Source organism: Rhodococcus sp. NPDC076796 (assembly GCF_040702765.1).
Lineage (GTDB): Bacteria > Actinomycetota > Actinomycetes > Mycobacteriales > Mycobacteriaceae > Rhodococcoides.
This window is the reverse complement of sequence record NZ_JBFBMS010000004.1, coordinates 339,178-396,848: the sequence shown is the minus strand read 5'-3', so window position 1 is coordinate 396,848 and position 57,671 is coordinate 339,178. Positions and strand designations below refer to the sequence as shown.

The window sequence follows — 57,671 nt, the reverse complement described above, 5'->3', positions numbered from 1 at the left end:
CTCGAGCATCTTCGCCGCATCGAGTACTCGTGCTGCGGTGTCGGACTTGCTCATTCCGGCATTGCGCAGCGCGAAGCCCATGTTGTCGCCGACGGTCATGTTGGGGTAGAGCGCGTAGTTCTGGAACACCATCGCGACGTCCCTGGCCCGCGGAGCCAGCGAGGTGACGTCCACTCCGCCGATGTCGATGTGACCGCTTTCGACGGACTCGAGACCGGCGAGCATCCGCAGACTCGTCGACTTCCCACAGCCCGAAGGCCCGACGAGAACGATGAATTCACCGTCCGCGATGTCGAGTTCGAGGTTGTCGACAGCGAGCGAATCGGCACCCGGGTACCGGTGCGAGACACCGGCGTAGTGAACGGCGGCCATTACTTCGGCAGCTTCGGGGCGATCTGGCGGTCGATGATCTGCTGCAGCTGATCCGAGACGGACGCGAATGTCGTTGCTACATCGGCATTCTGCAGCGCGATCTGCTCGAGTCCACTACCGATGATCTTGTCGCCGCCGGGAACGAACACGCGGGCGTAGTCCTGCGAGCGGGTCAGCGCCAGTTGGTCCACGGCCGTCTTCGCGTTGGGGTTCGCCTCGAGGAATGCGATCTCCGACGGGTCCTGCTGAGCAGACTTGCGGACCGGCATGTAGCCGGTGTTCTGCGAGAAGTAGGCGGTGTTGGCACCGTTGGTGACGAAGTCGATGAATTTGAGCGCGTTCACCTTTCGCTCGTCCGAGATCTTCGCCGGGATGGCCAGGCCCGCACCACCGGTGGGGCAGCCGGGGGTGCCCTCGGTGGCCGGCAGGAACGCGGTACCGAACTCGAACGCAGCGCCCTTGGTGATGGTCGACAGGTCTCCGGTGGAGGCGATGGTGGACGCCAAGATACCGGCGGCGAAGTCGTTGGCGATGTCGTTGGACACCGCGGCGTACTTCTTCGTGTGAATCATGTCCTGCAGGAACTTGCCTGCCGCAATGGTATTGGGGTCGTCGAACTTCAGCTCGAACTGATCGGAGTACGATCCGCCGAACGTCCAGATCGGTCCCTCGAACGTCCACCCGAGGTAGTCGACGGCATTACCCCAACCGTGAGCGAGCTTGCCGTTTCCGACGACGGCCTGGATGCGCGGGCCCCATTCGTCGAATTCCTGCCAGGTGGCCGGTCCGCGATCGGGCAGGCCCGCCTGCTGCCAGACGGCCTTGTTGTAGTAGAACAGCGGCGTCGAGCGCGCGTACGGCAATGCCCAGTGGCTGCCGTTCCAGTTGTAGTCGGCCAGCAGCGAATCCACGTAATCGGACTGGTCTACCCCTGCTGCGGAGAAGTGCTTGTCCAGCGGCTCGATCGCACCGGTGAGTGCGTAGTTGAACCACCAGACGTCCGAGAGCACGACGACGTCGGGCACATCGTTGCCGGACAGCGCCGCGTTGAACTTCTGCGACACCTCCTCGTAGTTCTTGCCACCGTCGATGAGGTTGACCGTCAGGCCGGGGTTCTCGGCCTGGAAGCGCGAGATCAGTTCCTGCTCGAACTCCTGGGACTTGCCCGGGTGGTTCGACCAGAAATTGATGGTGTTCGCATCGCCTTCGACGGCCTCGCCGCCCGACCCGCCCGATCCGGGGCCGCTGCACGCAGCGAGGGCAGCGGCGGCGGCAGCCGCACCGGTGAGCGTGAGGAAGCCACGCCGATTGATGATGTGTGCCATGGTGTTCGACTCCTGATAGTGAGGTGAATCAGCCCTTGACCGCACCGGAGGTGAGGCCCTTGATCATGTGGCGTTGCAGGACGAGAAAGACGAGAAGGATCGGCAGAATGGTCAGCACCGTCGCGGCCATCACCGCGCCCCAGTTGGTGTAGCCCTCGCTGTTCTGGAGCAGCGTCAACCCGACCGGAAGCGGTGCGACAGAGGAGTCGTCGGACATCAGGAACGGCCAGAGGTACTCGTTCCATTCGGTGACGATCGTGATGATGGCGAACGCAACCATGGTCGGGCCCGACAGCGGCAGGATCACCCGGAACATCAGCCGTACCGGTCCGGCACCGTCCATCCGCGCGGCTTCGATGATCTCCGGCGGCAGCGACAGGAAGTGATTGCGCATCAGGAAGGTACCGAATGCGACACCGGCCAGCGGAATGATGATGCCCTGGAACGAGTTCCGCCATCCCAACTCGGAGATGAGCGAGTAGTTGGAGATGACGGTGATCTGGTTGGGCACCATGAGCGCGGCGATGATGACGAGGAAGACGACGTTCTTGCCCGGGAAGCGCAGGAACACCAGACCGTAGGCGCTGAGAACCCCGAGGACGAACTTGATGGACGACACGGCCGTGGTGATGATGATGGAGTTGCGCAGATACGTGAAGAACGGCACCTCCGTCGTCGCCTCGTCGTAGTTCTGCGGATGAAACACGCTGGGCCACCACGTGACCGGCTGAACGTAGATGTCCGGTCGATCCTTGAAGGAGGTGACCAGGATCCAGAACAGTGGCAGCCCGATCATCAGCAGGACCGCGACCATGGCCGCATATCCGAGGATGTTCGCGCTACGACGCGCACGCTGCTGGTCGCGCGGCCCGGGCACCTTCTCCGGCGTGGCCGTCCGAGGCTTGTTGGTCACAGTCATCGCTGATCGTCCCGATCCATGATTCGTACCTGTACGAGAGTGACGATCAACAGCACGAGGAACAGGATCGTCGCGACGGTGGCGCCGTAGCCGGCCCGGAAGTTGCGGAACGTCTCCTCGTAGACCTGGTAGACCATCGTGGTGGTGCCGGTTCCCAGCGGGCCGCCGCGCGTCATGACGTTGATGATGTCGAAGACCTGGAGCGAATTGAGCAGCACCGTGATCGACAGGAAGAACGTAGTCGGACGTAGTTGCGGCAGAAGGACTTTGCGGAACGTGGTCCAGCGGCTCGCCTGATCGATCTCGGCCGCTTCCATCAGTTCTTTACGAACGCCCTGCAGGGCCGCGAGGTAGATGACGAAGGTGTAGCCCAGGTTCTTCCACAGGTACGTCACGGTGATCATGACCATCGCCCACTTGGGGTCCTGATAGAAGTCCGGAACCGCGCCGAGGCCGAGGCGTCGCATCAGATCCTGGACCAGCCCGAAGTTCGGGTCGAAGACGAACTGGAACGCGATGCCGATCGCTGCACCCGAGATGACGTACGGGGCGAAGACTGCGGAGCGAACGAAGTTGCGGCCCCTGAGCTTTCGATCGAGCAACAGCGCGAGCACCAGGCCGAGAACCAATGAGCCCACCACCGCGGCGACCGTGAACACGACGGTGTTGCCGACGATCTGCCAGGTGTCCTCGCGGGACGCCCATTCGCGGTAGTTGTCGAAGCCGACGAACGTGGAGGTGGGCGAGGACAGGTTCCAGTCGAAGAACGAGAACTGGAAGTTCTCGACCAGCGGCCGATACGTGAACACGCCCAGCAGAACCAGGTTGGGGCCCACCAGGATCAGGAAGAGTGCGTAATCGGTCCACGGCCGCGAGAAGAAGCTCTTCTTCCTGGCCGTGGGCAGCACTCGTTCGGTTGTTGCACTCACCGCGAGGACTGTGCTCAGCCTCGGCTAACGAATGGTGAACTGGGCCCCAACGTTTACTGGCGGCCTGGCGAACCTATGTTGTGAGCGGAACCTCGTAGTGGGCTACGAAGTTCCGCTCACGTGCGGCGAAGCCGCTCTAACGGTTCCAGTCTCCGAGGCCGTCGGATCCGCTGAGGGTGCCGCCGTCGGTGTTGACGACGATGACGGGGTCGCCCTTCTGGACGTTCTCGAAGAACCACTTGCCGTCTTCGGTGCTGACGTTGAGGCAGCCGTGCGAGGCGTTGGAGTAGCCCTGCTGCGATTCCGACCACGGGGCCGCGTGCACGAAGATGCCACTGTAGGAGATGCGCGTCGCGTACTCGACGTACGTGCGGTAGCCCTCCTCGGAGTCGATGGGGACGCCGTAGGTGGACGAGTCCATGTACATGTCCCGGAATCGCTCGCCGACGATGTAGGTGCCGTTGGGGGTTTCGTGTCCGACCTTGCCCATCGAGGTGGGCATGGTGCGGACGACCTCGCCGTTGCGGGTGACGGTGATCTGCTTGGTGTTGTCGTCTGCGGTGGTGATGATGGAGTCGCCGGTGGAGAACTCGGCTTTCGCGCCACCTGCCTCGACGGTTACCTGGGTGTGCGCCGGGTAGAACTCGTTGGGCAGCCACCGGACCTGGGTGTCGTTGATCCAGTAGAAGTGCCCGGCTACGGACGGGGTGGTGGTGACGCGGATGGCGCGCAGCGCGGCGTCGCGATCGCCGATGGCCTCGTCGAAGCGGATGGCGATGGGCTGCGCGACTCCGACAACCTCGCCGCCGGAGGGGCTGATGCTCGGATCGGAGAAGTTGGCAGGCGCGAGCTGCGGAGTGAGCTGCTGCGGCGCGGGGGCAGCCGGATCCGAGGACCCCGGCATTCCGGGGATGGAGACGTCCGGGCCGCCCGGCCACAGTGGCGCGGCCTGTGCTGAACCGAATGCGGCGGACGCAGCAAGGGCTGTACCTGCAACGATCGCGCCGATACGGGCGAATCTGCGTGTGCGAACCGGTGATGCCATGTAACCCGACCATCCTTCGTGCTGCGTCGCGACACCCACGAACAGTGCTGCCGCGGGGCAACGCCCATTAACACATACCGCCCCGACATTTGCTAATCGGATATCGACGAAACGGCCGAAAGAAACCGCGAGTACGAGTATCTTCCCGCAACCGGTCCCGAGAGCTGTCTCTGCAGGCCAGGACGCATGTGTCGGCAGCTGGGGAACGGGTATGTGCGAGGGGAGCACATCCCGTCCAGACACCGGCGGTTTCCGAAACGGACTCTTCTTCGTCCGGTGTCCGAAAAGGGTGGACCGTGATCTCCGATGCTTTCCCCCGTACCCCTGTCAGCCACATCGTCGTCGTCGTACCCGCGCACAACGAGCAGGATCTGCTCGACGCGTGCCTGACCGCCCTGGCGCGAGCACAACGCCGCGTCGTGGACGTGGCCTCGGTGTCCGTCTCGACGATCGTCGTGCTCGATGCGTGCACCGACGACTCCGCGCTCATCGCGGCACGTCATCCGTCCGTGTCGGCTGTCGAGGTGGCGCATCGCAACGTCGGAGCGGCCAGAGCCGCCGGATTCGCGACGTACGTCCCCGAACACTGCGCATCCACCTGGTTCGCCACCACCGATGCCGACACCCGGGTGGGTGAGGACTGGCTGCTCGGCCATCTCCGGCATGCCGCCGAGGGCGCTCTTGCAGTGGCCGGAACGGTGGCGGTCGATTTCGAGGGCCACGTCGAGGAGAACCTCGGGGTGCGATCGTCGTACGACGCGCACTACCGAAACGAGTTCGGCCACCCACACGTGCACGGTGCCAACCTCGGTGTCCGAGCGGCGGAGTACCTCTCCGTCGGCGGATTTGCACCACTGACCACCGGCGAGGACCACGATCTGGTTCGACGCCTCGAGCTCGGCGGCATCGAGTGCCGTCGGGTGTGCGACATTCCGGTCACGACCTCGGGTCGACTGCGCGGCAGAGCGCCCGACGGCATGGCCGGATTCCTACGTTCCCTGGAGGCCACCGCATGAGCGAGACCGGTTTTCTCGAATCCACCGACCGAACAGACATCGAGACCGGACTGCGCGCCGCGTTCTTGGCGTTCGAGGCGGACGGTCGTCTCGACCTCGCGCTGCCCGGCTCGGGATACACCGACCTGCGCTGGCAGTCGCTCGCCGCCCTGAGCCGACACAACACGGTGCTGGGCCGGTGGTCCGAAGCGCATACCGACGCGATCGCGATCCTGCACGAACTCGACGGCCCGACGCCGCAGCGCGGGCAGATCTGGGGAGTGTGGGCTGCGGAACCGCCTGCGCCGATTCTCGAAGCGGTGCTGGAGGATTCGGGCTGGGTTCTCACCGGAACGAAACCGTGGTGCTCGGGTGCGTCACTGTGCACGCACGCTCTGGTCACCGCGCGGGTGGAGGGCAGTCCGCGGCTGTTCGCCGTCGATCTGACGCATCCGGGCGCAACTCCGGTACCGAACACGTGGCATGCGGTGGGGATGAGCGAGAGCGATTCCGGCTCGGTCGCATTCGACAGCGTCCCGGCCGTTGCGGTCGGCGGACCGACCGACTACCTCACCCGGCCGGGCTTCTGGCACGGGGCCATCGGGGTGTCGGCAGCGTGGTTCGGGAGCGCGTGCGCGGTGGCGGACACGCTTCATGCCGCCGTCCGCGACCGGCCGGACCCGCACCGTGCTGCGCATCTCGGTGCCATCGCCGCGGCACTCGGGGCGGCGTCGAGCGCACTGACCACCGCCGCAGCCGAGGTGGACGCGGATCCGTTCGACCGCTCCGGTCGAGCCCGGACCCGAGCCCGCGTCGTGCGTGCGGTGGTCGAGGATGCGGCAACTCACTGCATCGACCGCGTCGGTCGCGCTCTCGGTGCCGGCCCGCTGTGCAGCGATGCCGAGCACGCGCAGCGCGTCGCAGATCTCACCGTCTATCTGAGGCAGAGCCACGCCGAACGCGATCTCGAAGCCCTCGGCCACGACATCGCCGAGGAGGACAACCCATGGTAGAGAACGTATTCGACGCCGAAGTCGATGTCGGCACCGCCGAATCGGACTGGATGTCGGCCGACTGGTCCATCCCCGGTCTGCAGTGGAAGGACGTCGTCACCATGGTCGTCGTCGCACCGCACCCGGACGACGAGGTACTCGGCGTCGGCGGGCTGCTCTCCCTGGCTGCGGCAGCGGGCGTCGATGTTCGGGTGGTCGCCGTCACCGACGGCGACGGCTCCCATCCCGGCTCCCCTACCGTGACGGCGGAGGATCTGCGGGCGCGTCGCCCCATCGAGTCCGAGCGTGCGTTGGCCGAGTTGGGAATCGACCACTCTCCGACGCGTCTGCAGATCGCCGACGGTGCGGTCGAGAACCACGAGGCTGCGGTAACCGATGCGCTGATGCCGCTGCTCGACGCCACCCCCGGTACCTGGTGTCTGACGCCGTGGCGCGGGGACGGCCACCCCGACCACGAAGCCACTGCACGTGCCTGTCTCACCGCGGCGGACGCCGTCGGGATTCCCGTGGTGGAGTATCCGATCTGGATGTGGCACTGGGCAACTCCGAATCATCCTGCCGTGCCGTGGACACGTGGACGCCGTATCGACCTGCCGCCGCACACCCTCGACGCCAAGCGAGCATCGATCGAGCAGTTCGATTCGCAGATCCGTCCATTGTCCGATCATCCCGCAGATCGGGCAGTGTTGCCGCCGCACATATTGGCGCGCTACCGGCGACCGTTCGAGGTGGTGTTCGCGTGAGCCAGGGTTCTCGAACGAGTCTGGGTTCTCGAACAAGCCTCAGTGCCGAATACTTCCGCACCGTGTATGCGGCCAAGGAAGATCCGTTCATGCTCGACAGCAAGTGGTACGAGCGTCGTAAATATGCCCTGACCCTGGCCTCGCTGCCCAAGCCGCACTATCGGCGTGCACTCGAACCCGGCTGCTCCATCGGGGTGCTCACCGAGCAGTTGGCGACCCGATGCGATCACGTGGTGTCGACCGATGTAGTGGACAGTGCCCTCGATTCCGCACGCAGGCGCGTAGGTGACGGTGCTCCAGTCGAATTCGCGCTGTGGTCGCTGTCCGACGACTGGTCCGCCCTGCCCACACCCGAGGCGACGTTCGATCTCGTCGTCATCAGCGAGGTCGGGTACTACCTCGACGCCGACGACCTCTCGTCGGCGACGACCCGCGTCGTCGAGCATCTGGAGGCCGGAGGCACCTTGGTGGCCGCGCATTGGCGTCACGACGTGGACGACTACCCGATCTCCGGTGACCGCGTTCACGAGATCATCGCCGCCACACCAGGATTGGCACTACTCAGTCGCTACCTGGACGAGGACGTCCGAATCGAGGTCTTCGTCGCATCGGACGGACCGGCCGTCTCGGTCGCGAGCACCGACGGCCTCGACGTGCGCTGAGTCGGCTCAGTCGGTGGACTTCGCCGCGTCGATGACCAGCTTTTCCGCGAGGTCGGCGAGTTTGACGTTGGTGTCCTGAGACAGCTTGGCCAGCAATGCAAATGCCGCTTGCGAATTCAGGTTGTAACGCTCCATCAACATGCCCTTGGCCTGACCGATCAGATCTCGGCTCGTCAACGCGGCCCGGATCTGCTGCTCCTCGCGTGCGGTGGAGAACGCAATGGCCGCGTGCGCAGCGAACAGCGAGCCGATCGACTCTGCCTCGGCCGAGAAGGCGTTCTTTCGGGTGGAGTGCAGGTTCAACGCGCCGAAGTTGACGCCTTCGACGTAGAGCTGGAAGCAGATCATGCTCTTGACCCCGAGCGCGGACGCGGCGTCGGCAAACAGTGGCCAGCGGGTGTCGCTGTCCATGTCGTCGATCCTGATGGTGGTCTGTTCGATCGCCGATTCGAGGCAGGGGCCCTCGCCCAGCTGCTCCTGAATCTTGTCGCAGTGGCCTGCGGGTTCTCCCGACAGCGCCGCGCTGTGGACGAACTTGCCCTGCAGCACGGTGGTGATGGACGCGAACTCTGCTGACGGCACATTGGCCACCGCGGACTCGGTGATGACGGCCAGAACCCGATCGGGATCGGAGTGCTGACGACGCAGCTTCTCCGCAACCTCGGCCAGCCGTCGACTCAGCTCGAAGTCCGTGACGCGCGGACGGGTGGTCGAGTCCAGTGTCTGCTCGCTGATGGCGGTCACCTCGTCCTGCTGCACCCGGGACGCATCCCGGTATCGGCGAAGTGCCGACACCACAGGATACGCCCCGGGTGCAAAACTGCGAGGACCGTTAGCCGAGCATCAAAGTGTGCTGGGGGCGATCAGGGAGTGCACGTACCCGATTTTCTTCACGACGGTCGACGGCAACACGAACGGGTAGAGGTCCTGGTGGCCCATCGATCGGTTGATCTGGTTCAACGCCCACGACAACGGCAGCCACCACTCGATGATCTGATCGAAGCCGACGTCACCCGGCAGCGGGCTCTCCAGCGTCGAACCGGCCGGTGCCATCCCGAACGCAGCAGCCGTGTCGAGGGTGTCGCGGATGTGGAGGTAGTGCGCGAACGTCTCGGCCCAGTCCTCGGCGGGGTGCATGGTGGCGTAGGACGAGACGTAGTCGTCCTCCCAGTTGGCCGGCGCACCCTCGCTGTAGTGGCGATCGAGCGCGGCCTGGTAATCGGAATCCGGGTCACCGAAGAGCTCCTCGAACGCCGCGCGATGCTCACCGTTGCCGACCAGCACCATCTGGTAGTAGTGGCCGATCTCGTGCCGGAAGTGCCCGACGAGTGTGCGGTACGGCTCGGACATCGCCACGCGCAACTGTTCGCGGTGCACATCGTCGCCCTCGGCGAGGTCGAGGGTGATCAGGCCGTTGTCGTGGCCGGTCATCACCTGCTGTTCGGCGCTCGAGAGCAGATCGAACGTCAGTCCCGTCGTATCGTCCTCGTCCCGGCCGACGATGGGCAGTCCCAATTCGGTGAGTTCGAGGACGACGCGACGCTTGTTGGTCTCGGCGTCTGCATAGGCGGCCATCGCGTCGACGTCATCGTCGGCGGGGCGAGTACGGGTGAGCCGGCAGGACACGCAGAGATCATCGGAGTCGGCGGTGTCGACGAGCCAGTTGCAGCGCGCAGTGTTGAGGTTGGCGCACATCTTCCACGTGGCCCCGTCCACCTCTGCCTCGGCGACACCGTCGTCGGCTTTGTCGGGGAGCACCAGCAGGGCTCTGCTCGGCAGATGGAAGCCGAGTGCGCTCGAGCAGCTCAGACACAGTGAGTTCTCGAACGACAGCTTCTGTCCGCATTTGCGGCAGATGAAATCACGCATGGATGTTCCTTCGTGGCAGGGGTGAGTCGGACTCGTATTCCCGTTTATGTGCTGACTAATGCCGAATCCCGAATATGTCATGCACATCTCTCGTCGTGCGCCGGATTCGACAGCGCAATAACGTTACTCTGCGAGCTCCCACCTGCATGGAAGCAAACCGGCGACACTCGCGTTGGTACAGACTGCTTCACAACACTCTCCGAGAGGACGCGGGCGGCAGATGGCAGATCGGATCACGCCGACGAATCGGCCCATGGCACGGTTCGTCGAACGGATCTCGCGGGCTCGCGGCGAGAGAAACAGCGAGACTCTGGCGGCGGGCTTTCTGCTCGCGGCAACGCTGATCGCTCTCATCTGGGCCAACTCGCCCTTCGGCGAGACCTATCAGTCGTTCTGGCACACCGAGCTGTCGGTCACCGTCGGCGAGCACGGCATCTCTCTCGACCTCGCCCACTGGGTCAACGACGGGCTCATGGCGTTGTTCTTCTTCGTCGTCGGGCTAGAGGTCAAGCGCGAGTTCGCGATGGGTGAGCTCACCGACCGATCCCGTGCCGCGATACCGATCGTCGCGGCCGTGGCCGGCCTGGCCGCGCCTGCATTGCTGTTCCTCGCCTTCAATCCGTCCGGGCCCGCGGCTCAGGCCTGGGGCGTCGTGATTTCCACCGACACCGCGTTCCTGCTCGGGGCACTTGCCGTCCTCGGGCCCAAGAAAGCTGCGCGGCTGCGCATCTTCCTGCTCACTCTCGCTGTCGCGGACGATGTGGGCGCACTGGCGATCATCGCGTTCTTCTACACCGACAACCTCGACGTGGTGCCGCTGATTCTGGCGTTCGTCGGCCTCGGACTGATCTTCCTGCTGCGCCGGCTCGAGGTGTGGCGCGGCGTCGGGTACTTCGTCGTCGCACTGTTCACGTGGGTTGCGATGTACGAGTCCGGAGTTCACCCCACTCTTGCGGGAGTGATGATCGCGCTGATCCTTCCGGTCTACCCGCCGCGCCGCACCGAGGTGGAACGCGCGTCGGACCTGACGCGCGCGTTCCGGCAGTCGCCCAACCCTGAATACGCCCGCGCGGCCCGCCTCGGACTCGATCGCGCGGTGTCGGTCAACGAACGTCTCATGCGGCTCTATCAGCCGTACACGGCGTTCATCATCGTGCCGATCTTCGCGCTCGCCAACGCCGGGGTGGTGCTGAGCTCGGACACTCTGAAAGCTGCATCGACCTCGACGCTCACCTGGGGCATCATCGCCGGTCTCGTCCTCGGCAAGCTCGTCGGAATCACCGCTGCCTCCGCCGTGTTCGCGAAGCTGAGACCGTCGTCCCTGGCCCCCGGGCTGACGCTGTCGCACATCGCCGGTGGTGCGGCGATGTCCGGAATCGGGTTCACGATCTCGCTGTTCATCATCGACCTCGCCCTCGACGACGAACTGCTCGCCGACGAGGCCCGCGTCGGTGTGTTGGCGGCCTCTGTCATTGCCGCACTGCTCGGCTGGATCCTCTTCCGCATCGACGCGAGGATCCATCCGCCGAAAGCCGAAGCATCCCTGCGTATTCTGCGTCCGGTCGACGCCAAGCGCGATCACATCCGCGGTCCGGTGAACGCACCACTGACCATCGTGGAGTACGCGGATTTCGAGTGCCCGTTCTGCAGCAAAGCAACCGGCAGCGTCGCCGAGGTACGCAAGCACTTCGGCGACGACCTGCGCTACGTCTACCGACACCTGCCGCTCGACGACTATCACCCGCACGCCCGCTACGCCGCGTACGCCAGTGAGGCCGCCGCAGCGCAGGGCAAGTTCTGGGAGATGGCCGACGTGTTGTTCCGCAACAGTGATGCTCTCGAACCCGACGACATCGACGGCTACGCACGCGAACTCGGCCTCGACATGGATAAATTCGAGGACGACATCCGCACCGGCGATCACGTCGTTCGCGTCGAGGACGACGAACTCGACGCCTCGTCCTCGGACGTCGACGGCACCCCGACGTTCTACCTAGGACGCGGCGACAAGAACCTGACCCGACACATCGGACCATACGATGCAGCGACGTTGATCCGGGCGCTCGAATCCAGGTGATCGTGGGCAAGGATGCAGGGAACGCGTCTGCGTCGACGGGATCCCGTCGATTCGGCACCGTAGTGTGCATCCTTGCCCGGCGACAGGGCACATGCGTCGTCGTTCACCGTCTCGACGCTGGACGAGCTTCATCGAAGAAGACCGTCCGGTATGCTGCAGCGGGGCGTACAGCAACCCAGGTAGAAGGGATCGACCGTGGACGCAGAATCCGCGCGCGCGGTAACGGGAGCGATCGCGCTGACACTGTTCGTGTTGTCGCTGACGGTATTCGCCACAGCGCTGGTGACCAAAGGGCCTGATCAGGAACCGAATTCGCTGATCGGCATCAAGACTCGGGCAACCAAGTCCAGCAAGGAAGCCTGGGTCGCTGGCCATCGAGCCGCATATCCCTACATGATGACGGGTGCCACCCACTGCCTTGCCTCTTCGGCACTGATCGCGGGGCTACTCGCCCTGGGCTCCGTCCCCGCCACGGCGATGCTGACGCTCGGTGGCCCTGGCACTCGGGGGAGCCGTCATCCTGACACTGAGCGGCATCAAAGCCGACCGAGAAGCGAAACGACACGTGGGCACAGGGTGATCGACCCGCTCGAGGATCAGCTGTCCGTGCGATTCCCGTCCGCATCCCAGTGCTCGGCAACCTTTTTCGAGGGCTGCACTCGTGGCGGTTCGCCGGGCATCTTGGGGTAATCCGGCGGGAAGTTCAGCTCCCCGCCGGGCAGTGTTTCCCACAGCTGCAGAAGGGGTTCGAGGGAGTAGGCCTGCTCGTCCATATCGGCCCACGGGTCTCCGTCCCGAATCAGCTCCGGCACTGTGACGAGGTTGTACTCACGTGGATCGGTGACCTCGGCCAACTGCGACCATGTCATCGGGGTGCTCACCGTCGCGCCCGGTCGAGCTCGCAGACTCCACGCGCTGGCGATGGTTCGGTCTCGGTTGTTCTGGTTGTAGTCGATGAAGATGCGTTCTCCGCGTTCCTCTTTCCACCAGTTCGTGGTCACCCCGTCGTCGCGACGTTCGAGTTCTCGACCCAAGCCGATGGCCGCGTGCCGCACCTGCTCGAAGGTGTACTGCGACTCGATGCGAACGTAGATGTGGATACCCCGATTGCCGCTCGTCTTCGGGTAGCCGCGTAAGCCCAACTCTTCCAACAGCTCTCGAGTCACGTCGGCCACTCGCAGGGCGTCCGCGAACGTGGTTCCGGGCTGCGGATCGAGATCGAGCCGCAGCTCGTCGGGATGGTCGACGTCCGGTCGACGCACCGGCCACGGATGAAATGTCAGCGTCCCCATCTGCGCCGCCCACACCAGCGCACCCGGTTCCGACGGGCACAGCTCCTCGGCGGTGCGCTTGCTGGGGAACGCGATCTTCACCGTCTCGATCCACTCGGGCGCGCCCTTGGGCAACCGCTTCTGGTAGAAGCCGTCGCCCTCCTTGTCCTGGGGACCGAGCGCCAATCGCATGCCCTCGCGATAGCCGTCGGGCCAACGTTCCATCGCGGTGGGGCGGTCTCCGATCGCCCGCATCAGCGGCTCCCCGACGGCTGCGAAGTACTCGCACACCTGCAGTTTGGTGATTTCCGGAGTGCGTTCGGTCGCCTCGTAGATCACGCGATCGGGGCTCGACACCCGTACTTCGCGTTCGCCGGCCTGCACGAACGCCGGTGGTGTTTTCGCGGCCATGGCTATCGTCCCCCGGCAATGACGTCGGCAACGTCGTAGCGCACCGGAACCTCGAGCTGGTCGTAGGCACACGAGCGCGGATCACGATCGGGTCGCCACCGCAGGAAGCGCGCCACGTGCCGCAGCCGTGCCCCTTCCATCTGGTCGTAGGCCACCTCGATGACCCGCTCGATGCGCACCGGGATCCAGTTGCGGTCGTTCGACGAATTCCAGCGGGTCGCTTCACCGTCGTAGGTGACGTCGTCGCCGAGTCGGAGCGGTTCGAGTTCTTCGAGCAATTCCAACCGACGCTTGTCGGTGAACGCCGACGCACCGCCGATCATCCGAAGATCGTCACCGTCGTACAGACCGAGCAACAGAGATCCGATACCGTTGCCGGACTTGTGGATTCGATAACCGATCAACACACAGTCGGCGGTACGCGCATGCTTGATCTTGATCATCTCGCGCTTGTTGGGCAGATAGAGCCCGTCGAGCTTCTTGGCCACCACGCCGTCCAACCCGGCACCCTCGAAACGCTCGAACCAGTCCTCGGCCACCGCCGCATCCTCGGTCGCGGAGGTGACGAAACAACTCTTCGGGTGCGGCCCGACCACGTCGAGCAGTCTCGCGCGCCGCGTCGAGAACGGCTCCCCCGTCAGATCCTCGTCGCCGACGGCCAACAGATCGAAGCCGATGAACTGCGCCGGCGTCTTCTCCGCGAGCATCGTCACCCGACTCGCAGCGGGATGAATCCGTTCGGACAACGACTCCCAATCCAGGCGAGTGGAACCGTCCTTCTCGCGGGGAACGACGATCTCGCCGTCGACGACGATCTTCTCGGGCAGCTCGGCCTTGATCGCCTCGACCAACTCCGGGAAATAGCGGGCCAGGTCCTTGCCGCCGCGTGACCCGAGCACCACCTCGTCGCCGTCACGGAAGACGATGGCGCGAAACCCGTCCCATTTCGGCTCGTACGACCACACCGCGGGCCCGTCCTCGGGCTGGGCGGGCACCACTTTCGCGGCTTTGGCGAGCATCGGCGCGACCGGCACGGCAAGGGGAAGATCCACGCAGTTCATCCTGCCTCATGCGGCCGACATGCGAGTCGGATATTTTCTACACGAGCACGGTCGAACCTACGAGGGCAGGACTCACCATGGCGTCATCCAACCGTTCGGTCCGCGCTCTCGTTCTCGCGCTGTCGTCGTGCGCAGCCCTGATACTCGGCGGGTGCGCCTCGGAGGTGTCCGGTACCGCCGTAGCGATCTCCGGTGCCACCATTCCCGCCACCACGACCACCCCTCCCGCCGCCCCACCGACCAACGACATCGACGACGGCGGCAGTGTCGACATCGACGTGGAGATCGGCGAGTGCGTCACCCTGGGGGGCACCGTCGACGAGGCGGCCATCGCCAACGCGACCTGCGGATCTCCGCAGTCCAATTACGTCGTCTTCGCCAAGACACCCACCTCGGCCGAGTGCCCCGAGGACGCCGATCAGTACTACTACGAGACCTACTTCGACATCGAACAGGGAGCCCTGTGCCTCGACATCGACTGGCAGGTCGGCGGATGCATGGACCTCGTCGGTGAATTCGCTCAGCGGATCGACTGCGCCACCCCCGGTGCCGACACCCGCCGCGTCGTGACCATCCTGGAGGGCACCTCGTCCGTCGACGACTGCCCCGATCCGGCGCTGTACGGATTCGAGAAGGACTCACGCAACTTCGTCGTCTGCGTCGAACGGTTGTGACCGCTGAGGGCATCGCACTCTCGAGCGCGAGGGGCCGTTGGATCGTCGCAGCCACGGTGCTCGGTTCGGCTCTGGCGATGCTCGACGCCACCGTGGTCAATATTGCGCTGCCGGCCATCGGTCGCGATCTCGGTTCGGGCGTCACCGGTCTGCAGTGGACGCTGAGCGGTTACACCTTGACGCTGGCCTCGCTTATTTTGCTGGGCGGTTCCCTCGGTGACCGGCTGGGGCGCAGGCGAGTGTTCGTCTGGGGCACCGTCTGGTTCGCGGCCGCATCGGTGCTGTGCGGGCTCGCCCCCAGTATCGAGGTGCTGATCGCGGCGCGGCTACTTCAGGGTGTCGGTGCGGCCTTGCTGACGCCGGGTTCTCTCGCGCTGATCTCGGCCTCCATCAAGGCCGAGGATCGAGGAGCTGCGATCGGTCTGTGGTCGGGGCTGGGCGGCGTCGCGTCGGCGGTCGGTCCGTTGCTCGGAGGCTGGTTGGTCGACGCCGTCGGGTGGCGTTCGGTGTTCCTGATCAACATTCCGCTGGCAGTCGTGGTGGTCTGGGTGGCGGCGAAACACGTTCCGGAGAGCCGAGATCCGCACGCGTCCGGCCGACTCGACGTGCCGGGCGCGGTGACCGTAGCGGCGGCGCTGGGTCTGCTGACGTACGGTCTGATCGAGTCACACACCCTGGCCCTCGCGCTGGGTGTCGTCGCGGCCGGGGTGTTCGTGATGATCGAGCGTCGCTCGCACGATCCACTGGTACCGCCGTCACTGTTCGCCTCACGAGTCTTCCTGGCAGCCAACCTCGTCACCTTCGCCGTGTACGCGGCACTGGGCGGCGTGTTCTTTCTCCTGGTGTTGCAATTGCAGTTCGCCGTGGGCTACTCACCCATCGCGGCAGGGGTCGCCACGCTGCCGATCACCGCTCTCATGCTCGTCCTGTCCGCCCGCGCGGGGAGAATCGCCGGACGCATCGGGCCTCGAATTCCGATGACCGTGGGGCCGCTGCTCTCGGCGCTGGGGCTGTTGCTCATGTTGCGCATCGGGCCCGGATCCACCTATGCCACAGATATTCTGCCCGCGGTACTCGTCTTCGGACTCGGGTTGTCCGCTCTGGTGGCACCGCTGACCGGAGCGGTTCTGGGCGCGGTGTCCACCGATCGCGCCGGAATCGCGTCGGGCGTCAACAATGCCGTGGCCCGCACCAGTCAGCTGCTCGCCGTGGCTGCCCTACCGGCACTCGCCGGTATCGCAGGGTCGGATTACTCTGCGCCGGAGGCGTTCTCGGACGGCTTCCACACCGCGATGCTGATATGCGCCGGACTGCTGGTGATCGGTGCCGCCATCGCCGCAGCACTGATCCGCGGCACCGGCGAACAAGCGTCGAACTGCCCACCGCACTGCGATGTGGGCTCACCGCCGATGACACCGCGCCGTAGGGATCAGGCCTGAGTGCTCTGGGTCATCTCACTACCAGGTCATCGGACTACCAGCACCGAGCAGTCGGCGTGGTGGACGAGATTCTGACTGACCGATCCCAGAATCGTGCCGAGGAAAGCGCCCCGGCCTCGGCACCCCACCACGAGCATCGACGCCGACGCGGACATCGCACGCAAGCCACGCGTCGGACTCGACTGCGCGCTCACAGTGGTCAGCGCGACATCCGGGTACTTCTCGTGCATGGTCTCCACATGCGTTTCGAGCCAACGCTTCTCGTGTGCACGGATACTCACCCAATCGACATCTTCGAATCCTGTTCCCAGACCTGCCTGAGCGGCGAATCCCCAGTAGTTCACCGCGACCACCGGCATGCCGAGGGTGTGCGCGATCTCGAGCGCGGCCCCGAGCGCCCGATCCGACTGCTCACTTCCGTCGACCCCAACCACGATCGGACGAGCAGGGTCGGCACTGTCGACGGCGTTGCGCATGAGCAGCACCGGACAGTGTGCGTGCGTCACGACTCGGAGCGTGTTGCTGCCGAGAGTGAGGTCTCGAAGTGCGTTCGACTTCCTCGATCCCAGCACGACCAGTTCCGCGCCGGCATCCGATACGTACGAGGCGATGGTTCCACCGGCGGTGACGGTATCGACGGACACCTCGGGTGCTGCGTCGTGAATCGCAGCCGCGGCGCGGGCGAGATGTTTGCGTCCGATCGCGCGCAGGTCCCGCTCCAGCGCGCCGCCGTCGACGAACGCCGCCGAGCCGTACCAATCCCCCTCGGGGACTGCATGAACCAAGCGCACGGGTGCGCGCACCTTCGCCGCATAGGCCGCCGCCCACTGCGCCGCGGCATCGGCCTCGCTGGAGCCGTCGATGCCCACCAGGATGGGAAGCATGCGGTCGGTGGAATTGCTCATGATTCGTCCTCGTCTCGTGGTCGACCGTCGGTGCAGTCGAATCGAATCGAACGTAGATCTGCAACCGCGCCCACATTCAGAGCACTTGGTCCATCATCGGGGTGGCCGAGGTCCCTCATGCCGAGTCTCCCTTGGTCCGACCACGTTCGGTCTCGAACTTCAGCCAGTCACGGTCCCACTGGCGCATTCGGGCGCGCCGGTCGAAATACCGCGTGGCCTGCAGAGATGTGAGGACCACGACCGTGCACGCCACCCAGAAGCCCACGGCTGCAGCGATTCCCAACACAGCGTTCGAGGTGGGGGACGACGGATCCGCAACACGCCTGCCCTCGGAATCGACTCTCACCGACACTGTGGCACCCTGTTCTGCTTCGTCCGGGACGCGAACCTCGTCGCTGTGCCGCTGACCCGGCGGCCATTCCCAGTCGACCGTTGCGTAGTACTCGGTCGGATCGAAGACGGCACTGTCTTCCGATCGCAGCGTCGGTTCACTCGTCACCAAGGCATCGATCTGCTGGGTGGTGGCGCTCGTTCGGGCCGCCGCGGCATCGAGATCGGCGTAGGTGAGCGATCCGAACAGCGCGGCGAAGGGGACGAGTCCCAGAATCACCGCCATCGCGCACGCGAAGGCGAGAGCCGCAGTCCGATCACGGCCCCGCATCAGAGGATTGGTACTCCACGGTGCCAGGCGCCACCAGCGAGCGAAGTCGTATCCGAACACCGCAACCACCCACTCTCCCGAATCGTGTGTATGACCGATGTTCCGCCGCACACGGGCCGTGCACCAGGGCACAAGGTCACGATCTGAAGCAGGTCACGATCTGAAGCAGGTCACGATCCGAAGCAGGTCACTCTTCCGCGCCGGAGGCCCGCTCGTCGGCATCGTCGACCAATGTCCTCGAATCGAAGGACCTAGGTCCGGTGTGGGTGGGTAGCGGTTCTCGTAACGTGTGCCGACGACGGATCCCATCCGACTCGACGACAGCACCGACGATGCACCACATCGACGTTCGTCGGACCACTCTTCGCCCGGAGGACACCGATGGCCGAACTCGATCGCGAGTACACACTCGACACCCGCTTCACGCCGTTGCCGGAAATGCGCAGGCTCCCCGAGTCACGAAAGCTGTCCGCCCTCGCCCGACCTGGGGCCGATCTCACCGAGGAACTGGTCGCGATCGCTCGGATCGTGGCCGGAGTGCACAAGCGCAGCGCACACGACGACACGATCGATCGTGCCGGAACCCGTGAGGCCCTCCGCGGGCGATGGGCCGCGAACATTCGTCGACTCCGTGCCCTGCCGCGCTCCATCATCGACCCTGCGATGATCGAGGAGATCGACGAGCGATCGGCCCGCTATCTCGCGGGTAGAGGCTCCCTGTTCGACCTCCGGGTGGCACAGGAACGCACGGTCGACGGCCACGGCGATCTGCTCGCCGACGACATCTTCTGCATGCCCGACGGACCGCGCATTCCGGACTGCCTCGATGTGGACGACGACCGTCGATACCTGGACGGACTCGACGACATATGCTGCTTGGCAATTGATCTCGAGTTTCTCGGCCGACCCGATGCAGCCCGGTTCGTCGTAGACACCTACCTCGAAGCTGCCTGCGACGCCCCACCCAGGTCACTGGTGGACCACTACATCGGTTACCGAGCGACGGTTCGCGCCGAGGTCGCCTGCATTCGCGCCCTGCAGGGCTGCGCTACATCGGCCGCAGATGCCGTCGCGCATGCCCGATCGGCACTGATGCACCTCGAAGCTGCGACGGTGACGACGACTCTTGTCGGAGGGCTTCCCGGAACCGGAAAGTCGACGCTGGCAGCCGAGTACGCCGCGCGGACAGGGGCCGTCGTTCTGTCCAGCGACGTGGTGCGCAAGGAATTGGCCGGTCTCGATCCTTCCGAGCCGCGGCGTTCGGACGTGGGCGAAGGACTGTACAGTGCGAGCGTCACCGACCATACCTACGCGGAATTGCTCCGTCGCGCACGAGGACTCGTGGCCGCGGGCCGCTCGGTCGTCATCGATGCGACATGGACCGACCCCAGTATGCGAGAACGCGCACGCTTGCTGTCCACCCTCGCGCATTCGACCTCGATCGAGATCGAGTGCGTCGTGCCGGCCTCGACGTCCCTGCAGCGCATCGCCACTCGCCGGTCGTCGGTGTCCGACGCCACCAAGCAGGTCTACGAGGCGATGACCCGCAGCCGCGCTCCGTGGCCGACGGCACAGAAGGTCTCGTGTGCGGGGACCGTGGCGGAATCGCTGGAGGCGGCACTGGCCGTTCGCTCTGCGGCGGTGCAGCGTTCCGGTGACAGTCGCCGGCAGTGAAAGCCGTTGGCGGTCAGCGGAACAGGGCAGACACCGCTTCGAGGTCGGCATCGGATCGGCGACCGCTCGAGTCCAGTTCCACGTAGAAGCTCTCGTAGCCACGCGGGTCGGCACCGCGGTCACCGGTACTGCGCCGCTCGAACACTCGTGCATCCGGCCATCGGTCGAGCACGGCCGTTGCGAGAACATGCCCGTCCGGTGAGACTCCCCCGATCGGTCCGTACTCCGCGATCATCACCGCATGGACCACGCCGCCGATCGCGGCTGTGGTCACCGGGAAGACTCTCGGTCCCGTGCCCGTCGGGATGTCGACGGTGATGGACTCGGACCCCAGCACCACCGTCCCCGGCACCGCTGCTGCCTCGTCGTCGGTCATCGTCGTGGTCCTCCGCGGTGCGTCGTTCGTTGTCGGATGGGTGCTGCGATCGGAGCAAGTCAGTTCGACGCCCGAGACCGACGTCGGGGCCACTTCGACCAGCCGGTGCATCGGCGGTTCCTCCGAATGCGGCCGCGGCAGAGCCTGTTCGAGGACCTCTCTTCGCGCGTCGAGGACGGCACGCGCGATTCCGTGCACGACGACGGTGGAAACTGTTGCTCGAGCGGAGTTCTCGGCGTCGAACTCCAGCACGACCGACGAGTCGAGCATGCTACGCCCCAACTGCGACCGCCCCTCGGCGTAGAAGTACACCCGACTCCCGATCCAGATGCAGGGCACGACGTCGACGGTGGGGCCGAAGTGATCGTGGCCGATCAAGCGAGCCAGCGTCGCACTGTGCGCGAGCCGATTCGCGGTACCCGCGTCGAGTATGCGCCGACGTTCGTCGTTGTGACGCAAACGATTCGGCACCGTTCGGTTGGTCATCGATCCCTGCAGATCATCACCGGGCAGTGCGCATGCCGGGTGAGGTTGCTGCTGGTCGATCCGAACAGGGCACTGGCGACGATTCCTCGCCCGTGGCTGCCGACCACCACGATGCCGGCCCGCTTGGACTGCTCTATCAGCAGGTGTGCCGGGTTACCCTGCTGTACAACGTGTTCCACGGTGACGTCCGGATACTTCTCGCTCCATCCGGCGAGGCACTCGGACAGCAACAGCTGCTGTTCGCGCTCGATCTCGGTGTCGTCGGGCGATCCGGGCAGGGACAGAGCCGCACCCTGGGACAGCGAACTCCAGGCATGTGCGGCGATCATCGGCACGGCGAACAGCGAGGCCAGATCGAAGGCCTGCTCGACCGCTGCTTCACTCGTCGCACTGCCGTCGATACCGACGAGGATCGGTGCGTCGACGGCGTCGATTCCCTCGCGCCACACGATCACCGGGCACCACGCCGTGGTCGACGTCCTCTGCGCTGTGCTCCCGAACAGGGCCGACACGATCGGCCCGGAACCGGAATTGCCGACGACGAGCATGCGCGCGGTGCGAGAGAGCTCGACCATCATGGAGCATGCCGGCATCTCCTCCACGGAAGTGGTCACGGCACTGTGCGGATGCCGGGCCAGCACTGAGGTAGCAACGTCGGTGACGATGCGTTCAGCCGCCCGACGCTGCTCGTCCCAGATATCGAGGGGAACGACCGATGCGGACTCACCCAAGTAGAACGCGGGATGCTGCACCGCCCCGGCGATGTGCAGCGGGGCCTTCAAGCGCTCGGCCAGGGTTGCCGCCCAGAGTGCAGCGCCGATGCTGCTCGGCGAACCATCGACGCCCACAACGATTTTCTGATGATGTGCCAGAACCATGGCCATCTCCTGTTCTCGGTCTGGGCGGCCCCCACGGCCGGGCCCGTTCTCCCATTGGACAACTCGACAGCGGCCGCGCCACAGAGCATTTGGTCCTCATTTTTCGGTCCGTGATACCCGGTCACAGCGGGGTGGTTCTGCGTGTCCCTCGTGCCGTACCGCGGGCGGCCACCGACAGCACCGACGACACCGCTCGTCGCGGGGTCGGGGCGAGAGGCGAGCCGATGGCAGGCGCACCGATCCGAATCAGCACCTGCGGTACACCCCGGCCGGGGGCCAGGGACTCGACGAGGGCTCGACTGCCCGACTGCTCGGTCATATGCGTGAGCGGGCAGGTCGCCAGACCATCGGCCGTTGCGGCCAGCAGGAATGCGGACATGGCCCGCCCGCACTGCAACCAGTCCAGGCGTTCATCGGACGCAGTGCCGAGAAGCACCACCGTGGACTCGTCGGTCCCCGGCTCTGAAGTTTCCGTTCTGCCGACTCGGTGCGGTTCGGGAAACTCTCGGCCCACCTGCACCCTGGAAGACTCCGCGCGATCGGTGAGGGCCTCGGGCGGAATTCCTCCCGACCGGAACGAGTGCCCGGCCCACCACCTGATCTCGGCCTGGTACGTCGCGTCGTACTTTCGAACGCTCGCGCTCAACCTCGATGCCGTCGCCAGCGTCTCCTTGGATTCGGCGGACAGGAACGTCGTTCGGATGTCGTCGGCTCCGTCGACGCGCCCGAAGTAACGCGCCGGAATGCGGTTGTCCGGCACCGGCCCGAACGCCCGACGATCCGAGTGGCGTCGATTGATCGCCGCCAACAGGTCGAACTCGTGCGATCGAGGGTGCGCGTCGTGGGTCAGTCGAACACGCGCGAGATGGTCCGGCGCACCGACCGTCGGCATCGGTTCGACATCGGCCGTCCACCGAAAGGCTGCGGCTGCGGTGCACAGATGGTCCAGCGCTGCCCCACAGCTGAGCACCATCTGCCGCTCGGTCGGGTCTATCGCCCCGAGCAGTCGGGACCGATCGGTGAACAGGTCGAGTCCGTGTTCGGAGTGGACCCACCTCCACGGCTGACTGTTGTGCACCGACGGAGCGCGACATGCGAGCTCCACCAACATCTCCACCACGGCGGAATCGGGCTGATCGTTCATCGTCTCTCCTCGACCTCCCACCGCGAGGCGATGGCTGCCCACCACTGTCGACCCACGTGGGCAGTGCACGACAGGGCCATTGGTCACTGCGTGGAGGGAACTTCCGCCGACGTACGGTAGAGCGCGCGTCCGGTCAGAGCTGCTCTCTGCGAGCGTGTTTGATTCGATACAGGTCGGAGTCGGCGCGCGCGAGGATATCCGAGACCTGCTCACCTGGATCCGTCGACCATGCCGTCCCGACGCTGACGAACGGCAGGGCCTCGGCGGTCACGCGAGCGAACTCGTCGACGATCTCGGGTGGATGCCCGGCCAACAACGCCGCGAATTCGTCCCCACCCAGACGCGCGATGACGGCACCCCGCGGTGACGACCGCGTCCACGATTGCGCCAAATTCACCAACAAGTCGTCGCCCGCTCGATGCCCCTCCATGTCGTTGACCCGTTTGAAGTTGTCGACGTCGACGATCACGACGGCCACGCGATCACCGGCCGGCAGACCGTCGATAGCCTTCGCGGTCGCCATCTCCCAACCCGCCCTGTTGAAGACCCCGGTCAACGGGTCGGTGCACGATGCGGCGATCAACGCCTTGGTCACCACACCGAACGCCTCACCCGCAGCCACGATCGCCACCCCGAAGACCGGATAGGTGATGGGATAGGCCGGGGCCGGTGCCCACCACAGGGCGAACAGCACCAGCACCACCAGCACCCCTACCACCGCGTGACCGGGCCGATCGTGTAGGAACGCGCGGATGTACATCGCCAGAAACATCGCCGCGATCAAGCACGGCGACTGAGCCGACGAGAGCACGTGAAACGCCATCACAGCTGGCGTGGCCAGCACCGCGGCAGTCAGCGCCACTCGATGTCCGGTCACCGAACGCGGGCGAAGCCACAACGCCGCAACGCCGACGATTCCCAGGCCCACCGCCACCACGCCGCCCGTGACCGACGCTGTGGACCGCTCACCGTGCGGCAGCAGTGTCACCGCCACCCCGGCTGCGTAGAGCGCGGAGGTCGCCACGAGGTAGTACCTGAGCAGGCGGGTCTGCAACCCCGCGATGCCGTGCACCGACCCAAGGTGGGCAGCATGATCGACCGGTCGCATGCGGACAACCCTGCCAGCCCGAGTACGTCGTGTCGCGGGCTGAGAACGTGATGTTCGATCGCCCCGGCGAACGCGCCGAACCCACGGGTTTAGGGTTGACGATGAATGCGACCTCAGGAGCGGAACCTCCGGGACGCGACCGAGGATCCATATTCGCCGACCGCTCAGGAGTGTCATGACGACCCCGCAGAATCCTCAAGAAGGCATCGACGTCAAACCGCGCAGTCGCGACGTCACCGACGGACTGGAGAAGACCGCTGCCCGCGGCATGCTCCGCGCCGTCGGAATGGGCGACGAAGACTGGGGCAAGTCCCAGATCGGTGTCGCGTCCTCGTGGAACGAGATCACCCCGTGCAACCTCTCGCTCGAACGTCTGGCGAAGGCCGTCAAGAAGGGCGTCCACGCCGCCGGCGGCTACCCGCTGGAATTCGGCACCATTTCCGTCTCCGACGGTATCTCGATGGGTCACGAGGGCATGCACTTCTCGTTGGTCTCACGTGAGGTGATCGCCGACAGCGTCGAAACCGTCATCAGCGCAGAACGTCTCGACGGTTCCGTCCTGCTCGCCGGTTGCGACAAGTCGCTGCCCGGAATGCTCATGGCCGCAGCACGTCTTGACCTGGCGAGCGTCTTCCTCTACGCCGGCTCCACCTTGCCCGGGTTCGCGACCCTGTCCGACGGCAGCGAGCACCAGGTGACGATCATCGACGCCTTCGAGGCCGTCGGTGCGTGCTCGCGTGGACTGATGTCGCGCGCCGATGTCGACACCATCGAACGCGCCATCTGCCCCGGAGAAGGTGCCTGCGGCGGAATGTACACCGCAAACACGATGGCCAGCGCAGCCGAAGCGATGGGAATGTCGTTGCCCGGCAGCGCATCTCCCCCCGCCCCTGATCGCCGACGCGACGGATTTGCACACGCCAGCGGCGAGGCCGTCGTCGATCTCCTGCGACGCGGCATCCGCACCAGCGACATCCTCACCAAGGAAGCGTTCGAGAACGCCATCGCCGTCGTCATGGCCTTCGGCGGCTCGACCAATGCGGTGCTGCACCTGCTCGCCATCGCACACGAGGCGCAGGTGGACCTGACCCTCGCCGACTTCACCCGCGTCGGCGCGAAGGTGCCGCACCTGGCCGACGTCAAGCCCTTCGGCAAGCACGTCATGACCGACGTCGACGCGATCGGCGGAGTTCCGGTGGTCATGAAGGCTCTGCTCGACGCCGGCCTGATGCACGGCGACTGCATGACCGTCACCGGAAAGACCGTGGCGCAGAACCTCGCTCACATCGCACCCCCGGACCCGGACGGCAAGGTACTGCGCGCACTCGACAAGCCGATCCACCCGACGGGCGGCATCACCATCCTCGAAGGCTCACTGGCCCCCGGCGGGGCCGTGGTCAAGTCCGCGGGCTTCGACTCCGACGTCTTCGTCGGCACCGCACGAGTTTTCGAGCGTGAACGCGCGGCTATGGACGCCCTCGAAGACGGCACCATCGCAGCGGGCGACGTCGTGGTCATCCGATACGAGGGACCCAAGGGTGGGCCGGGGATGCGCGAGATGCTCGCGATCACCGGAGCCATCAAGGGTGCGGGACTCGGCAAGGACGTCCTGCTGCTCACCGACGGCCGATTCTCCGGCGGCACCACCGGCCTCTGCGTCGGACACGTGGCACCCGAGGCAGTCGACGGCGGACCCATCGCCTTCGTCCGCGACGGTGACCAGATCCGACTCGACGTCGGCAAGGGGACCCTCGACCTGCTCGTCGACGCAGCCGAAATGGACTCCCGCGCACAGGGCTGGGCACCACTGCCGCCGCGCTACACCCGAGGAGTACTGGCCAAGTACTCCAAGCTGGTGGGTTCGGCATCGAACGGTGCGGTGCTGATCTAGCACCCACCCCTGCCCGCCATCCCGGGACCTACCGCCCGCCCCCCTACCGCGTCAATGAACCACTGCACACGTCTGAGGAGTGCAAGGGACCATTCACGCAGCGATGCCCCGCGCGTGAATGAACCACTGCATACGTCTGAGGAGTGCAAGGGTCCATTGACGCGAACGGGGTGGGCGAGCGGGGTAGGCGGGCGGCGGGCGGGGGCAAAGAGGGCGGGCCGAAGCTACAGCGGCATTGCCCACATGGAGCTCGAGCGCTCCTTGAATGCGGTGCAGTTCGCGTGTTGCTTGCTGGCCCGTTGGTAGAAGGTCTGCAGCGGCAAGGTGGGTTCGGCCGGCTCCGGTGCGGGCGCAACCGGAAGGTCGCTCAGTTCGAGCGCAGCGTCGAGGGCTTCCTCGGCCTCGACGCGTCGGGTGCGCGCCAGGTTGGACAGGGCGAGTTGGTGGATCGTGACGCGGTCACCGGACTTGCTGTCCACCGTCGCCTGTCGGGCGACGGAGGCGTCGAGCTCATACACCTTCGAGGCCAGCTGATAGATGCTGGGACGCTCGAGCTCGGCGTCCACCAGAGCCGGCTCGGCCACGGTACGCACAGTTGCCGGTGCGGTTTCCTCGGTTCGCAATGCATGCCGTGCGCCGGATTTCTGGGGCTTCGCCGACGGCCGCTCCAGTAGTTGCTCGAGCTCGGCGACCTCCCGATCTGCTGCCGGGTCCTTGGTCGGCGGTGCGACGAAGGGCACGATCGGCTCGAACGCGATCTTCTCCGACGACGTCACCGCAGACGCATTCTTGGACGGGATGAGCAGCGCCACAATCACGGTGCCGACGCCGAACACCACGGCAGCAACGACACTCGTGTGCACCACCGCGTCACCGAACGCCGCGACGGCGTTGGCTTGGAGATTGTCGGCGAACCCACTGAGGAATGCGTTCTGGTCGCGGATGACGTCGGAGACGATCACCGCACCTGCCAGCGAATCCTGCGATGCGGCAAGTCCTTCCGCCGCCTGCCCGGTGTACTGGCCGTTCGGTTGCTTGCCGGGGAAGGTCTGCAGAAATCCTTCGATTCCCTGACGGTAGGACGCCGCGAGCACCGATCCGAGCACAGCGATACCGAGCGATCCACCGAGTTCGAGGGCCGTGTCGTTGAGGCCGCCGCCCACCCCGAGCTTGCTGTCCGGGAACTCGCCCATGATGGAGTCGGTGCAGGGCGAGACGGACAGGCCGATTGCGAGACCGAGCAGCGTCAGCACGGGTAAAAAGTCGGAGTACGTTGCCGTCGAATCGATTCCGATGAGCGAGACGACCGACAGCGTTCCCACGACCATGCCTGCGGTGACGGTGATGCGCGGTCCCAGTTTCGGCGTGAGCCACATCGTGATTCCGGATCCGACGAAGACTGCGCCGGCCAACGGCAGTAGGTGAATGCCGGTGGACACCGGACCGTAGCCGAGAGCGAACTGGAGGTATTGGGCCACGAAGTAGATAGCGCCGAAGGTGACGAGGAAGAAGATCAGCACCGCGAGGGTGGCACCGCTGAGGATGCGGGAAGAGAACATTCGGACGTCGAGCAACGGATTGGGATGGCGCAGTTCCCATCCCACGAAGCCCAGGACCGACAGCAGCCCGACGAGCGCGAAGTACAGCGGCCCGACCGTCCAGCCGAAGTGCATCCCCTCGATGATGGCGTACACGATGGTCGACACGGCCAGCACCGACAGCAGACCTCCGATCCAGTCGATCGCACCCGGGGCGACGGCCCGTGACGGCGGGACCAGCACGACGGCTCCGACGATGGCGGCCAACGCAATCGGAACATTGATCAGGAACGTCGAATGCCAGGTGAAGCTCTCGAGGAGCCAACCCGCCAACAGCGGCCCGGCCGCGATCGCGAGTCCCGAGGTGGCCGCCCACACGGTGACAGCGGTGGCGCGCTCACGCTTGGGGAAGGTCGCCACCAACAGCGACAGGGTGGCGGGCATGACGATGGCAGCGGCCACACCCATGACGATGCGGGCCAGGATCACCCCGAGGGTGGCATCGGTGAGCGCCCCGGCCACAGAACCGGCGACGAAGATGATCAGGCCGAGAATCAGAGCGCCGCGGCGGCTGTAGCGATCTCCGATCACACCGCACAGCAACATCAACGACGCGTAGGGGACGGTGTAGCCGTCGATCACCCACTGCAGGTCGCTGCTCGTCAAACTCAGGTCGAGTGTCATCGACGGTGCGGCGACCAACAGCGACGTGTTGGCCATGACCACGATCAGCAGGCTCAGGCACAACACCACCAGCGCCGACCAGCGTCGCGGGTACGGTTTGTGCATATCTTGGACAGGCGTCATCGCAAGCAGTGTCATCGTGTGTTCCCCCCCGTTGGCAAAGTGCGAGACACACCTTGCACAGTGCTGTGCAGCTTAGGAAGCATCGTCTAGGATCGGCAATCTTTTGTGGCGGCAACCACACTCCCGGCCCGCGATCGTGCTAGATGTTGTCCTGTGCGCAAGACGACGGAGTCGAGTTCGACTGCACGGGACGCAGCAGCGCCGCCCGTGCAACGACGGGACGCCCGGTCCAACCGAGCGCGAATTCTGCATGTTGCACAAGGGGTCCTGGCAGACAATCCCGATGCAACCATCAACGACGTCGCTGCCGCCGCGGGAGTGGTCCGGCGAACCGTGTACGCCCACTTCGCCTCTCGCGAAGCTCTGATCGACGGTATCGCTCTGGAGGCAGCGGAACGAATTTCGGCTGCGCTCACCCGAATTCCGGCCGTGGACGAATCGGCGGTGACGGTGTTCGTTCGGCAGACGCTGGCTCTGGCACGCGTCGGTGATCAGTACCGGCTATTGCTCTCGGTCGCACGATCCGATCTGGGACACAACAGCATTCACGATCTACTGACTCCGATGCGCGACGCGGCCGCCGCGGTCATCCGGCGAGGACAGCGCGAGGGTGTGTTCTCCTCGTACCTCGCTGCAGAAGTACTGATCCTCAACATCGAGGCCATCGCGTTGTCGATCCTCGACGCCACCAACGCCGGCTTGATCGGGGATCCGGCGGGAGCTGCGACGACATCGAGCCTGGTGCTGCTGGGAATCGCGCCGGACGACGCGGAACGCATCGTGGCCGACGTTCGGTCGTCCGACTCGTCCTCTCGCGCCCGCTGACAGCAGCACGGACCTCGCGAACGACGAAGGCCCCGTTCGCGCGATGTAGTGCGCGAACGGGGCCTTCGGCCGAAACGGGTGGATCTAGGGAGCCGGGACGAATCCTGCGCCGAGTCCGTTGCCCTGATCGACGTTGCGAAGGATCGCGTCGAAGTTGGTGCCGACCTCTGGGCCGAAGCACGCCACGCCGAGGTATGCATTGACCATGCCGACGAGGGTGTTGCCGACGACGACCGGGCTGCCCGAGTCACCTTCGACGACACACAGCTGAGCCCAGGTCTCCTGCGACTGCAGGATGTCGCCGTACGCGAGTCCGCAGGTGTTGCCGGTGGTACGGCCTTCCTTGCAGACGATGTTAGGGAACGCCGTCGGCGGGCCGACCTGAGAGATGGTCACGTTGCCGACGCGGTTGATCGGTGCGACCTTGTCACGCTGGAATTCGATGAGGGCGTAGTCGTATTCCGGGTTGGAGAACGCGATGCGGCCGACCTCACCGAGGGAGGTGTCGTACTCGGGAACGATGGAGGCACCCGCTTGACCACAGTGACCGGCGGTGAAGCCGACCAGGTTTCCGTTGCGGTCGTTTCCGATCGTCGTCAGCGTGCACTCGGCCTGGCCTCCGACGATGATTCCCGAGCCGCCGCCGAGAGCAGCTGGAGTGGCCGCGGATGCGGTCCCCACGCCGACGCTGGCTACGATTGCAGCCGCCCCCACGACGACGAGCATGAATTTCTTGAACATGTACTCCCTCTCAGCGGTGTCGGCAGAACCCTAGCAACAACAGGTGTACGAACACGAGCGAGTCGTTCATACGTCCTGCTCGAGGGCGGCAAGCGTCGTGCGCGCCTCCTCGAGTTGGCGGCTCAGTTCTGCAACGCGCCGGGCAGCCTCTTCGCGCGCGTGGGAGATGACGGCCTCTACCGCATCACGTGCGGTGGGATCGCCCAACTCTCGCACCGCGCGACTCACCGACTCCGGGCTCACCGGTTGCGCTTTGGTGGGCCGCTTCGCGCCCTGGGTGACCGTGACCGACCAATCGTTGTCGGCCCCGGCATGAATGGTGACGCTGATTCCGCCCGGTGCCTTCTTCGGTCGACGCGACGCCTGGCTCGGCGCGAGCCCCGCCGATCCCGTCGAAGCGGCAGGAGTGGATGCAGTCGGTGCCACGGGTGCTGTGGGGGCCTTCGGTGCAACGGCTGCGGCCGGTCGCTTCGGGGCCGGGGCCGATGTGGGCACCTGCGGCTGCGCAGGCGCGGACGGCGGGATTCGCTTGGCGGCCACTCGTTTCGCCGGCGCGGGAGGGGTGGCGGGATTGCGGGTGATGCGCAGTTCCTCGGCCTCGTAGGGCAATTCGTCGTTGACGCCCTTCGGGCTGATCGTGACCGTGTTGCCGTCGATCGACACGACCTTGGCCGAGGTGCCGTCGGGCAGGCCGAGGCTCGGGTTCGGTTCACGGAGATAGACGGTGGCCCTACGTCCCTCGGCGAGCGCCGCGGCCAGTGTCGTCAGATTCTCGGGAGTCAACGAATCGTTCACTGCGCGCCCACGGGGTGGCATCGACTACCGGCCTTTCTCGAAAGTGTTTGCGAATACTGTCGCACAGATGCAGGTGAGATGTGGCCGGGGCGGCTCAGGGCGCGTCGGATGAACGCATGAAGCGGGCCCTGAGGAGGTTATCTGTCAATCCAAGTAACTGTAACCGCAGGTAACTGTTACTTGGATTAACACTTAGATTGAGGTGGCCGAGAAGGCCGATACGCCTCACTCTATACGACAGCCCTCGCGCGCGCCCGTCGAGTCCATACGATGTGCCGTCGACCCCACGCGGGTACCGGCGAGTAGCCGCGTGACTCTCGGCGAGATCGGCGTCCCGGAGCCACCTCGCCGAACCGCCCTCGCGCACGGTTTCTGCCGCGTAGCCTGGCGGCGTGCCTTCTTGCGCAGGTACGGAACAGGAGTCTCGATGTACCACCTCGACGCGGACGAACAGTCGCTCAGCGACGGTCCGCACGTGTATTTGCTCGACGCCAAATCCACCCTCGAGGTTCAGGCTCTGAATCAGTGGATCGACGCCACGACTCCCGACGGCGAGCCCCGTCCACCCTCGGTGGTGCTCTCCGGTGAGGCGAGAACGTCACTGTCGGACAGTGTTCGCGGATATGCCGACGATCCGCTGCTGATCCCGCTGCGCGTGACGCTGTCCGATCGCAAGAGCGGCATCCTGCACCGGATCTTCGCTCCGCGCGGGCGCTCCAAGCCCACGCAGGTGTGGCAGCGATGGGTGGCGGGAGACGATCCCGACCACTCCGCAGTTCTCGTCGGCGAGCCCGCGACTCTCAGCGATCTACAGGATCGGTTCGAGCGCGGCGGCGGCACGTCACTGTCGTCGTTCATTCTGCGGCAGGCCAGTCTGGCTCTGGACAAAGCCGAGCGCGGCGTCATCGGCTCCGAGTACAAGATCCCGCGCTTCGTCGTCGAGGACATGACCGAGCAGAAGAAGTTCCGGGACGGCATCACCGAGCTCGCGGAGGAAGTCGGCCAGGATCGCGACGCCGTCGACTCGCGCGTCCACGACATCCTCGATGAGATGGTCGCGACCGAGACCCGCCGCGCAGTCGAGATGTGGGGAACGCTCGGGGCGTACTTCTCGCGGGCATACAAGGTCGATGTGGACCGCGATCAACTGCAGAAGGTGCGCGAACTCAACAAGAACTATCCGTTGGTGTTCCTGCCCAATCACCGTTCCTATCTCGACCCGCTCGTGCTGCGTCCGGCGCTGTTGGCCGAAGGGTTGCCGCTCAACCACGTCATGGGCGGCATCAACGTCGGTTTCTGGCCGTTGGGTCCGATCGCCAAACGCAGTGGCGTGGTGCTGATTCAGCGCAAGTTCTCCGACGCGATCTACAAGTGGACGCTGCGTCAGTACATGAGCTTCCTACTGAGCAAGCGGTTCAACCTGGAGTGGTACATCGAGGGCGGCCGTAGCCGCACCGGAAAGCTCCGCCCGCCGCGATTCGGCCTGTTGACCTATCTGGTCGACGCACTCGAGACCAGCGATGCAGAGGACGTCTATCTGGTTCCGACGTCCATCACCTACGACCGTCTGCACGAGGTCGGCGCGATGGCCGAGGAATCGCACGGAGCGAAGAAGCAGGCCGAGGGCATCCGGATGGCCATCGGCTACATCCGCGCACAGGGCACGTTGCGCGGCAACGTGTACCTCAACTTCGGCGAGCCGATGTCGGTCGCGTCGATCGTCGCCGACAACCCCGACAAGCGCGTGGCGGTGCAGAAGATCGCGCTCGGCGTCTCCCACGCGATCAACGACGCGACTCCGGTGACGCCGGCGGCGTTGGTCACCATGGCCCTGCTCGGCATCGAGGATCGCGCCCTCAACGTCAACGAGATGTGGGCCATCATCGCCCCGCTGGCCCGCTACATCAAACGCCGCAACCTGCCCACCGCGGGCGGAGTGGACATCGCCGACGTCGACGTCGTCCGCTCGGCTGTCATCGCACAGGTCAACGCGAACGTCGTCAAACGGTTCGACGACGGCCCCGAGCCGCTGTTCTATCTGGCTCAGGACAAGCATCTCGTCGCAGCGTTCTTCCGCAACAACGCCATTCACTTCTTCGTCATGCGGGCCATCGGCGAGTTGGTCGTTCTGCCGACCAGCGGCGATTCGACGCCGCTCACGCAGGAATCTCTGTGGCAGTCGGCACTGCAGTTGCGCGATCTGCTCAAGTTCGAGTTCTTCTTCGGCGACAAGAAGGACTTCGGCGAACGGCTCGAGTCCGAGGTCGATCTCATCGACCCGGACTGGCGCACCCACATCAGCGACCCGGATTACGCTGCTCGACAACTTCAGTCACAGGATCTTCATCTGGCGCACCGCGTGTTGCAGCCGATCTTCGAGGCGTACCAGGTGGTTGCCGATCAGCTGATGTTGCTGCCTCAGAGCGGCGAATTCGACAAACCGAAGTTCATCGCGGAGTGCCTCGGCGCTGCTCAGGCCAGACGGCTTCGGCAGCAGCTCGATCACAGCGAGTCGATCTCCGGCGAATTGTTCGATACGGCACTGCAATTGGCGGAGAACCGCGATCTCGTCGATTCCAGTTCCGACGGAATCGCGCGCCGACGCCGAGACTTCGCACTCGAGATCGACGAGTGGGCACGCAAGGTGCGTACGATCCGCGACATGGCCCACCGCATGCTTCGCGAGGTAGAACCGATCTCGGCCCCCGAGGAGAACAATTCATGACCGAGTTCGACGATCGGCTCATCGCCATCGCCGCCGCTCCACCCGGCCGAGACACCGTCGCATTCTTCGATCTCGACGGCACCTTGATCAACGGGTTCTCGGCCCGCGCAGTGTTTCTCGAACGACTCAAGACCCTCGACGTGACGGTCAAGGAACTGTGGGAGATATCGAGTGCCGTCGTCGAGATGCGGATGCGCAACTCCCCGGTCGACAACCTGATGGGCAAGGCCGTCCGCGGTCTCGAAGGCCGTCGGGAAGAAGATCTGATGGAGCAGGCATACACGCTGTTCCGCAACGAGATCGCGCCGATGATCTACCCGCAGGCCCGCACCCTCGTCGAGGCTCACCGCCACGCCGGGCATCGACTGGTGATGGCCACCTCGGCCACGCCGTACCAGGCGCTGCCCGTCCAGCAGGACATGATGTTCGAGACACTGCTGTGCACCACTCCCGTGGTCACCGACGGAATCCTGACCGGGGAACTGGTCGGCGATTCGTTGTGGGGTCCACGCAAGGCACAGGCCGCGATCGACTACGCCGACCGAGAGGGAATCGCTCTCGCCGGCTGCTTCGCCTACTCCAACGGCGGAGAGGACGTGCCGCTGCTCGAGGCCGTCGGCCGTCCCGTTGCCCTGAACCCGGATCCAGAACTACAGCGGTACGCCGCCAAGAAGAAGTGGCCGTCGCTGACGTTGGAGAGCCCCAAGCGCGGCACCGACCTCACGTCCGCCGTTCGCAGCACCGCCGCTCTGGGGTCGGTGCTGGCCAGCGCGTCGATCGGCCTCGGCCTGGGGCTCCTGACACGCAGCAGGCGCAACGGAGCGAACATCACCAGCACCATTGCGCCGGACATCGCGCTGACCATCGCCGGAGTGAAACTCGACGTGACCGGCACCGAGAACGCGTGGTCGGCGCGGCCTGCTGTGTTCATGTTCAACCATCAGAGCACCGCCGACTCGATCATCGTCACCTCAATTCTCCGGCGGGACATCACCGCGGTCGCCAAGCGCGAGCTCGAGCGCGACCCGCGATTCGCCCTGCTGGGCAGGATCTTCGACGTCGCCTACGTCGACCGTGGCGATCCCTCTCAGGCCCGTGAGGCGATGCGTCCGGCCATCGAGAAGTTGCACAGTGGCATCTCGGTCGCCATCGCGCCCGAGGGCACGCGGATGCCGACGTCGCGTCTCGGCCGGTTCAAGAAGGGCGGCTTCCACCTGGCGATGCAGGCCGGAGTGCCCATCGTTCCGATCGTCATCCACAATGCCGGAGACGTGATGTGGAAAAAGGATTTCACCGTCCATTCCGGTACCGTCAAAGTCACCATCGGCGAGCCCATTCCCACCACGGACTGGGAGCCCGAGAAGATCGACGCGTACGTGGACGATGTCCGTTCCTATTTCGACAGAACGTTGGGATATGCCTGAGAACCAGATCAACTCGGTGGTGCAAGCGGAGATCGAACGCAATCTACTGGGGGGCACGCCGAAGTACACCCGATCCGACATCGTCAGCAAGTCGGGGCTGCCACTCGAACGGGTCATCGCGCTGTGGATCGGTATGGGCTTTCCGATCCACACCGACACCGAGGCGGTCGTCTACACCGACGCGGACCTCGAGGCACTGAAGCTGATCACCGGACTCACCGAGCAGAAGGTCATCAAGTCCGAGATGGAGGTCGCGATTGCGCGCACTCTCGGCCAGTCGATGTCCAGGCTCGCGGAATGGCAAGTGGGCGTGGTGAACTCTCACATCCTCGAGCGGATCACCAGCAGCGAGGAAGACCAGAACGACATCGACGCCATCAGGCGCAACGCCAGGGACATCGCAGCCGAGACGGTCCCCACCCTCGAAGCGCTCCAGGCGTATACCTGGCGTCGGCACTTGGCCGCGGCGGCCGGACGATCCATCGCCGCTCCCGACGACGCCACCGACAGCCCCGTCATGGCCGTCGGCTTCGCGGACATGGTCGGATACACCAGCCTGACGCGTCGACTCGACATCGGCGAACTGACGACGCTCCTCGAAGAGTTCGAGTCACTGGCCACCAATATCATTGCGCGCGGGCGTGGTTCGGTGATCAAGAACGTCGGCGACGAGGTGATGTTCAGCGCTCAGACTCCCGAGGATGCCGCCCACATCGCCCTCGACCTGCAGGACGCGTTCGCCGAGCAGGAAGACATGCCGGACCTGCGGGTCGGGTTGGCCTGGGGCCCGGTGCTCGCCCGCTACGGTGACCTGTACGGGTCGGTGGTCAACATCGCTGCGCGCCTCACCAGTTCGGCCAATCCGGGAACGATCCTGGTCGACACCGTCATGACCGAGGAGCTGCGGCACGATTCCGAGTTCTACCTCAAATCGGTCCGCTCGCTACGGGTCAAGGGTTTCCACAAGCTCAAGCCCCACAGGCTCAAGCGCAACAAGCGAAGCGGTCAGCGCAGCGAGGAGTAGAACTCCAGATGTCTACACGCGGCCTCGTCCCACGTCAGGCTGCGCGCCAGAGTCAGCCCCGGCGACGAGTCCAGCGGTGCCACGAGCGCACGTTCCAGTTCGGCCGCCATGGTCGCCGGCGTGGACGCATAAGTAACGCTGTCTCCGAACACTTCCCGCAGTACCGGTAGATCTCGCGCGACGACGGGAGTCGACGCCGCGAGAGCCTCCATGGCCGCGAGCCCGAAGCCCTCCTTGGTGGAGAAGAACGGCAGCACGGCGGCCTGCGCCACGAGGTGCGGCAGTTCGTCGTCGTCGACGGTACCGAGTATCACCGGCTCGATACCGAGTTCCGTTGCGCAGCGGTCGAACTCCGTCCGATAGTCGCGGTAGTCGAACAGCGTCTCGCCGCCGGCGAAAACCAGTCGCAGATCGCGCGCACGCAGCCGCGCGAAGGCGTCGAGCAGATCGAGACTGCCCTTGCGTGGTTCGATACCGCCCACTGCGAGCACGTATCGGCCGAGCTTCTCGCGCCAGTGTGATCGGCCCGATTGGGCCGCTGCGGTGAACCTCTCGGCGTCGACGCCGTTGGGAATGACCGTGGGCTCGAATCCCCATCCACGGTGAACATCGCTCGCCACCGCTGCCGACACGCAGATGCGCGCATACGGGGCGGTGATCGCGCGTTCGTGGCATGCGGCCAGCTCGGGCGTGGTGAACTCGTCCAGGTGATGGATGGTCCTGATGCAGCGGCCGACGGCGTTGGCGGAGATGCAGTCCTGCGCATGGACGATGTCGTACTCGTCCGGCGTGAAGGCCTGCCGCAGAACATCTATGGACCGCAGAATTCGTTCGCCGACGTTCTCTCCGTCCCGATGCTCGAACGGGACCATTCTGATGTCGACGGCGGGGTCGACGGCACGAAAGAACGTGCTGTCGCCGCCGCGGCCGAGAGACCACACCGACACGTCCTGCCCGGCGCGCGCCAGTGCCTCCGCCAGTGCCAGTGTGTGCACCACTCCACCGCGCGGCTTGGACGAGTAGGTCAGCAGACTGATCTTCACGGACCCGACTTCTCCTGCAACAGATTCGGATACGCGTCCACTCGACGTTCCGCCAGGTGATGCAGCCCCCGGCGAGCTCGGTCGACTTCTGCGTCGACATCGATCTCGTGCACCGCAAGGCCCCCTTTGGACCAGGTCCGCGCCAGGACGTCGCCACCGGGGCCCACGATCTTCGCCTGCCCGAGAAAGCGCAGGGAACCCATCACCCCGGTTTGATTGGACGAGACCAGCACCACCTGGTTCTCGGCCGCCCGGGCCGCGTCGTACAGATCGAACAGACGGGACTGCCGATCGTTCGGCAGCGAGGACGCCCGATCCGTGACGCTTGCAGGCCACGCGGACAGCGCCGCAATGATTCTCGCACCGTCGAGTGCCAACGTCCGCGCCGACTCCGGGAACGTCTTGTCGTAGTCGATCAGCATCCCCATCCGCCCCACCGGGGAATCGAAGGCCTCGAACCGGCCACCGGCCGCGTAGGCGAGCGACTCCCCGAGCGGCTGGTGCACCTTGCGGTGACTACCCAGAATGCCGTCCCCCGTCAGACACGCGGCAGCGTTGTACCGCAACCCTTTCGACAGCTCGGTGTACCCGATGCAGATCGTCATGTCTCCGGCCGCAGCGATGATCGCCGCCAGTTCCGGACCGTCGGGATCGAGGGTGGGCGGCAGTTCCGCGGGATCCGGATTGCTCAGGCTGTTGATGTAACCCCCGAGGGACGCGTCGGGCAGCACCAGGAGATCGATGCCTTCTCGGGCCGCACTGGAGATGATCGTGGTGATCTTCAGTACGGCCCGATCGACATCTCTCCCGAAATGTGCTGCCAGCGCGCCGATCTTGATGGGGGCCAATGGAACTCAGACCATCTGGCTCTGCGGCTGCGCTGAGCTTCGGGACTGTACTGCACTGATCTCCAGACCGATCTGGTCGGCGAGGAACTGCGCGTCCCGGGCCACCGAGGCGAAGCGCCCCGAACCCCAGGTGTGCTGCCACGGAAGGCCCAGGAAGTACAGGCCCGGCACCGAGGTGACGCCGCGATTGTGCGTCGGGTGCCCTTCACCGTCGAAGGCACCGACCTTGAGCCATCGGTAGTCGGTGCGGAAGCCGACGGACCAGACGACGGCCTTGATATCCGCGGTGGCGAGGTCGAGTTCGGTGGTCTCGGTCTCCGGACGCCACACCGGCACGTAGCGATCCTCGGTGGGGGCGCTGATTCCCTCGCGCTCGATGTAGGCGTCGATGTTGTCCTTGATGCTTTCGGCCACCCGATCCGCTGCATCGAGAGATGCTCCGAGAGTGGGTGCGAACTGCAGAACGCCGTCCTCGACGCCGAGCAGTCGGCCGTAGAGCTGCATCCCCTCGGTGGCGAATGCGCGCAGGTCGATGTCTCGACCACCGTCACGTCCGGTGACGTAGTGGTTCGTGTTCTCGCGTTTGCCGACGCCACCGGGTTGATCTTCGATGGAGACATCGTAGACCCCCATGTCGTGCAACCAGGCGACACAGTCGCGGCCGCGATAGAAGCGTGCGACGCGGGGAGCGGTGCCGGCCACCAGGTGGACGCGTCGGCCGTCGAGGTGCAGGTCCTCGGCGATCTGCGCACCGGACTGTCCGGTGCCGACCACGAGCACATCTCCGTCCGGGAACTGATGTGAACCGCGGTATTCGGACGAGTGCATCTGGACGATGTCGCGCGGTAGCTTCTCGGCGAACCGCGGGATGGTGGGGATGTGATATCCACCGACAGCGACGACGATCTGGTCGGCATGCATGGGGCCGGCAGAGGTCTGCAGGTCGAAGCCACCATCCAGGCCCTGTAGAGCTTGGTCGACCGAAACATGTTCTCGTACAGGCGCATCGAAGCTGTCTGCGTAGCGTCGTACGAAGGCGTAGACCTCGTCGCGCTGCATGAATCCGTCGGGATCGTCACCGTCGTAGGAGTATCCGGGAAGTGCGCACTGCCAATTCGGCGTCACGAGAGTGAAGTTGTCCCAGCGCGAGTCCTTCCACTCGTGCGCGATGGTCTCGCGCTCCAACACGACATGTTCGATGCCACGCTGCGTCAGATGCCAGCTGATGGACAGGCCGGCCTGGCCGCCGCCGATGACGATCACTCGATGATGTTCGACGATGTGCTCTGTCACGCTGTTCGGATTCACAGCAATTCAGCTCCCGACATGCTCAGTACGCGAACGGCACCGGCCTCGTACGAGGTACTGACACCGTGGATCTCCTCCATCTGCTGCGCGGCCGAGGTGCACCGCATCCCGAACTTGGCCAGCACTCGATCGCTGGCGATCGTCAGTGCCTCCGACGTCCGCTGTACGAACTCCGCCACCGGGTACTCCTGGCCGGGCGTCAGGTAGTCGTGCATCACCAGAGACGGTGAATAGCAAGACTGTTCGCGACCGTCGGGCCATCGAACCAGGAACGACATCTCAGGCATGGATCGGCTCCTTCGTGATGGTCCGGTACACGGACGGCCGGCGATCACGCAGGTTGTACATGCCGCCGCCACGTGCCGCGCCGATGAGTGCAGCGACGTCGACGGTCGCCGTGGCCAAGCCCGGTTCGACGCCCGTGCCGGCGAGGATCTCTCCGCCGGGTCCGACGATCTTTGCGCTGCAGACGAATCGAAGAGATCCGAATGTACCTGCCTGATTGGCTGCGACCCAGATGATCTGGTTCTCGAGAGCGCGGGCTCGGTCGTAGATGTCGAACCGCTGCTTCCACCGGTCCTCTTCCATGTTCTCCACCGTCGCAGTACGTGCCGTCGGCCAGGCGGAGATGGACGCGACGATCTCGGCACCGTCGAGCGCCAGTTCTCGGGCGGCCTCGGGGAATCCCTTGTCGTAGCAGATCTGCATGCCCATCCGACCGATCGGAGTGTCGAAGGCGGAGTAGCTGTCTCCCGCGTCGTAGCAGAGATTTTCGCCCAACGGCTGGTGCACCTTGCGGTAGGAGCCCAGAATGCCGCTGCCGTCGACCGTCACGGCGGCGTTGTATCGGGTGTCGCCGTCCTTCTCGCAGAAGCCGAAGGTGATGACGGTATCGCCCGCCATGTCGATGACGCGCCTGATCTCCGGTCCGTCGAGTTCGAGGGCGGGAGGCAGTGCCTTCAGCCGGCGTTGTCGCGACTCTTCGGTCTCGTCGCCGCCGCCAAGGCTCGGTAGGTAGCCGCCGAGGCAGGCCTCGGGCAGGACGAGTAGTTGGCTGCCGCGGTTGCGTGATTCCTCGAGCAATGCGGCGATGGTGGCGTAACCCTGTTCCATGTCGCGACCGAACTCGGCTGCGGCGACAGAAATGGTGACGGGCTTCGGGTGGGTGGTCATGCTTCTCCCAATCCGGTCACGGTGGACGTGACCGCGCGAGTGGTGATTCCGTCGGGCCATCGCAGCGCGACACCCGGAATGTCGGTGAGCTCTCCGCAGACTGCGGACAGTGCAGGTCCGGACGGTGCAGTAGGTGCACCGGGACGGTCCGCGGTGATCATCGCGAACCCTGGAAAACACGTGATCCATTCGCCCATCGACGCGGCGTCGGGCTTCGGTATCGAGGCGATGTCGAGTACGGCACCGGTTCCGCTCGCCTCGGCGAGCATTCCGGTGGTGCCGGCCAGGCCCGCCATCGAGACGTCCTTGGCGGCCTTGGGTGCGGTGCGAGAAACGAACGACGCCATTGAAGTCAGTTCGTCGGAGTTCCGCCGAGAGGACGAATCCCATTGCTGGCCATGGTATCCGCGTCGCCACTCGCCCTCGATGTCCGCGGTGAGCGTCAATCGATCGCCGACGCTTCCGCCGCCCGCACGGACCGGCCGTGAGGTTCGGCCGAGTGCGGTGACCGACAGCGACGACGGCACCCCGGCCTGGGTGTGGCCACCGAGTACCGGAACCTGCCATGCCGCAGAGGCATTGGCGAGACCACGGATGATGCGGGTCAGCCGACTCTGCGTGGGTGCTCCGACGGAATCGAGCATTCCGACGGCATGTGCGCCCATCGCCGAGAGGTCGTTCAGATTGACCAGCGCCGCACACCAGCCGGCCCACTCGGGGTCGCGATCGACCATGGAGGGGATGATGGCATCGCACGCGGCGATCATGTCGCTACCAGGTACCGGAACGCCGTCGTCGCCGCGAAAGCCTTTGGCACCGAGCCCGAGTGGTTGCGCCTTCAGGGGCGCGAGGACTCCGGCGAGCATCGCCTTGGTCGAGGAGACCAGCCGTTCGATGCGGTCGATCGGCCAGTACATCGCCACGTGCGGGGTGTTGGCCACCTCTACGTCCCCGCGGCGAATCCACCCGAGGCGGGTGAACAGTTGCTCGTTGCTCTTCTGCACCGTCGCGTCGAAGCGAAGCACGCCTCGACTCTCGGCATGGGCGCAGGCTGCCCGAACCAGGGCAGGCCCGACGCCGGAAGTGCGTGCCGCAGCAGAGACCACGAGGCGGCTTCCGGCCCACCACCCAAGATCCGTTGCGGTGCAGGGTGCCAGCCGCACTCCGCCGAGTACGGTGCCCTCCCGATCGGTTGCGACCAGCACGACTGCCCGCGGATCGTCGTCGACATCGTCGTGATCGGTGCCGGCGAACAAGCCCTGTTCGGCAACGAAGGTCGCTCTCCGGAGCGCACGATAGGCGTCCAGCTGTGCTGCGCTTCCGCACGGCTGGACGATGAACGTGGGCTCGACGACAGTGGTTGCGGTACCGGACAATCCGGCAAGATCCTGCGCGTCCACCCTGTACATCTCAGCCCCCCGCATTCTGCAGGACGCTGCACGCACCGCATGCCGCGCAGCCTGCCTTCTGGTCCGATCCGAGCATCGCCGCGGCCTGAAGTTCCTTGGCGACGCGTCGGGTGACGTTCTCGAGAACGTCTCGGCCGGGGGCCGTCGCTCGGTCGACGTCCACCGCCAACGTTCCGGCGAGCGGACGGAACGGAACGACGAAGGGATAGACACCCATCTCGATGAGTTCTGCTGCCCCGGCTACCAATTCGTCCGGATCCTCGCCGAGCCCCACCAGGATGTACGTCGAGACCTGGTTGCGTCCGAAGACACGAACGGCTTCTTTCCACGCAGCGCGGTACTCGTCCATCGAGACCGAGGCCTTGCCCGGCATCCACCTGCGTCGAACGTTCTCGTCGAGAGATTCGACGTGAATGCCGATCGACTCGGCTCCGGCGTCGTATAGGTCCTGAATTGTCCGGAGATCGCCGGGAGGTTCGCACTGCACCTGGATCGGCAGCTGCGGAACCACAGCCTTGATGGCTCGCACGCATCGGGCCAAGTGACGGGCACCGCGATCCTTCGCGGCCGAGGTGCCCGTCGTCATGACCATCTGCGTGACGCCGTCGAGCCGTACCGCCGCCTCGGCCACCTCGGCCAGCTGCGCCGGGGTCTTGACGGCGATGGTGTCGCCGGCTTCGAGCGACGCCTCGATGGAGCAGAAGCGGCAGCGTTGATCCGCGTCGTAGCGGATGCAGGTCTGCACCACGGTGGTCGCGAGAACGCTGGAGCCGTGCAGCTTCGCGATCTTCTCGTAAGCGATACCGTCGGCGGTTTCCAGGTCGTAGAACTGCGGGCGGTCGACGGCCTGCACGTCGAGCCCGATGTCGTTGCCGTCGAACAGCACTCGACCCTCTTCGAGGACGTACGGACTGAGCGGATTGCGCGGGATGGCTGCGCCGAGGCCGTCGATGCGGACATGTCCGTCGTCACTCGGCCCTGCACCGGCAGTTCTGGACACCGGCGTGGCTCCTCGAATACCGAGCAGCGCCAGATCCACGCGCGTAGAGACGGACATAGGTGCCCCTAGACCATGTAGGTCGAGTTGATGATGGCACCCTTGCGCGCGTAGTGGATCAACGCGTCCTGCACGTCCAGGGGGTGTGCCGGGATGACGCCCTCGATGAGGTCCTCTTCGCGGCCGCCGTGCAATGCGAGCCCGAAACGGCAGCAGAACACGGTGCCGCCTTCGGCGATGAACGTCGCAAGGGAGTCGTTGATGTTCTGCTCGCCCGGGAACCCTGAGTCACCGGTGGTCGGAAAGCCGCGAGTGGCAAGGCAATTGATGGCACCGGGACCGTAGAAGTACATGGCCGACTCGAAGCCCTTGCGCAGAGCGCGCGTTGCCTGGAGCACAGCGACGAAGGAGACCGACGACTCGTGGGCGATGCCGTGCACCAGCGTGAAGTAGCTCTCGCCGTTCTCGGCCTTGTAGTCGGGGAAGATCTTGGTGGAGCCGTAGATGTTGCTGCCCTTGGGAAGTGAAGGGTGCGGGATCTCTTCGAGGGACTTCTTGATGTTCTCGGCGATGGACTGATCGAGGTCTGACACGGGTGTCTCCTGAGGTTCGCAGAGCTGACTGAATGCAGTGGGCAACTACTCGAGATGCGGTGGACACCGATGGCCACCTGAGGAAGAGATGTCATGTCCGGCGAGAGAGCAGATCCTCTGCGGCCATAGGACAAGTACAAGCCCCATCCATTTCGGATTGGTCACACCCGGAACAACGCCGTGTTTCGAGGGCCTCACAGTGTTGACGTGGCGTTACGCGGATAGTGTGGAGGCCGAACCACCCATCCACCACGAACTTGACGAGGAACTCGATGATCGGCGCCGTCACCGGCTTGTTGTATGCGTTGTCCCTGGTCGTAGGCATCTGGGTGCTCGCGAAGCTCGCCATGAACCGACCGGTTCTGCTGAAGAACAAGTCCGATCGCGCACTGTTCTGGACCATCGCCGCCACCGAGGCCGTAGTCGCACTGCAGGCCGTCATCGGGTTCGTCATGATGTTCACCTCGGATCGCGAGATACACCGGCTGACATTCGGGTCCTACCTCGTCGGGCTGCTGTTCCTGCTCCCCCTCGGCACGTGGTGGTCCCTGGGCGACCGCTCCCGCGGCGGCACAGCGGTGCTCCTCGTTGCCGTCCTCACCCTCGCGGCCATGGTGCTGCGCCTGAGCCAGATTTGGGCCGGATATGCCTGACAACCTCCAGCAAGCGACGCGCACCGGATTCGGGCGCTTCCTCATCGCCGTCTACGCCGTGTTCGCCGTCGCCGCGACATCACGCTCGATCGTGCAGCTCACCACACGATTCGACGACGCACCGGTGGCGTACCTGCTGTCTGCTTTCGCGGCGGTGGTCTACATCGTCGCCACGATGGGACTGGCCCGAGCAACCGAAGCATCACGACGAGTGGTGACGGTCTCCTGCATCATCGAACTCGTCGGGGTCATCGGTATCGGCACCCTCAGCTACATCCAGCCCCAGGACTTCCCGGAGCCGACGGTGTGGTCGCACTTCGGATCCGGATACGTGTTCATCCCGGTGGTGCTCCCCATCGCGGGACTGTGGTGGTTGCGAAAGACTCGACAGCAATAGCAGTCTCGGCAATTTTTGCTCCACTCGAACCGGTCGTGCGCGGGATTGCCTCGATCGAGGCCTCGAGTGGAGCATCCCGTGCAGTCTTCGTCTCCGGGGCAAACAACGGTGCGGGGCTGGAAGAGATTGTCGTGCAGCTACTTCAACAAGGATCCGTCACGTCAACGCCGCCAGATTCGCAACGGATTTCTTGACATCGGTATCCAGTGCCCGCGCCACCACCGAACCCACCGGACCGAACAGCACACCCCCACCGAATTTCGCGTCGAGCGTCAGCTCCGATCCGCCCTCGGCCTCACGCACATGGACGGTCAACGAGATTCTCACCCCGCCCTTGCCTCGACCGGACATCTCGATCAGCTTGGGCTCGTCGTATTGCGTGAAGGTCCAGTTGATCGTGTTCTTGAAGCCCTTCACCTTCACCAGCGACTCCACCTCGGTGCCCTTACCGACCTTCTTCGGCGGTGGACTGCACCACCCACCGTGGATGGTCATCCACTCGTCGAACCGATCGAGCGCGGAAGCCTTGTCCCACGCGCCCTGCGGATTTTCGGGCATCTGCACCGAGACACTGATCGTCGCCATGACATCGACCCTGTCACAACTTGCCCGCAGGTTCTGACGGCGACCACTAACCTGAGACGATGGCCACGCTCGAGATCGAAGGTCGGAAGGTCTCCGTCACCAACCTCGACAAAGTGTTGTTCCCTGAAACCGGCACCACCAAGAGCCACATCATCGAGTACTACACCACCATCGCACCTGCGATGCTTCCTCACCTCACCGGCCGCGCCGTGACCCGTAAGCGCTGGCCGAACGGCGTCGACCAGTCATCTTTCTTCGAGAAGAACCTCGCCGCGTCCGCACCCGACTGGCTCGATCGGCGTTCGATGCAACACTCCGACCGCGTCGTCACCTACCCACTGTTCTCCACTGCAGCCGATCTGGCGTGGCTCGGTCAACAAGCGGCCATCGAAGCGCACGTGCCACAGTGGCGGTTCGACGGCACCGAACCCGGACCGGCCACCCGCATGGTCTTCGACCTCGACCCCGGCGAGGACGTGGATCTCGCCCGATGTGCCGAAGTCGCCTGCGAGATACGGGATCTGATCGGCGATATCGGAATGACCGCATATCCGGTCACCAGCGGCAGCAAGGGAATTCACCTGTACGTGCCGCTGGAGAAACCGCTGTCGACCTCCGGCGCGTCCACCGTCGCCAAACGTGTTGCCACCCTGCTCGAGGAAAGATCACCGGACCGGGTTACGGCAACGATGGCGAAAGCGAAACGAACCGGCCGGGTGTTCGTCGACTGGAGCCAGAACAACGGCAAGAAGACGACGGTCGCACCGTACTCGCTGCGCGGACGAACACTTCCCACCGTCGCAGCACCACGCACGTGGGACGAGCTGGAAAACCCGGGCCTGCAACAGCTTCGGTTCGAGGAAGTCCTGGAGCGCTACGCGGACGTCGGCGATCCACTGGCCGATCTGGACCCCGAGATGGACTCCCACGTCGAAAATACAAGCAACACGGACAAACTCGTCAAATACCGCAGCATGCGCAGCGCCGACAAGACCCCCGAGCCGATACCGACCACCACCGAGCCGCAGGGCAACAACGACACGTTCGTGATTCAAGAGCATCATGCCCGACGGCTGCACTACGACTTCCGACTCGAACACGACGGCGTCCTGGTCTCGTGGGCCGTCCCGAAGAACATCCCGGTGGATCCGAAGCAGAACCGGCTGGCGGTACACACCGAGGACCACCCACTCGAATACGCGACGTTCTCCGGTCGGATACCCAAGGGCGAGTACGGCGGCGGCGACGTGTCGATCTGGGACAGCGGAACCTACGAGCTCGAGAAGTGGCGAGACGACGAGGTCATCGTCGTCCTGCACGGAAAGAAGGCGCGCGGGCGGTTCGCGCTGATCCGCACCAAGGGCAGCCAGTGGTTGATGCACCTGATGAAGGATGCACCCGACAAGCCCGAGCCCAAGAACATCTCACCGATGCTCGCCACAGCCGGCGACATCCTCGATCTGCCGGACGACGAATGGTCGTTCGAGGGCAAGTGGGATGGGTTCCGCATCGTCGCCGAACTGAGGCACGGTTCGATGACGCTGCGCACGCGAAGCGGTAACGACTACACCGAGAAGTTCGGGGCGCTCCAATCGATGGCGGACGATCTGGCCGATCACGACGCCGTCGTCGACGGAGAAGTCGTGGTGTTCGACGACGGCGGCGTCAGCAGCTTCGAGAAACTGCAGAACGCCACTCGTGACCAGATCCGATTCATCGCCTTCGATCTTCTCCACCTCGACGGCACGTCACTGCTGCGCAAGAAGTACTCGGATCGACGACGACTGCTCGAACTACTCACCACCGGACTCGACTCGGTACTGGTGCCACCGCGGCTGACGGGGACCGCAGCGGACGCCATCGCCGAAAGCAGAGAACGAGGCTGGGAAGGCGTCGTCGCCAAACGCATCGACTCCGTCTATCAACCCGGCAAACGCGCCCACACCTGGATCAAGTTCAAGAACTGGCGAACACAGGAGATCGTCATCGGTGGGTGGCGGAAAGGGCAGGGTCGTCGTTCCGGCGGGTTCGGCTCACTACTGATGGGCATTCCCGACGGAGACCGACTGCGCTACGTGGGACGCGTCGGAACCGGGTTCGACGACCGTGCGCTCGATACGCTCGCCGCCCTCCTCGCGCCACTCGAGGCGTCGGACAGTCCCTTCTCTTCGGTGCTGCCCGCGGCCGATCGGAACGGAGCGGTATGGGTGGAGCCTGTCCTCGTCGGCGAGGTGCGGTTCTACGAGGCCACGGAATCCGGCCATCTGCGGCATCCGAGCTGGCGTGGCCTGCGGCCGGACAAGGAACCGAAGGCGGTGCGCCAGGAATGACGTGATGCCCCCTGGACGAAAAACTTGGACCCGATCGAAGAAACGAGGATAGGTAACGTTCGGTTGCCATAAAATGAGCGGATGCGTACCGTTGCGGCCATCGTTACCGGGGGAGCGTAACAAGTGACGCATCATCAGCTATAACGGTTTGCGGGCCGGCTCTACGGGGGCTTGCCATATCGCCGCAGCGCTCGTCGCTTCGGTTCAGGCACGGAGGGGTTTACCACATGCGGGTTCTCAAGTTGGCAGGCGCTGTCAGCATGACGGCGGTTGCAGTCCTGTGTTCGTCACTCGTCGGCGCAGGTCAAGCAGCAGCGGCGCCGTTGTTCCCGTCGCCCATCGCGGACGGCTTCTACTCTCCGCCTGTGGATCTCGATGCGCTCGCACCGGGCGATGTGATCTCCAGCCGCCCGATGCCCCCGCCCGCCGGATTCGTCGGCGTTGACGTGTGGCAGTTGAATTTCCGCTCCACCAATTCGGCGGGAAATCCCATCGCCGCAATCAATACCGTGCTGGTTCCACAAAACAAAGCGCCGAACGGTCCGGTGCTTTCCTACCAACACATCATCAATGCCCTCGGTCTCGAATGTGCACCTTCACAAGCGCTCTGGACCAACGACCCGAATTTGATGATTCGTGAGGCACCCGCTCTCAATGCAGTACTGCAGCGTGGCTGGACGGTCGTCATCGCCGATCACCTCGGACCCAACAGCGCCTACGGTGCAGCCAAGCTCGGCGGGCAGATCGTGCTGGACAGCATTCGCGCCACTCAGCGCTTCGATCCCATCCAGGTTCAGCAGAGCCCGGTTGCGTTGGCCGGCTACTCCGGAGGCGGAATGGCTACGGCATGGGCAGCTGCGCTCCAGAACGACTACGCACCCGAGCTGAACATCGTCGGCAGCGCGAACGGTGGCGCTCCGATGAACCTCGAGCGCATGGCCCGCGACCTCGGTTTCGCTCCGCACCCCATGTTCGGTCTGGCGTTCGCTGCCGCGCTCGGTATCGAACGCGAGTACCCCACCCGCATCCCGATCAGCTCTCAGCTCAACCCGCTGGGCAAGGAGATCGAGAGCAAGATCCAGAACGGGTGCACCAACGACATCATCGCGGCAGGCGCAGGCAAGAGCGCCATGGAGGTCGCAGGCACGCTGGACCTGATCAGCAGTCCGGAAGCGATCGCCGCCGTCAACGACAACAGCGTCGAGCTGTATCCCGGCGTACCGAAGGCACCGTACTTCGAGTGGCACAGCCCCACCGATGCGTTGATCCCGGTCAGCGCGATCGACAACACGCTCGCCCGATACTGCCGCGCCGGAGTGCTGGTGACCGAAGTGAAGGTGCCCAGCAACGATCACCTGACTGCTGCTGTGCTCGGCCTGCCGCAGGCGCTCGAGTGGATCGACCAGCGATTCGCCGGAGTACCGGCCACGACCACCTGCTGATCGGGCCGCCCGACCCTGGTACATGATCAAAGCTTCAACGGGTCGGTTAGGCTAACCTCGCTAAGTTCAGTTGCGAGGAGATCACATGAAGAAGACCGTCCAGCTCGTCGCCGCCGGTGCCTCCGTTCTGGCACTGGCAGCCGGCTGTTCGTCCGATGCCGACACCGACGCATCCGGTAGCCCCGGTAGCGCCGCCGGCTTCCCGGTCACCATCGATCACCGATTCGGTGAGACGGTCATCGACACCGAGCCCACCCGCGTCGTGACGATCGGGTTCAACGAGCAGGACTTCGCGTTGGCACTGGGCGTCAAGCCCGTCGCGACACGAGGCAACCTGAGCTACGACTACCGGCAGCGCCCCTGGGCGCAAGCAGCGCTGGGCGGAACCGAGATCCCGGAAGTCGGCAGCACCGACCTCGAGCTCGAGCAGATCGCGGCGCAAACACCTGATCTGATCCTCGGCCCGTACTCCTTCATCGACCAGGGCCAGTACGACACCCTCTCCGGGATGGCCCCCACGATCGCCGACATCGGCGGCTACGACGACGTACCCGCCGCGACCTGGCAGCAGGAGTTCGCCGTCGTCGGCGAAGCCCTCGGCAAATCGCAGGAAGCTCAGGACCAGACGGCCGAGCTCGAGCAGAAGTTCGCCGACACCGAAGCCGAGAACCCCCAGTTCACCGGCAAGTCACTGACTCTCGCGTTCGTCATGGACGACGGCAGCTACCTGCTGCTCGGCAAGGACGACATCCGCGCCCTGTTCTTCACCGACCTCGGCTTCGAAATTCCCGACGCCTCCGAGACCATCAGTGAAGAGAACCTCGACCGTCTCGACACCGACGTCCTGGTCATCGCAGGCCAGGGCCGCGAGCAGCTGCAGGCCAACCCACTGCTCGCCGCCCTCGACGTCGTTCGACAGGACCGCACCGTCTACATCGGCTCCTTCAGTACGGACCTACCCTCGGCCCTCGGCTACTCGAGCCCACTGTCGCTGGACTACGCGATCGACGGATTCACCCCGATGCTCGCCGCCGCAACCGACAACGACCCAGCAACCGTGGTCCCGGACCCGGTTTCATAAGGTCACTCCGCAGGCTCCGCTCCCGGCTTCCTGAGGTCACTCCGCCTGTGCGAACTGCGTCCGATGCAGCTCCTCGTAGCGGCCACCTGCTGCGAGGAGCTCGTCGTGGGTGCCGCGTTCGGCGACTCGCCCGTCCTCGATCACCAGGATCACGTCCGCAGCTCTGATGGTCGAGAGCCGGTGCGCGATGACCACCGACGTCTTGCCCTCCAGCGCCTCGGCCAACGCGGCCTGCACCGCGGCCTCCGACGTCGAATCCAACGATGCCGTTGCCTCGTCGAGGATGACGACCCGCGGCTGCGCGATCAGCAACCGTGCGATCGTCAGGCGCTGACGCTCACCACCGGACAGTCGATACCCACGCTCGCCGACGACGGTGTCCAGGCCGTCGGGCAGGGAACGCACGAGGTCGGCCAGCCGCGCCCGCGAGAGCGCGTCCCACAGTTCGTCGTCGGTGGCATCGGGCCGCGGCAGCAGCAGATTCGACCGGATGCTCTCGTGGAACAGGTGCCCGTCCTGCGTCACCATTCCCACTGTGCCGCGGACGGATTCGGCCGTCAGGTCCCGCACGTCGACGCCGCCCAGCCGGACCGCACCGCCATCGACGTCGTACAGCCGTGCGATCAACTGCGCGATCGTGGACTTGCCTGCACCGGACGTACCGACGAGCGCGACCATCTGGCCGGGTTCGGCTCGGAACGACACACCGTGCAGAACTTCTTCTCCCCCGCGCGAATCCAGGGTCGCGACCTCCTCGAGCGAGGCGAGCGACACTTTGTCCGCGGACGGGTACGCGAACCTGACATCGTCGAGTTCGACGGCAACCGGCCCCGGCGGTAGCGCTTTCGCGTCGGGCTTGTCGGCGATCAACGGAACGAGATCGAGAACCTCGAAGACTCGCTCGAAGCTCACCAACGCGCTCATGACCTCAACGCGGGCGCTGGCCAGCGCGGTCAGCGGTGAGTACAGCCGCGCCAGCAGAAGCGACAGTGCCACAACCGAACCCGGGTCCAGGCTCCCACTGAGGGCGTAGAAGCCGCCCAATCCGTACACCACGGCGAGCGCCAGTGCCGAGACCAGCGTCAGCGCCGTGACGAACACCGTCTGCACCATGGCACTGCGAACCCCGATATCGCGCACCCTGGCCGCCCGCACCGCGAACTCGACCGATTCCTGCTCGGGATGGCCGAACAGCTTCACCAGTGTTGCTCCCGGCGCCGAGAATCGCTCCGTCATCTGCGTGCTCATCGCCGAATTGTGTGCTGCCGCTTCACGTTGCAGCCGCGCGAGGCGTCGACCCATCCGGCGAGCAGGAAGCACGAACACCGGCAGCAGGACCAATGCGAGAAGGGTGATCTGCCAGGAGATTCCGATCATCACCACCAACGTCAGCACCAGGGTCACGAGATTGCTGACGACACCGGACAGGGTGGTGCTGAATGCGCGCTGCGCTCCGATCACGTCGTTGTTGAGTCGGCTCACCAAGGCACCGGTGCGGGTTCGCGTGAAGAATGCGATCGGCATCCGCTGCACGTGGTCGAACACTGCCGTCCGCAGATCCAGAATCAGGCTTTCGCCGATGTTCGCCGAGAGCCATCGGTTGATCAGACCGACCACCGCGTCCACCAGAGCGATACCCGCGATCGCCAACGCCAGCAACACCACCACGCGTAGCTCGCGTCCGTCGACGATCGCATTGACCACCCGCCCGGCCAACACCGGTGTGGCCACCGCAAGAACGGCCAGAGCCACGCTGAGCACCAGAAACCCGCCGAGCGCGCGGCGATGCGGTGCCGCGAACGTCAGGATCCTGCGGGCCGTCTCCTTCGAGAACGACGACTGGGTGTCGGGCCTGTTCATCGTGCGATACATCTGATTCCAGGCGGTCATCTCCATACTCATCCCACCAACGTAGAACCTCGACATAGCTCGAGGTCAAGCGCGGCACCCGAGACCGACGGGAGGGGCAGGCGGCCGATGCAACCTGCCCCTCCCGGGCCATCACCGCGGCACTACGCCGCAGCAGTTGCCTTCGCCGGCTCCAGCGCGAGCGCCAGGATGTCGGCGACCTCGGTCGTCGGGCGAACATCCAACGCCTCCAACACCTCTGCGGGCACGTCGTCCAGATCCGGTTCGTTGCGCGCCGGAATGAACACCGTCTTCAGTCCCGCACGCTGCGCAGCCAGCAATTTCTGCTTCACCCCGCCGATCGGCAGCACCCGACCGTTCAACGTGACCTCACCGGTCATGCCGACATCCGAGCGCACCGGCCGCCCGGTGGCCATCGACACCAGGGCAGTCACCATCGTCACACCTGCCGAAGGACCGTCCTTCGGCACCGCACCCGCCGGAACGTGGACGTGAATGCTGCGATCGAGAGATTCCTTCGTGACGCCGAATTGTGCTGCGTGCGAGCGCACGTAGGACAGTGCGATCTGTGCGGACTCCTTCATCACGTCGCCGAGCTGGCCGGTGAGCTCGAGCCGGGCGTCACCGTCGGTCGCCGCAGCCTCGATGAACAGCACATCTCCGCCGAGTCCGGTGACCGCGAGACCCGTTGCCACGCCCGGCACTTCGGTTCGCTCGTGCGCCTCGGGAGTGAACCGCGGACGACCGAGGTACGTCACCAGGTCCGACTCGTCGATCTTCAGGACATCCGTACTGCCCACCAACGTCGTCGCGACCTTGCGCAGCGCCTTGGCCAGCAATCGCTCGAGTTGCCGCACACCCGGCTCACGGGTGTAGTCGGCCGCGATCTTGCGCAGCGCAGCGTCGGTGACCGTCACCTCCTCGGATGTGATTGCCGCCCTGTCCATCTGACGGGGGAGCAGGTAGTTCCGGGCGATGACGACCTTGTCGTCCTCGGTGTAGCCGTCGATGGTCACCAATTCCATGCGGTCGAGCAACGGCCCGGGAATCTGGTCGATCACGTTGGCGGTAGCGAGAAAGACCACGTCGGACAGGTCGAGATCCAGATCCAGGTAGTGATCACGGAACGTGTGATTCTGCGCCGGGTCCAACACCTCGAGCAGAGCGGCACTGGGGTCGCCGCGATAGTCCGAGCCGACCTTGTCGATCTCGTCCAGCAGGACAACCGGATTCATCGATCCCGCCTCACCGATGGCCCGCACGATCCGACCCGGCAACGCACCGACGTAGGTACGACGGTGCCCACGAATCTCGGCCTCGTCGCGGACGCCCCCGAGAGCCACGCGCACGAACTGTCGACCGAGCGCACGGGCCACCGACTCGCCCAGCGAGGTCTTGCCGACTCCGGGCGGACCTGCGAGCACCATGACGGCACCGGACCCGCGCCCACCGACCGACTGCAGACCACGCTCGGAGCGACGCGCCCGGACGGCCAGGTACTCGACGATCCGATCCTTCACGTCGTCGAGACCGTGGTGGTCGGCATCGAGAACTGCACGTGCAGAATCGATGTCGTTGTTGTCGGCCGTGGTGTTGTTCCACGGTAGGTCGAGCACGGTGTCGAGCCAGGTGCGGATCCAGCCCGACTCGGGGCTCTGATCGCTGGCCCGCTCCAGTTTGCCGACCTCACGCAGCGCCTGTTCGCGCACCTTGTCGGGCAGATCCGCAGCCTCGACGCGGCCACGGTAGTCGTCGGCACCGTCGGGCTCGTCCTCGCCGAGTTCCTTGCGGATGGCCGCCAACTGCTGCCGGAGCAGAAACTCCTTCTGGGTCCTCTCCATACCCTCGCGGACGTCGCCGGAGATCTTGTCGTTGACCTCGACTTCGGCGAGGTGAGCCTTGGTCCACTCGATGAGTGAGGTCAGACACGTTGCCACATCCGGGGTTTCGAGAAGGTCCCGCTTCTGCACGTCGGTGAGATACGACGCGTAGCCGGCCGTGTCGGCGATCGCGCCCGGGTCGGTGAGCTTGTTGACAGAGTCGATCACCTGCCACGCGTCTCGGCGCTGCAGCATCGCAACGACGAGTTGCTTGTATTCGGCTGCCAGGGCTTTGAGATCGTCGCTCGGGGGCACATCCGCAACGGTTTCGGCCTCGACCCACAGGGCGGCACCGGGACCGCTGACTCCGTGGCCGATGTGTGCGCGGCGCGTGGCCTTGATGACAGCGGCCGGGCGACCGTCTGCGAGGCGTCCCATCTGCACGATCGTGGCGAGGACCCCGTACGCGGCGTAGCGGTCTTCCAGGCGCGGCGCGACGAGCAACGTGCCGTCGTTGCTCGCCGTCGCGGCGTCGACGGCGGCACGCGCCGCCTCGTCGAGTTCTACGGGCACCACCATGCCGGGCAGGACGATCGGATCGGTCAGGAACAGTACGGGGACACGAACGGTTTCAGTCACTTCTCCTCCAAAGGATTGAGCTATAGGGGCTCAACTTCGAAAGCAGTAGTGATGTTCCCGTCGATGTCCGTTGTTCTCCGTGGGCAGAACGCCGACCGCCCTCTCCGGCTACTTCAGCGCACTGACCAGCTTCTCCGCGAGGGGACGCGTCGACGCCGGGTTCTGACCGGTGTACAGATTTCGGTCGACGACGACGTTCGGTGCCCACGCGTCGGTGGCATCGAACTTCGCGCCGTTCTCGCGCAACCGGGACTCGAGCAACCACGGGGCCTTCTCGGCGAGACCGGCCTGGGCCTCCTCCTCGTCGGTGAATCCGGTGAGCTCGTACCCGTCGAACGCCCAGGTGCCGTCGCTGCGGACGGCGGGGAGCAGGGCGGCGGGCGCGTGGCACACCGCGGAGACGACCTTGTTCGAGTCGAGGAAGTCGACCACCAGTGCCCCGAAGCTCTCGGAGACGGCGAGGTCTTCCATCGGCCCGTGGCCACCGGGCACGAAGACGACGTCGAAGTCGGACGCCTTCTGGTCCTCCAGCTTTGCGGGCGAGGACAGGATCGACTCGATCGAGGCGAGGTAGCTCTTCTGATCCGCCACCTTCTCCTCGTCGCCGCCGTTGGCATCGACGGCCAAGCTGCCCTCGTCGACGACCGGAGCCTTACCGCCCGGCGTCGCAACCGTGATGTCCCAGCCTGCGTCGACGAACGTGCGATGGGACTCGACGAGCTCCTCGGCCCAGTACCCGGTGGGGTGCTTCGTGCCGTCGTTCAGGGTCCAGTGATCGGCAGCGGTTACCGCAAACAGCAATGTAGTCATGCCCGGGGAATGCCACGGAGACCCACGATCGAAACACCCGGTCGATCACTGCTCGCCCATCGACCCGATCACCACGACGGCATCGAGTGCCTGGGATTCGTCGATGCGACCGGCGAATCCGGCGTCGACCACGGCACGCAGTGTCGAATGTGCCAGTGCTGCACTGGTTTCGATGAGGAGATGACCGCCGGGAGCCAGCCATTGCGGCGCGCCGACGGCGACACGACGATGAATCTCGGCACCGTCCGTCCCACCGTCGAGCGCGATGTTCGGCTCGTGGATGCGCGCCTCTCGTGGCATCAACCCGATGTCGCCGGTCGGGACGTAGGGCGCGTTGACGACGATCGCATCGAATCTGCCGCGCATGTCCGGCGGCACAGCGTCGTACAGGTCGCCGCGATGTACGTAACCGACCGGTGCCGTGCCGCCGGCACCGGCGAGATTGCGCGACGCACACTGCACCGCCAGCGCGTCGACGTCGGCAGCATGCAACTCGGTGACGCCCTCGACCGACAGGCCGATTGCCCCGGAACCACAGCACAGGTCCAGCAATACCGAAGGATGCAGCGCTGCAGCGCATTCGACGAGAAACTCGGTTCGCCGGCGAGGTACGAACACGCCCGGTTCGACGGCGATGCGTCGACCACAGAACGCGACCCAGCCGACGACATGCTCGAGCGGTTCGCCGGCGACGCGGCGTGCGAGCATCTCGGTCAGCTCTGCCGGTGTCGACGCGGAATCGACGAGGATGTCGGCTTCCTCTTCGGCGAACACGCACCCGGCTCTGCGCAGCGAGGACACCACCTCGTCGTACTCGAGATCCGACATCGACCGTGCCTTCCGGAGTGCTACTCGCTCGCTGAAACACTGTAGCCCGCTATGTCGCAAGCGAGCAGCACGCGACCACTCACCCCAGGTGCTGGCGTGCCGCCGTGACCGCCGCGGTCCGGTCTCCCGCCGCTATGGCGTCGAACAGGGCTTCGTGCAGGTCCACGTCGGGTTCGCTGCCGCGTGGCCGAGCGAGTACTTCCGAGGTGTACACCAGCAGTTCCGCCCGCAGTCGCGGCAGGAACGATTCGAAGAGATCCGAGAGCAGGGCGTTGTGGGCGGCGGCCACCACTGCGACGTGGAAGTCGATGTCTGCATTCACGAACGCCGCGTCGGACTCGCTCGCGGCGTCGTGCCGCCCGTCGAGGGCTCGCCGCATCCGCTCGACGTCGACATCCGTCCGACGCTCGGCGGCCAAGCCGGCGGCGTCGATCTCGACGATGCGACGCACCTCCTGCACCTCAGCCGGGCCTGCGCGCTGCACCGATGCGGCGACGTCGACCGGAACCGAGTCCGCGACGACGAACACCCCCGCACCCTGACGCGATCTCACCAGCCCACGGGTAGCAAGCACTCGCACGGCCTCGCGGACGGTGGATCGGCCGACCCCCAGCTCCTGCGCGAGGGACGTCTCGCCCGGCAACTTCGCTCCGACCGGCCATTCGCCCGCACCGATGCGTCGGCCCAGTTCGGTGACTGCGCGGTCTGCGGGGCGGAGATGCTCGGTGGACACGTGCATCAGTATCCCGCGCGGTCACTTGTCTGAGAAGTAACCTTTGCATTACAGTCCTCAGACATGTTTGAGTGCGGGCTTCTCCTTCTACGCCGCGACGGGGTCGATCACCGACCGGCACCCCGTCGCGGGGTACGACATTGCGCCGGTCGCCGATAGCACAGACCCACACACCCGAGGACCAGAATCACCGTGATCAGCAACCGCCAACAACCCAGCCCGATGCCCTCGCACCGCTACCGCGACGTGCACCGCCGTGTCACAGTCATCGACCAGGAAAGACACTGGCCCGCAGCCACCTTCGACGCTGCGCCGCTGTGGGTTCCGGTCGATCTCCGCGACGGCAACCAAGCGCTCGCCGAGCCCATGGACCCGCAGCGCAAACGCCGCATGTTCGACCTGCTGGTGAACATGGGCTATAAGGAAATCGAGGTGGGGTACCCATCGGCGAGTCGCGCGGACTTCGACTTCGTTCGGTCGCTCGTCGGTACCGTGCCCGAGGACGTGACGATAGTCGTGTTCACCGCAGCCAGAGCCGATCTCATCGAACAGACCTTCGCCTCGATCGAGGGATTGGCCGATGTTGTGGTGCACATGTACACCGCAACGGCACCGACCTGGCGCGAGGTGGTGCTCGGACATTCCCGTGATGCACTGCGCCGGTTGATCTTCGAGGCCGGGGAGCGGATCGCACGAACAGCCGGAGACCGGAGCGGGGTTCGCTTCGAGTTCTCGCCGGAGGTGTTCAACCTGACCGAACCGGACTACGTACTCGAGATCTGCAACGGCATGTCGCAGATCTGGGATTCCAGCGCCGATCGCCCGGTGATCCACAATCTTCCTGCCACAGTGGAGATCTCGTCCCCGAATGTCTATGCCGACCAGATCGAGTACATGCATCGTCACCTCGACTGCCGAGACTCGGTGATCCTCTCGGTGCACCCGCACAACGACCGGGGAACCGGAGTCGCGTGCGCAGAGCTGGCGGTGCTGGCCGGCGCGCAACGCGTCGAGGGGTGCCTGTTCGGCAACGGAGAACGGACCGGGAACGTCGACCTGGTGACGCTGGCCCTCAACCTGCACGCCCAGGGCATCGACCCGATGATCGACTTCTCCGACATCGACGAGATACGCCGAACCGTGGAGTACTGCAACCGAATCGAGGTGCACGAACGGCATCCGTACGCGGGCGACCTCGTCTACACCGCGTTCTCGGGAACGCATCAGGACGCGATCAAGAAGGGGATGGTTCACCACCGCATCGAGGCCGACCGGCTGGGCGTCGCCCCCGAACTCGCTCCGTGGG

General features: G+C 65.2%; 52 protein-coding genes (2 of these 52 only partly in view). 20 read left to right on the top strand and 32 right to left on the bottom strand.

The window, feature by feature from the left end; all coding sequences use genetic code 11:
• From ugpC to AB0366_RS15865, 5 genes are all read right to left on the bottom strand, one after another.
• Positions 1 to 372, bottom strand: partial view of a sn-glycerol-3-phosphate ABC transporter ATP-binding protein UgpC gene (gene ugpC, locus AB0366_RS15885; RefSeq protein ID WP_366244764.1) — the 5' end (the start) only. It extends 708 nt beyond the left edge of the window; 372 of the gene's 1,080 nt are visible here — the first part of the coding sequence; it begins with the start codon at positions 370 to 372; the stop codon falls past the left edge of the window.
• Positions 372 to 1,697 carry an ABC transporter substrate-binding protein gene (locus AB0366_RS15880; protein ID WP_366244763.1) on the bottom strand — a complete coding sequence of 442 codons (1,326 nt, stop codon included), beginning with the start codon at positions 1,695 to 1,697 and terminating at the stop codon, positions 372 to 374. Before AB0366_RS15880 ends, ugpC begins: the two co-directional genes overlap by 1 nt.
• A gap of 28 nt (positions 1,698 to 1,725) precedes the next feature.
• Positions 1,726 to 2,616, bottom strand: coding sequence for a carbohydrate ABC transporter permease (locus AB0366_RS15875; RefSeq protein WP_366244762.1), 891 nt, complete (start codon positions 2,614 to 2,616; stop codon positions 1,726 to 1,728).
• Positions 2,613 to 3,545: a sugar ABC transporter permease gene (locus AB0366_RS15870; protein ID WP_179273473.1), complete on the bottom strand. Its 933-nt coding sequence runs from the start codon at positions 3,543 to 3,545 to the stop codon at positions 2,613 to 2,615. The genes AB0366_RS15875 and AB0366_RS15870 overlap by 4 nt, the downstream gene beginning before the upstream one ends.
• 136 nt (positions 3,546 to 3,681) lie before the next feature.
• The gene (locus tag AB0366_RS15865; RefSeq protein ID WP_128646719.1) at positions 3,682 to 4,590 is read right to left on the bottom strand and encodes a L,D-transpeptidase; all 909 of its coding nucleotides are present in this window, start codon (positions 4,588 to 4,590) and stop codon (positions 3,682 to 3,684) included.
• A gap of 296 nt (positions 4,591 to 4,886) precedes the next feature.
• Between AB0366_RS15865 and AB0366_RS15860 the strand changes: the two genes are divergently transcribed.
• Genes AB0366_RS15860 through AB0366_RS15845 form a run of 4 tightly spaced genes read left to right on the top strand, consistent with a single transcriptional unit; the run spans position 4,887 to position 8,003 of the window.
• On the top strand, positions 4,887 to 5,606 hold the full coding sequence (locus tag AB0366_RS15860; RefSeq protein WP_366244761.1) for a glycosyltransferase family 2 protein: 720 nt from the start codon (positions 4,887 to 4,889) through the stop codon (positions 5,604 to 5,606).
• A complete protein-coding gene (locus AB0366_RS15855; protein WP_366244760.1) occupies positions 5,603 to 6,598 on the top strand; it encodes an acyl-CoA dehydrogenase family protein in 996 nt (331 codons plus the stop codon). The genes AB0366_RS15860 and AB0366_RS15855 overlap by 4 nt, the downstream gene beginning before the upstream one ends.
• The gene (locus AB0366_RS15850) at positions 6,592 to 7,341 is read left to right on the top strand and encodes a PIG-L family deacetylase (protein WP_366244759.1); all 750 of its coding nucleotides are present in this window, start codon (positions 6,592 to 6,594) and stop codon (positions 7,339 to 7,341) included. The genes AB0366_RS15855 and AB0366_RS15850 overlap by 7 nt, the downstream gene beginning before the upstream one ends.
• Positions 7,338 to 8,003, top strand: coding sequence for an SAM-dependent methyltransferase (locus tag AB0366_RS15845; RefSeq protein WP_366244758.1), 666 nt, complete (start codon positions 7,338 to 7,340; stop codon positions 8,001 to 8,003). The genes AB0366_RS15850 and AB0366_RS15845 overlap by 4 nt, the downstream gene beginning before the upstream one ends.
• A 6-nt stretch (positions 8,004 to 8,009) precedes the next feature.
• Here AB0366_RS15845 and AB0366_RS15840 read toward each other — a convergent pair whose 3' ends face one another.
• Both AB0366_RS15840 and AB0366_RS15835 read right to left on the bottom strand, forming a co-directional pair.
• A complete protein-coding gene (locus AB0366_RS15840; protein WP_366244951.1) occupies positions 8,010 to 8,747 on the bottom strand; it encodes a GAF and ANTAR domain-containing protein in 738 nt (245 codons plus the stop codon).
• Between the two features lie 99 nt (positions 8,748 to 8,846).
• On the bottom strand, positions 8,847 to 9,872 hold the full coding sequence (locus AB0366_RS15835) for a putative zinc-binding metallopeptidase (protein ID WP_366244757.1): 1,026 nt from the start codon (positions 9,870 to 9,872) through the stop codon (positions 8,847 to 8,849).
• A 220-nt stretch (positions 9,873 to 10,092) separates the two neighbouring features.
• Between AB0366_RS15835 and nhaA the strand changes: the two genes are divergently transcribed.
• Positions 10,093 to 11,949 (top strand): Na+/H+ antiporter NhaA, encoded by a 1,857-nt coding sequence (nhaA, locus tag AB0366_RS15830; RefSeq protein ID WP_366244756.1) that lies wholly within the window; start codon positions 10,093 to 10,095, stop codon positions 11,947 to 11,949.
• A gap of 195 nt (positions 11,950 to 12,144) precedes the next feature.
• Positions 12,145 to 12,639 carry an SdpI family protein gene (locus tag AB0366_RS15825; protein WP_366244755.1) on the top strand — a complete coding sequence of 165 codons (495 nt, stop codon included), beginning with the start codon at positions 12,145 to 12,147 and terminating at the stop codon, positions 12,637 to 12,639.
• Here AB0366_RS15825 and AB0366_RS15820 read toward each other — a convergent pair.
• Positions 12,546 to 13,631 (bottom strand): DNA polymerase domain-containing protein, encoded by a 1,086-nt coding sequence (locus tag AB0366_RS15820; RefSeq protein WP_366244754.1) that lies wholly within the window; start codon positions 13,629 to 13,631, stop codon positions 12,546 to 12,548. The two genes, AB0366_RS15825 and AB0366_RS15820, sit on opposite strands and share 94 nt — an antisense overlap.
• Positions 13,632 to 13,633: 2 nt before the next feature.
• The gene (locus AB0366_RS15815; RefSeq protein ID WP_366244753.1) at positions 13,634 to 14,683 is read right to left on the bottom strand and encodes an ATP-dependent DNA ligase; all 1,050 of its coding nucleotides are present in this window, start codon (positions 14,681 to 14,683) and stop codon (positions 13,634 to 13,636) included.
• A gap of 86 nt (positions 14,684 to 14,769) precedes the next feature.
• Between AB0366_RS15815 and AB0366_RS15810 the strand changes: the two genes are divergently transcribed.
• Complete coding sequence (locus tag AB0366_RS15810; RefSeq protein WP_366244752.1) at positions 14,770 to 15,366, top strand: hypothetical protein; 597 nt, start codon at positions 14,770 to 14,772, stop codon at positions 15,364 to 15,366.
• Positions 15,363 to 16,805, top strand: a complete 1,443-nt coding sequence (locus AB0366_RS15805) for an MFS transporter (RefSeq protein ID WP_366244751.1) — start codon at positions 15,363 to 15,365, stop codon at positions 16,803 to 16,805. The genes AB0366_RS15810 and AB0366_RS15805 overlap by 4 nt, the downstream gene beginning before the upstream one ends.
• A gap of 26 nt (positions 16,806 to 16,831) precedes the next feature.
• On the opposite strand, the gene AB0366_RS15800 is transcribed toward AB0366_RS15805, so the two are convergent.
• The gene (locus tag AB0366_RS15800) at positions 16,832 to 17,710 is read right to left on the bottom strand and encodes a universal stress protein (protein ID WP_366244750.1); all 879 of its coding nucleotides are present in this window, start codon (positions 17,708 to 17,710) and stop codon (positions 16,832 to 16,834) included.
• A gap of 115 nt (positions 17,711 to 17,825) precedes the next feature.
• Positions 17,826 to 18,440, bottom strand: coding sequence for a hypothetical protein (locus AB0366_RS15795; RefSeq protein WP_366244749.1), 615 nt, complete (start codon positions 18,438 to 18,440; stop codon positions 17,826 to 17,828).
• A gap of 312 nt (positions 18,441 to 18,752) precedes the next feature.
• Between AB0366_RS15795 and AB0366_RS15790 the strand changes: the two genes are divergently transcribed.
• Positions 18,753 to 20,045: an AAA family ATPase gene (locus AB0366_RS15790; protein ID WP_366244748.1), complete on the top strand. Its 1,293-nt coding sequence runs from the start codon at positions 18,753 to 18,755 to the stop codon at positions 20,043 to 20,045.
• A 13-nt stretch (positions 20,046 to 20,058) separates the two neighbouring features.
• Here AB0366_RS15790 and AB0366_RS15785 read toward each other — a convergent pair whose 3' ends face one another.
• From AB0366_RS15785 to AB0366_RS15770, 4 genes are all read right to left on the bottom strand, one after another.
• Positions 20,059 to 20,907: a hypothetical protein gene (locus AB0366_RS15785; RefSeq protein ID WP_366244747.1), complete on the bottom strand. Its 849-nt coding sequence runs from the start codon at positions 20,905 to 20,907 to the stop codon at positions 20,059 to 20,061.
• Positions 20,904 to 21,785 (bottom strand): universal stress protein, encoded by an 882-nt coding sequence (locus AB0366_RS15780; RefSeq protein ID WP_366244746.1) that lies wholly within the window; start codon positions 21,783 to 21,785, stop codon positions 20,904 to 20,906. The genes AB0366_RS15785 and AB0366_RS15780 overlap by 4 nt, the downstream gene beginning before the upstream one ends.
• Before the next feature lie 121 nt (positions 21,786 to 21,906).
• Positions 21,907 to 22,929 (bottom strand): nitroreductase family protein, encoded by a 1,023-nt coding sequence (locus tag AB0366_RS15775; protein WP_366244745.1) that lies wholly within the window; start codon positions 22,927 to 22,929, stop codon positions 21,907 to 21,909.
• A 133-nt stretch (positions 22,930 to 23,062) separates the two neighbouring features.
• The gene (locus tag AB0366_RS15770; RefSeq protein ID WP_366244744.1) at positions 23,063 to 24,037 is read right to left on the bottom strand and encodes a GGDEF domain-containing protein; all 975 of its coding nucleotides are present in this window, start codon (positions 24,035 to 24,037) and stop codon (positions 23,063 to 23,065) included.
• A 175-nt stretch (positions 24,038 to 24,212) separates the two neighbouring features.
• Here AB0366_RS15770 and ilvD point away from each other — a divergent pair, with 175 nt between their 5' ends.
• Positions 24,213 to 25,928, top strand: coding sequence for a dihydroxy-acid dehydratase (ilvD, locus tag AB0366_RS15765; protein WP_366244743.1), 1,716 nt, complete (start codon positions 24,213 to 24,215; stop codon positions 25,926 to 25,928).
• 224 nt (positions 25,929 to 26,152) lie between these two features.
• Here ilvD and AB0366_RS15760 read toward each other — a convergent pair whose 3' ends face one another.
• Positions 26,153 to 28,273, bottom strand: a complete 2,121-nt coding sequence (locus AB0366_RS15760) for an MFS transporter (protein WP_366244742.1) — start codon at positions 28,271 to 28,273, stop codon at positions 26,153 to 26,155.
• Between the two features lie 153 nt (positions 28,274 to 28,426).
• On the opposite strand from AB0366_RS15760, the gene AB0366_RS15755 reads away from it, so the two are divergent.
• Positions 28,427 to 29,098, top strand: a complete 672-nt coding sequence (locus tag AB0366_RS15755; RefSeq protein WP_366244741.1) for a TetR/AcrR family transcriptional regulator — start codon at positions 28,427 to 28,429, stop codon at positions 29,096 to 29,098.
• Between the two features lie 84 nt (positions 29,099 to 29,182).
• On the opposite strand, the gene AB0366_RS15750 is transcribed toward AB0366_RS15755, so the two are convergent.
• Positions 29,183 to 29,839, bottom strand: a complete 657-nt coding sequence (locus AB0366_RS15750; RefSeq protein ID WP_121871385.1) for a serine protease — start codon at positions 29,837 to 29,839, stop codon at positions 29,183 to 29,185.
• Positions 29,840 to 29,905: 66 nt separating this feature from the next.
• Complete coding sequence (locus AB0366_RS15745; protein ID WP_366244740.1) at positions 29,906 to 30,655, bottom strand: DUF6319 family protein; 750 nt, start codon at positions 30,653 to 30,655, stop codon at positions 29,906 to 29,908.
• Between the two features lie 406 nt (positions 30,656 to 31,061).
• Here AB0366_RS15745 and AB0366_RS15740 point away from each other — a divergent pair, with 406 nt between their 5' ends.
• The 3 genes from AB0366_RS15740 to AB0366_RS15730 are packed head-to-tail and all read left to right on the top strand — an operon-like array spanning position 31,062 to position 35,807.
• Positions 31,062 to 33,359, top strand: coding sequence for a glycerol-3-phosphate 1-O-acyltransferase (locus tag AB0366_RS15740; RefSeq protein WP_366244739.1), 2,298 nt, complete (start codon positions 31,062 to 31,064; stop codon positions 33,357 to 33,359).
• A complete protein-coding gene (locus tag AB0366_RS15735; protein WP_366244738.1) occupies positions 33,356 to 34,783 on the top strand; it encodes an HAD-IB family hydrolase in 1,428 nt (475 codons plus the stop codon). Before AB0366_RS15740 ends, AB0366_RS15735 begins: the two co-directional genes overlap by 4 nt.
• Positions 34,776 to 35,807, top strand: a complete 1,032-nt coding sequence (locus tag AB0366_RS15730; protein ID WP_366244737.1) for an adenylate/guanylate cyclase domain-containing protein — start codon at positions 34,776 to 34,778, stop codon at positions 35,805 to 35,807. Before AB0366_RS15735 ends, AB0366_RS15730 begins: the two co-directional genes overlap by 8 nt.
• Here the strand turns inward: AB0366_RS15730 and AB0366_RS15725 are convergent.
• The 8 genes from AB0366_RS15725 to AB0366_RS15690 are packed head-to-tail and all read right to left on the bottom strand — an operon-like array spanning position 35,789 to position 43,178.
• Positions 35,789 to 36,850 (bottom strand): MSMEG_0565 family glycosyltransferase, encoded by a 1,062-nt coding sequence (locus tag AB0366_RS15725; protein ID WP_366244736.1) that lies wholly within the window; start codon positions 36,848 to 36,850, stop codon positions 35,789 to 35,791. The two genes, AB0366_RS15730 and AB0366_RS15725, sit on opposite strands and share 19 nt — an antisense overlap.
• Positions 36,847 to 37,698, bottom strand: coding sequence for a carbon-nitrogen hydrolase family protein (locus tag AB0366_RS15720; RefSeq protein WP_366244735.1), 852 nt, complete (start codon positions 37,696 to 37,698; stop codon positions 36,847 to 36,849). The genes AB0366_RS15725 and AB0366_RS15720 overlap by 4 nt, the downstream gene beginning before the upstream one ends.
• A gap of 6 nt (positions 37,699 to 37,704) precedes the next feature.
• Positions 37,705 to 38,979: an MSMEG_0569 family flavin-dependent oxidoreductase gene (locus tag AB0366_RS15715; RefSeq protein WP_366244950.1), complete on the bottom strand. Its 1,275-nt coding sequence runs from the start codon at positions 38,977 to 38,979 to the stop codon at positions 37,705 to 37,707.
• A 23-nt stretch (positions 38,980 to 39,002) separates the two neighbouring features.
• Positions 39,003 to 39,293 carry an MSMEG_0570 family nitrogen starvation response protein gene (locus AB0366_RS15710; protein ID WP_032396776.1) on the bottom strand — a complete coding sequence of 97 codons (291 nt, stop codon included), beginning with the start codon at positions 39,291 to 39,293 and terminating at the stop codon, positions 39,003 to 39,005.
• Complete coding sequence (locus AB0366_RS15705; RefSeq protein WP_128645387.1) at positions 39,286 to 40,179, bottom strand: carbon-nitrogen hydrolase family protein; 894 nt, start codon at positions 40,177 to 40,179, stop codon at positions 39,286 to 39,288. Before AB0366_RS15705 ends, AB0366_RS15710 begins: the two co-directional genes overlap by 8 nt.
• Positions 40,176 to 41,588 (bottom strand): MSMEG_0567/sll0787 family protein, encoded by a 1,413-nt coding sequence (locus AB0366_RS15700; RefSeq protein ID WP_366244734.1) that lies wholly within the window; start codon positions 41,586 to 41,588, stop codon positions 40,176 to 40,178. The genes AB0366_RS15705 and AB0366_RS15700 overlap by 4 nt, the downstream gene beginning before the upstream one ends.
• 1 nt (position 41,589) lies before the next feature.
• Positions 41,590 to 42,645: an MSMEG_0568 family radical SAM protein gene (locus AB0366_RS15695; protein WP_366244733.1), complete on the bottom strand. Its 1,056-nt coding sequence runs from the start codon at positions 42,643 to 42,645 to the stop codon at positions 41,590 to 41,592.
• Positions 42,646 to 42,653: 8 nt separating this feature from the next.
• Positions 42,654 to 43,178 (bottom strand): MSMEG_0572/Sll0783 family nitrogen starvation response protein, encoded by a 525-nt coding sequence (locus AB0366_RS15690; protein ID WP_027495238.1) that lies wholly within the window; start codon positions 43,176 to 43,178, stop codon positions 42,654 to 42,656.
• A 272-nt stretch (positions 43,179 to 43,450) separates the two neighbouring features.
• Here AB0366_RS15690 and AB0366_RS15685 point away from each other — a divergent pair, with 272 nt between their 5' ends.
• Complete coding sequence (locus AB0366_RS15685; protein ID WP_094635067.1) at positions 43,451 to 43,831, top strand: hypothetical protein; 381 nt, start codon at positions 43,451 to 43,453, stop codon at positions 43,829 to 43,831.
• Positions 43,824 to 44,228 carry a hypothetical protein gene (locus AB0366_RS15680; protein WP_366244732.1) on the top strand — a complete coding sequence of 135 codons (405 nt, stop codon included), beginning with the start codon at positions 43,824 to 43,826 and terminating at the stop codon, positions 44,226 to 44,228. Before AB0366_RS15685 ends, AB0366_RS15680 begins: the two co-directional genes overlap by 8 nt.
• 156 nt (positions 44,229 to 44,384) lie before the next feature.
• Here the strand turns inward: AB0366_RS15680 and AB0366_RS15675 are convergent, their stop codons facing one another.
• On the bottom strand, positions 44,385 to 44,813 hold the full coding sequence (locus tag AB0366_RS15675) for an SRPBCC family protein (RefSeq protein WP_366244730.1): 429 nt from the start codon (positions 44,811 to 44,813) through the stop codon (positions 44,385 to 44,387).
• Positions 44,814 to 44,872: 59 nt separating this feature from the next.
• On the opposite strand from AB0366_RS15675, the gene AB0366_RS15670 reads away from it, so the two are divergent.
• The 3 genes from AB0366_RS15670 (at position 44,873) to AB0366_RS15660 (ending at position 49,666) form a co-directional block, all read left to right on the top strand.
• A complete protein-coding gene (locus AB0366_RS15670; RefSeq protein WP_366244728.1) occupies positions 44,873 to 47,143 on the top strand; it encodes an ATP-dependent DNA ligase in 2,271 nt (756 codons plus the stop codon).
• A 227-nt stretch (positions 47,144 to 47,370) separates the two neighbouring features.
• Positions 47,371 to 48,585, top strand: a complete 1,215-nt coding sequence (locus tag AB0366_RS15665) for a lipase family protein (RefSeq protein ID WP_366244726.1) — start codon at positions 47,371 to 47,373, stop codon at positions 48,583 to 48,585.
• Positions 48,586 to 48,670: 85 nt separating this feature from the next.
• Positions 48,671 to 49,666: an iron-siderophore ABC transporter substrate-binding protein gene (locus AB0366_RS15660; RefSeq protein ID WP_366244724.1), complete on the top strand. Its 996-nt coding sequence runs from the start codon at positions 48,671 to 48,673 to the stop codon at positions 49,664 to 49,666.
• Positions 49,667 to 49,702: 36 nt separating this feature from the next.
• Here the strand turns inward: AB0366_RS15660 and AB0366_RS15655 are convergent, their stop codons facing one another.
• The 5 genes from AB0366_RS15655 to AB0366_RS15635 all read right to left on the bottom strand — a co-directional run bounded on the left by AB0366_RS15655 (position 49,703) and on the right by AB0366_RS15635 (position 56,365).
• The gene (locus AB0366_RS15655; protein WP_366244723.1) at positions 49,703 to 51,568 is read right to left on the bottom strand and encodes an ABC transporter ATP-binding protein; all 1,866 of its coding nucleotides are present in this window, start codon (positions 51,566 to 51,568) and stop codon (positions 49,703 to 49,705) included.
• 110 nt (positions 51,569 to 51,678) lie between these two features.
• The gene (lon, locus tag AB0366_RS15650; protein WP_366244722.1) at positions 51,679 to 53,994 is read right to left on the bottom strand and encodes an endopeptidase La; all 2,316 of its coding nucleotides are present in this window, start codon (positions 53,992 to 53,994) and stop codon (positions 51,679 to 51,681) included.
• Between the two features lie 108 nt (positions 53,995 to 54,102).
• A complete protein-coding gene (locus tag AB0366_RS15645) occupies positions 54,103 to 54,804 on the bottom strand; it encodes a type 1 glutamine amidotransferase domain-containing protein (RefSeq protein ID WP_366244721.1) in 702 nt (233 codons plus the stop codon).
• A 45-nt stretch (positions 54,805 to 54,849) separates the two neighbouring features.
• Complete coding sequence (locus AB0366_RS15640) at positions 54,850 to 55,632, bottom strand: putative protein N(5)-glutamine methyltransferase (RefSeq protein WP_366244719.1); 783 nt, start codon at positions 55,630 to 55,632, stop codon at positions 54,850 to 54,852.
• A gap of 79 nt (positions 55,633 to 55,711) precedes the next feature.
• Positions 55,712 to 56,365, bottom strand: a complete 654-nt coding sequence (locus AB0366_RS15635; RefSeq protein WP_366244718.1) for a FadR/GntR family transcriptional regulator — start codon at positions 56,363 to 56,365, stop codon at positions 55,712 to 55,714.
• A 222-nt stretch (positions 56,366 to 56,587) separates the two neighbouring features.
• Here AB0366_RS15635 and AB0366_RS15630 point away from each other — a divergent pair, with 222 nt between their 5' ends.
• Positions 56,588 to 57,671, top strand: partial view of a 2-isopropylmalate synthase gene (locus AB0366_RS15630; RefSeq protein WP_366244949.1) — the 5' portion only. The gene runs 554 nt beyond the window's last position; only the first 1,084 of its 1,638 coding nucleotides appear in the window; it begins with the start codon at positions 56,588 to 56,590; its stop codon lies off the right edge, out of view.

Bases quoted from the DNA above. Each gene is read 5' to 3' on its own strand.
- AB0366_RS15640 (WP_366244719.1), bottom strand. From the start codon at position 55,632: ATGTCGGATCTCGAGTACGACGAGGTGGTGTCCTCGCTGCGCAGAGCC.
- AB0366_RS15700 (WP_366244734.1), bottom strand. From the start codon at position 41,588: ATGTACAGGGTGGACGCGCAGGATCTTGCCGGATTGTCCGGTACCGCA.
- AB0366_RS15680 (WP_366244732.1), top strand. From the start codon at position 43,824: ATGCCTGACAACCTCCAGCAAGCGACGCGCACCGGATTCGGGCGCTTC.
- AB0366_RS15775 (WP_366244745.1), bottom strand. From the start codon at position 22,929: ATGAACGATCAGCCCGATTCCGCCGTGGTGGAGATGTTGGTGGAGCTC.
- AB0366_RS15850 (WP_366244759.1), top strand. From the start codon at position 6,592: ATGGTAGAGAACGTATTCGACGCCGAAGTCGATGTCGGCACCGCCGAA.
- AB0366_RS15880 (WP_366244763.1), bottom strand. From the start codon at position 1,697: ATGGCACACATCATCAATCGGCGTGGCTTCCTCACGCTCACCGGTGCG.
- ilvD (WP_366244743.1), top strand. From the start codon at position 24,213: ATGACGACCCCGCAGAATCCTCAAGAAGGCATCGACGTCAAACCGCGC.
- AB0366_RS15770 (WP_366244744.1), bottom strand. From the start codon at position 24,037: ATGCGACCGGTCGATCATGCTGCCCACCTTGGGTCGGTGCACGGCATC.
- AB0366_RS15670 (WP_366244728.1), top strand. From the start codon at position 44,873: ATGGCCACGCTCGAGATCGAAGGTCGGAAGGTCTCCGTCACCAACCTC.
- AB0366_RS15685 (WP_094635067.1), top strand. From the start codon at position 43,451: ATGATCGGCGCCGTCACCGGCTTGTTGTATGCGTTGTCCCTGGTCGTA.
- AB0366_RS15810 (WP_366244752.1), top strand. From the start codon at position 14,770: ATGGCGTCATCCAACCGTTCGGTCCGCGCTCTCGTTCTCGCGCTGTCG.
- AB0366_RS15730 (WP_366244737.1), top strand. From the start codon at position 34,776: ATGCCTGAGAACCAGATCAACTCGGTGGTGCAAGCGGAGATCGAACGC.
- AB0366_RS15645 (WP_366244721.1), bottom strand. From the start codon at position 54,804: ATGACTACATTGCTGTTTGCGGTAACCGCTGCCGATCACTGGACCCTG.
- AB0366_RS15785 (WP_366244747.1), bottom strand. From the start codon at position 20,907: ATGACCAACCGAACGGTGCCGAATCGTTTGCGTCACAACGACGAACGT.
- AB0366_RS15750 (WP_121871385.1), bottom strand. From the start codon at position 29,839: ATGTTCAAGAAATTCATGCTCGTCGTCGTGGGGGCGGCTGCAATCGTA.
- AB0366_RS15740 (WP_366244739.1), top strand. From the start codon at position 31,062: ATGTACCACCTCGACGCGGACGAACAGTCGCTCAGCGACGGTCCGCAC.
- AB0366_RS15780 (WP_366244746.1), bottom strand. From the start codon at position 21,785: ATGGTTCTGGCACATCATCAGAAAATCGTTGTGGGCGTCGATGGTTCG.
- AB0366_RS15745 (WP_366244740.1), bottom strand. From the start codon at position 30,655: ATGCCACCCCGTGGGCGCGCAGTGAACGATTCGTTGACTCCCGAGAAT.
- AB0366_RS15855 (WP_366244760.1), top strand. From the start codon at position 5,603: ATGAGCGAGACCGGTTTTCTCGAATCCACCGACCGAACAGACATCGAG.
- AB0366_RS15760 (WP_366244742.1), bottom strand. From the start codon at position 28,273: ATGACGCCTGTCCAAGATATGCACAAACCGTACCCGCGACGCTGGTCG.
- AB0366_RS15875 (WP_366244762.1), bottom strand. From the start codon at position 2,616: ATGACTGTGACCAACAAGCCTCGGACGGCCACGCCGGAGAAGGTGCCC.
- AB0366_RS15660 (WP_366244724.1), top strand. From the start codon at position 48,671: ATGAAGAAGACCGTCCAGCTCGTCGCCGCCGGTGCCTCCGTTCTGGCA.
- AB0366_RS15800 (WP_366244750.1), bottom strand. From the start codon at position 17,710: ATGAGCAATTCCACCGACCGCATGCTTCCCATCCTGGTGGGCATCGAC.
- AB0366_RS15710 (WP_032396776.1), bottom strand. From the start codon at position 39,293: ATGCCTGAGATGTCGTTCCTGGTTCGATGGCCCGACGGTCGCGAACAG.
- AB0366_RS15665 (WP_366244726.1), top strand. From the start codon at position 47,371: ATGCGGGTTCTCAAGTTGGCAGGCGCTGTCAGCATGACGGCGGTTGCA.
- AB0366_RS15705 (WP_128645387.1), bottom strand. From the start codon at position 40,179: ATGACCACCCACCCGAAGCCCGTCACCATTTCTGTCGCCGCAGCCGAG.
- AB0366_RS15675 (WP_366244730.1), bottom strand. From the start codon at position 44,813: ATGGCGACGATCAGTGTCTCGGTGCAGATGCCCGAAAATCCGCAGGGC.
- nhaA (WP_366244756.1), top strand. From the start codon at position 10,093: ATGGCAGATCGGATCACGCCGACGAATCGGCCCATGGCACGGTTCGTC.
- AB0366_RS15655 (WP_366244723.1), bottom strand. From the start codon at position 51,568: ATGAGTATGGAGATGACCGCCTGGAATCAGATGTATCGCACGATGAAC.
- AB0366_RS15695 (WP_366244733.1), bottom strand. From the start codon at position 42,645: ATGTCCGTCTCTACGCGCGTGGATCTGGCGCTGCTCGGTATTCGAGGA.
- AB0366_RS15790 (WP_366244748.1), top strand. From the start codon at position 18,753: ATGGCCGAACTCGATCGCGAGTACACACTCGACACCCGCTTCACGCCG.
- AB0366_RS15835 (WP_366244757.1), bottom strand. From the start codon at position 9,872: ATGCGTGATTTCATCTGCCGCAAATGCGGACAGAAGCTGTCGTTCGAG.
- AB0366_RS15865 (WP_128646719.1), bottom strand. From the start codon at position 4,590: ATGGCATCACCGGTTCGCACACGCAGATTCGCCCGTATCGGCGCGATC.
- AB0366_RS15820 (WP_366244754.1), bottom strand. From the start codon at position 13,631: ATGGCCGCGAAAACACCACCGGCGTTCGTGCAGGCCGGCGAACGCGAA.
- AB0366_RS15735 (WP_366244738.1), top strand. From the start codon at position 33,356: ATGACCGAGTTCGACGATCGGCTCATCGCCATCGCCGCCGCTCCACCC.